This window comes from Pseudomonas sp. Lb2C2, from assembly GCF_052112205.1.
Taxonomy (GTDB): domain Bacteria; phylum Pseudomonadota; class Gammaproteobacteria; order Pseudomonadales; family Pseudomonadaceae; genus Aquipseudomonas; species Aquipseudomonas kilonensis.
In genome coordinates this window covers 574,348-629,840 of sequence record NZ_JAUTYW010000003.1, presented here as the reverse complement: position 1 = coordinate 629,840, position 55,493 = coordinate 574,348, and the positions used below count along the sequence as shown (strand labels likewise).

Annotated in this window: 58 protein-coding genes (1 of these 58 running past the window's edge); 27 read left to right on the top strand and 31 right to left on the bottom strand. The window is 62.9% G+C overall.

Annotated features, from left to right (window positions below; all coding sequences use genetic code 11):
* Positions 1-26, top strand: the end of a protein-coding gene (locus tag Q7F16_RS11170) for a DEAD/DEAH box helicase (RefSeq protein WP_046063257.1). It extends 1,846 nt beyond the left edge of the window; the window shows 26 of its 1,872 coding nt (coding positions 1,847-1,872); its start codon lies off the left edge, out of view; it ends in the stop codon at positions 24-26.
* Positions 27-273: 247 nt separating this feature from the next.
* Here Q7F16_RS11170 and Q7F16_RS11165 read toward each other — a convergent pair whose 3' ends face one another.
* The 4 genes from Q7F16_RS11165 to Q7F16_RS11150 all read right to left on the bottom strand — a co-directional run bounded on the left by Q7F16_RS11165 (position 274) and on the right by Q7F16_RS11150 (position 4,311).
* Positions 274-870, bottom strand: a complete 597-nt coding sequence (locus Q7F16_RS11165) for a YceI family protein (protein ID WP_046063256.1) — start codon at positions 868-870, stop codon at positions 274-276.
* Positions 871-902: 32 nt separating this feature from the next.
* Entirely contained in the window at positions 903-1,454 is a 552-nt protein-coding gene (locus tag Q7F16_RS11160; RefSeq protein WP_014340646.1) for a cytochrome b, read from the bottom strand.
* 533 nt (positions 1,455-1,987) lie between these two features.
* Positions 1,988-2,137 (bottom strand): hypothetical protein, encoded by a 150-nt coding sequence (locus tag Q7F16_RS11155; protein ID WP_253470139.1) that lies wholly within the window; start codon positions 2,135-2,137, stop codon positions 1,988-1,990.
* A 410-nt stretch (positions 2,138-2,547) separates the two neighbouring features.
* A complete protein-coding gene (locus Q7F16_RS11150; RefSeq protein WP_409555792.1) occupies positions 2,548-4,311 on the bottom strand; it encodes a flavin monoamine oxidase family protein in 1,764 nt (587 codons plus the stop codon).
* 247 nt (positions 4,312-4,558) lie between these two features.
* Between Q7F16_RS11150 and Q7F16_RS11145 the strand changes: the two genes are divergently transcribed.
* Positions 4,559-5,965 (top strand): adenosylmethionine--8-amino-7-oxononanoate transaminase, encoded by a 1,407-nt coding sequence (locus Q7F16_RS11145; RefSeq protein ID WP_003206433.1) that lies wholly within the window; start codon positions 4,559-4,561, stop codon positions 5,963-5,965.
* A gap of 128 nt (positions 5,966-6,093) precedes the next feature.
* Positions 6,094-6,813 carry a 16S rRNA (uracil(1498)-N(3))-methyltransferase gene (locus Q7F16_RS11140; RefSeq protein ID WP_409555791.1) on the top strand — a complete coding sequence of 240 codons (720 nt, stop codon included), beginning with the start codon at positions 6,094-6,096 and terminating at the stop codon, positions 6,811-6,813.
* 122 nt (positions 6,814-6,935) lie between these two features.
* On the opposite strand, the gene trhA is transcribed toward Q7F16_RS11140, so the two are convergent.
* Complete coding sequence (gene trhA, locus Q7F16_RS11135) at positions 6,936-7,553, bottom strand: PAQR family membrane homeostasis protein TrhA (RefSeq protein WP_014340650.1); 618 nt, start codon at positions 7,551-7,553, stop codon at positions 6,936-6,938.
* A gap of 276 nt (positions 7,554-7,829) precedes the next feature.
* Between trhA and Q7F16_RS11130 the strand changes: the two genes are divergently transcribed.
* Positions 7,830-8,744: a LysR family transcriptional regulator gene (locus tag Q7F16_RS11130; RefSeq protein ID WP_046063253.1), complete on the top strand. Its 915-nt coding sequence runs from the start codon at positions 7,830-7,832 to the stop codon at positions 8,742-8,744.
* A gap of 111 nt (positions 8,745-8,855) precedes the next feature.
* On the opposite strand, the gene madM is transcribed toward Q7F16_RS11130, so the two are convergent.
* The 16 genes from madM to Q7F16_RS11050 all read right to left on the bottom strand — a co-directional run bounded on the left by madM (position 8,856) and on the right by Q7F16_RS11050 (position 27,173).
* Positions 8,856-9,620: a malonate transporter subunit MadM gene (gene madM, locus Q7F16_RS11125; RefSeq protein ID WP_046063311.1), complete on the bottom strand. Its 765-nt coding sequence runs from the start codon at positions 9,618-9,620 to the stop codon at positions 8,856-8,858.
* Between the two features lie 5 nt (positions 9,621-9,625).
* Entirely contained in the window at positions 9,626-10,018 is a 393-nt protein-coding gene (gene madL, locus Q7F16_RS11120) for a malonate transporter subunit MadL (protein ID WP_014340653.1), read from the bottom strand.
* A gap of 67 nt (positions 10,019-10,085) precedes the next feature.
* On the bottom strand, positions 10,086-11,006 hold the full coding sequence (mdcH, locus tag Q7F16_RS11115) for a malonate decarboxylase subunit epsilon (protein ID WP_046063252.1): 921 nt from the start codon (positions 11,004-11,006) through the stop codon (positions 10,086-10,088).
* Complete coding sequence (locus Q7F16_RS11110; RefSeq protein WP_409555790.1) at positions 11,003-11,623, bottom strand: malonate decarboxylase holo-ACP synthase; 621 nt, start codon at positions 11,621-11,623, stop codon at positions 11,003-11,005. The genes mdcH and Q7F16_RS11110 overlap by 4 nt, the downstream gene beginning before the upstream one ends.
* Positions 11,620-12,423, bottom strand: coding sequence for a biotin-independent malonate decarboxylase subunit gamma (gene mdcE / locus Q7F16_RS11105; RefSeq protein ID WP_046063251.1), 804 nt, complete (start codon positions 12,421-12,423; stop codon positions 11,620-11,622). The genes Q7F16_RS11110 and mdcE overlap by 4 nt, the downstream gene beginning before the upstream one ends.
* Entirely contained in the window at positions 12,420-13,271 is an 852-nt protein-coding gene (locus Q7F16_RS11100) for a biotin-independent malonate decarboxylase subunit beta (protein ID WP_057449552.1), read from the bottom strand. The genes mdcE and Q7F16_RS11100 overlap by 4 nt, the downstream gene beginning before the upstream one ends.
* The gene (locus Q7F16_RS11095; protein ID WP_003206454.1) at positions 13,264-13,563 is read right to left on the bottom strand and encodes a malonate decarboxylase subunit delta; all 300 of its coding nucleotides are present in this window, start codon (positions 13,561-13,563) and stop codon (positions 13,264-13,266) included. Before Q7F16_RS11095 ends, Q7F16_RS11100 begins: the two co-directional genes overlap by 8 nt.
* Positions 13,563-14,438, bottom strand: coding sequence for a triphosphoribosyl-dephospho-CoA synthase (locus tag Q7F16_RS11090; protein ID WP_046063249.1), 876 nt, complete (start codon positions 14,436-14,438; stop codon positions 13,563-13,565). Before Q7F16_RS11090 ends, Q7F16_RS11095 begins: the two co-directional genes overlap by 1 nt.
* A complete protein-coding gene (gene mdcA / locus Q7F16_RS11085) occupies positions 14,439-16,109 on the bottom strand; it encodes a malonate decarboxylase subunit alpha (RefSeq protein WP_003206457.1) in 1,671 nt (556 codons plus the stop codon).
* A gap of 371 nt (positions 16,110-16,480) precedes the next feature.
* Positions 16,481-16,603 (bottom strand): hypothetical protein, encoded by a 123-nt coding sequence (locus tag Q7F16_RS11080; protein ID WP_046063248.1) that lies wholly within the window; start codon positions 16,601-16,603, stop codon positions 16,481-16,483.
* A gap of 314 nt (positions 16,604-16,917) precedes the next feature.
* On the bottom strand, positions 16,918-17,400 hold the full coding sequence (locus Q7F16_RS11075) for a chemotaxis protein CheW (protein WP_046063247.1): 483 nt from the start codon (positions 17,398-17,400) through the stop codon (positions 16,918-16,920).
* Positions 17,393-23,320 (bottom strand): Hpt domain-containing protein, encoded by a 5,928-nt coding sequence (locus tag Q7F16_RS11070; protein ID WP_409555789.1) that lies wholly within the window; start codon positions 23,318-23,320, stop codon positions 17,393-17,395. The genes Q7F16_RS11075 and Q7F16_RS11070 overlap by 8 nt, the downstream gene beginning before the upstream one ends.
* Before the next feature lie 185 nt (positions 23,321-23,505).
* Positions 23,506-25,569, bottom strand: a complete 2,064-nt coding sequence (locus Q7F16_RS11065) for a methyl-accepting chemotaxis protein (protein WP_409555788.1) — start codon at positions 25,567-25,569, stop codon at positions 23,506-23,508.
* Between the two features lie 211 nt (positions 25,570-25,780).
* The gene (locus Q7F16_RS11060) at positions 25,781-26,320 is read right to left on the bottom strand and encodes a chemotaxis protein CheW (protein WP_014340665.1); all 540 of its coding nucleotides are present in this window, start codon (positions 26,318-26,320) and stop codon (positions 25,781-25,783) included.
* A gap of 10 nt (positions 26,321-26,330) precedes the next feature.
* The gene (pilH, locus tag Q7F16_RS11055) at positions 26,331-26,696 is read right to left on the bottom strand and encodes a twitching motility response regulator PilH (RefSeq protein ID WP_003206465.1); all 366 of its coding nucleotides are present in this window, start codon (positions 26,694-26,696) and stop codon (positions 26,331-26,333) included.
* Positions 26,697-26,744: 48 nt separating this feature from the next.
* A complete protein-coding gene (locus Q7F16_RS11050) occupies positions 26,745-27,173 on the bottom strand; it encodes a response regulator (RefSeq protein ID WP_409555787.1) in 429 nt (142 codons plus the stop codon).
* 224 nt (positions 27,174-27,397) lie between these two features.
* Between Q7F16_RS11050 and gshB the strand changes: the two genes are divergently transcribed.
* The 7 genes from gshB to Q7F16_RS11015 all read left to right on the top strand — a co-directional run bounded on the left by gshB (position 27,398) and on the right by Q7F16_RS11015 (position 33,429).
* Positions 27,398-28,351 (top strand): glutathione synthase, encoded by a 954-nt coding sequence (gene gshB / locus Q7F16_RS11045; protein WP_409555786.1) that lies wholly within the window; start codon positions 27,398-27,400, stop codon positions 28,349-28,351.
* Positions 28,352-28,427: 76 nt separating this feature from the next.
* Complete coding sequence (locus tag Q7F16_RS11040) at positions 28,428-29,324, top strand: energy transducer TonB (RefSeq protein WP_046063244.1); 897 nt, start codon at positions 28,428-28,430, stop codon at positions 29,322-29,324.
* A gap of 210 nt (positions 29,325-29,534) precedes the next feature.
* Positions 29,535-30,104, top strand: a complete 570-nt coding sequence (locus Q7F16_RS11035) for a YqgE/AlgH family protein (protein WP_079302963.1) — start codon at positions 29,535-29,537, stop codon at positions 30,102-30,104.
* On the top strand, positions 30,104-30,541 hold the full coding sequence (gene ruvX / locus Q7F16_RS11030) for a Holliday junction resolvase RuvX (RefSeq protein ID WP_409555785.1): 438 nt from the start codon (positions 30,104-30,106) through the stop codon (positions 30,539-30,541). Before Q7F16_RS11035 ends, ruvX begins: the two co-directional genes overlap by 1 nt.
* Before the next feature lie 84 nt (positions 30,542-30,625).
* On the top strand, positions 30,626-31,132 hold the full coding sequence (gene pyrR / locus Q7F16_RS11025; RefSeq protein ID WP_409555784.1) for a bifunctional pyr operon transcriptional regulator/uracil phosphoribosyltransferase PyrR: 507 nt from the start codon (positions 30,626-30,628) through the stop codon (positions 31,130-31,132).
* Between the two features lie 24 nt (positions 31,133-31,156).
* Positions 31,157-32,161 (top strand): aspartate carbamoyltransferase catalytic subunit, encoded by a 1,005-nt coding sequence (locus Q7F16_RS11020; RefSeq protein ID WP_003177495.1) that lies wholly within the window; start codon positions 31,157-31,159, stop codon positions 32,159-32,161.
* Positions 32,158-33,429, top strand: coding sequence for a dihydroorotase (locus Q7F16_RS11015; protein ID WP_409555783.1), 1,272 nt, complete (start codon positions 32,158-32,160; stop codon positions 33,427-33,429). Before Q7F16_RS11020 ends, Q7F16_RS11015 begins: the two co-directional genes overlap by 4 nt.
* A gap of 123 nt (positions 33,430-33,552) precedes the next feature.
* Here Q7F16_RS11015 and Q7F16_RS11010 read toward each other — a convergent pair whose 3' ends face one another.
* Positions 33,553-33,981: an NINE protein gene (locus tag Q7F16_RS11010; RefSeq protein ID WP_046063241.1), complete on the bottom strand. Its 429-nt coding sequence runs from the start codon at positions 33,979-33,981 to the stop codon at positions 33,553-33,555.
* Positions 33,982-34,230: 249 nt separating this feature from the next.
* Here Q7F16_RS11010 and Q7F16_RS11005 point away from each other — a divergent pair, with 249 nt between their 5' ends.
* Positions 34,231-34,842 carry a C40 family peptidase gene (locus tag Q7F16_RS11005; RefSeq protein ID WP_079302965.1) on the top strand — a complete coding sequence of 204 codons (612 nt, stop codon included), beginning with the start codon at positions 34,231-34,233 and terminating at the stop codon, positions 34,840-34,842.
* 174 nt (positions 34,843-35,016) lie between these two features.
* Here the strand turns inward: Q7F16_RS11005 and Q7F16_RS11000 are convergent, their stop codons facing one another.
* Positions 35,017-36,051, bottom strand: coding sequence for a type IV pilus twitching motility protein PilT (locus Q7F16_RS11000; protein ID WP_014340671.1), 1,035 nt, complete (start codon positions 36,049-36,051; stop codon positions 35,017-35,019).
* A 53-nt stretch (positions 36,052-36,104) separates the two neighbouring features.
* On the opposite strand from Q7F16_RS11000, the gene Q7F16_RS10995 reads away from it, so the two are divergent.
* The 10 genes from Q7F16_RS10995 to Q7F16_RS10950 all read left to right on the top strand — a co-directional run bounded on the left by Q7F16_RS10995 (position 36,105) and on the right by Q7F16_RS10950 (position 43,149).
* Positions 36,105-36,791, top strand: coding sequence for a YggS family pyridoxal phosphate-dependent enzyme (locus tag Q7F16_RS10995; protein WP_046063240.1), 687 nt, complete (start codon positions 36,105-36,107; stop codon positions 36,789-36,791).
* A gap of 35 nt (positions 36,792-36,826) precedes the next feature.
* Positions 36,827-37,645 carry a pyrroline-5-carboxylate reductase gene (gene proC, locus Q7F16_RS10990; protein ID WP_046063239.1) on the top strand — a complete coding sequence of 273 codons (819 nt, stop codon included), beginning with the start codon at positions 36,827-36,829 and terminating at the stop codon, positions 37,643-37,645.
* Between the two features lie 10 nt (positions 37,646-37,655).
* Positions 37,656-38,246, top strand: coding sequence for a YggT family protein (locus tag Q7F16_RS10985; protein ID WP_014340674.1), 591 nt, complete (start codon positions 37,656-37,658; stop codon positions 38,244-38,246).
* Between the two features lie 4 nt (positions 38,247-38,250).
* A complete protein-coding gene (locus Q7F16_RS10980; protein ID WP_003206488.1) occupies positions 38,251-38,544 on the top strand; it encodes a DUF167 domain-containing protein in 294 nt (97 codons plus the stop codon).
* Between the two features lie 246 nt (positions 38,545-38,790).
* Positions 38,791-39,930 carry a homoserine O-succinyltransferase MetX gene (gene metX / locus Q7F16_RS10975; RefSeq protein WP_409555782.1) on the top strand — a complete coding sequence of 380 codons (1,140 nt, stop codon included), beginning with the start codon at positions 38,791-38,793 and terminating at the stop codon, positions 39,928-39,930.
* Between the two features lie 7 nt (positions 39,931-39,937).
* Positions 39,938-40,558: a methionine biosynthesis protein MetW gene (gene metW / locus Q7F16_RS10970; RefSeq protein WP_014340677.1), complete on the top strand. Its 621-nt coding sequence runs from the start codon at positions 39,938-39,940 to the stop codon at positions 40,556-40,558.
* 25 nt (positions 40,559-40,583) lie between these two features.
* Positions 40,584-41,018: a DUF4426 domain-containing protein gene (locus tag Q7F16_RS10965; RefSeq protein WP_014340678.1), complete on the top strand. Its 435-nt coding sequence runs from the start codon at positions 40,584-40,586 to the stop codon at positions 41,016-41,018.
* Complete coding sequence (gene rdgB, locus Q7F16_RS10960; protein ID WP_013694468.1) at positions 41,015-41,611, top strand: RdgB/HAM1 family non-canonical purine NTP pyrophosphatase; 597 nt, start codon at positions 41,015-41,017, stop codon at positions 41,609-41,611. The genes Q7F16_RS10965 and rdgB overlap by 4 nt, the downstream gene beginning before the upstream one ends.
* On the top strand, positions 41,608-42,807 hold the full coding sequence (gene hemW, locus Q7F16_RS10955) for a radical SAM family heme chaperone HemW (RefSeq protein ID WP_409555781.1): 1,200 nt from the start codon (positions 41,608-41,610) through the stop codon (positions 42,805-42,807). Before rdgB ends, hemW begins: the two co-directional genes overlap by 4 nt.
* 18 nt (positions 42,808-42,825) lie before the next feature.
* Positions 42,826-43,149 carry a DUF3392 domain-containing protein gene (locus tag Q7F16_RS10950; protein ID WP_014340681.1) on the top strand — a complete coding sequence of 108 codons (324 nt, stop codon included), beginning with the start codon at positions 42,826-42,828 and terminating at the stop codon, positions 43,147-43,149.
* Positions 43,150-43,289: 140 nt separating this feature from the next.
* Here Q7F16_RS10950 and trmB read toward each other — a convergent pair whose 3' ends face one another.
* The 4 genes from trmB to Q7F16_RS10930 all read right to left on the bottom strand — a co-directional run bounded on the left by trmB (position 43,290) and on the right by Q7F16_RS10930 (position 45,536).
* Positions 43,290-44,015 carry a tRNA (guanosine(46)-N7)-methyltransferase TrmB gene (gene trmB, locus Q7F16_RS10945; RefSeq protein WP_046063235.1) on the bottom strand — a complete coding sequence of 242 codons (726 nt, stop codon included), beginning with the start codon at positions 44,013-44,015 and terminating at the stop codon, positions 43,290-43,292.
* A 9-nt stretch (positions 44,016-44,024) separates the two neighbouring features.
* Positions 44,025-44,819 carry a thiazole synthase gene (locus Q7F16_RS10940; RefSeq protein WP_003177480.1) on the bottom strand — a complete coding sequence of 265 codons (795 nt, stop codon included), beginning with the start codon at positions 44,817-44,819 and terminating at the stop codon, positions 44,025-44,027.
* Between the two features lie 54 nt (positions 44,820-44,873).
* A complete protein-coding gene (thiS, locus tag Q7F16_RS10935) occupies positions 44,874-45,074 on the bottom strand; it encodes a sulfur carrier protein ThiS (protein WP_018609493.1) in 201 nt (66 codons plus the stop codon).
* A gap of 90 nt (positions 45,075-45,164) precedes the next feature.
* Complete coding sequence (locus Q7F16_RS10930; protein ID WP_077508451.1) at positions 45,165-45,536, bottom strand: DUF423 domain-containing protein; 372 nt, start codon at positions 45,534-45,536, stop codon at positions 45,165-45,167.
* Positions 45,537-45,609: 73 nt separating this feature from the next.
* Between Q7F16_RS10930 and mtgA the strand changes: the two genes are divergently transcribed.
* Positions 45,610-46,332, top strand: coding sequence for a monofunctional biosynthetic peptidoglycan transglycosylase (gene mtgA, locus Q7F16_RS10925; RefSeq protein WP_409555780.1), 723 nt, complete (start codon positions 45,610-45,612; stop codon positions 46,330-46,332).
* Between the two features lie 196 nt (positions 46,333-46,528).
* On the opposite strand, the gene rpoH is transcribed toward mtgA, so the two are convergent.
* From rpoH to ftsY, 4 genes are all read right to left on the bottom strand, one after another.
* Entirely contained in the window at positions 46,529-47,383 is an 855-nt protein-coding gene (gene rpoH, locus Q7F16_RS10920) for an RNA polymerase sigma factor RpoH (protein WP_003177476.1), read from the bottom strand.
* 114 nt (positions 47,384-47,497) lie between these two features.
* A complete protein-coding gene (ftsX, locus tag Q7F16_RS10915; RefSeq protein ID WP_046063234.1) occupies positions 47,498-48,520 on the bottom strand; it encodes a permease-like cell division protein FtsX in 1,023 nt (340 codons plus the stop codon).
* On the bottom strand, positions 48,517-49,188 hold the full coding sequence (ftsE, locus tag Q7F16_RS10910) for a cell division ATP-binding protein FtsE (RefSeq protein WP_003177474.1): 672 nt from the start codon (positions 49,186-49,188) through the stop codon (positions 48,517-48,519). Before ftsE ends, ftsX begins: the two co-directional genes overlap by 4 nt.
* Positions 49,185-50,618 carry a signal recognition particle-docking protein FtsY gene (ftsY, locus tag Q7F16_RS10905; RefSeq protein ID WP_409555779.1) on the bottom strand — a complete coding sequence of 478 codons (1,434 nt, stop codon included), beginning with the start codon at positions 50,616-50,618 and terminating at the stop codon, positions 49,185-49,187. The genes ftsE and ftsY overlap by 4 nt, the downstream gene beginning before the upstream one ends.
* A 344-nt stretch (positions 50,619-50,962) precedes the next feature.
* On the opposite strand from ftsY, the gene Q7F16_RS10900 reads away from it, so the two are divergent.
* Genes Q7F16_RS10900 through Q7F16_RS10885 form a run of 4 tightly spaced genes read left to right on the top strand, consistent with a single transcriptional unit; the run spans position 50,963 to position 55,442 of the window.
* Positions 50,963-52,318: a M16 family metallopeptidase gene (locus Q7F16_RS10900; RefSeq protein WP_409555778.1), complete on the top strand. Its 1,356-nt coding sequence runs from the start codon at positions 50,963-50,965 to the stop codon at positions 52,316-52,318.
* A complete protein-coding gene (locus tag Q7F16_RS10895; RefSeq protein WP_409555777.1) occupies positions 52,311-53,801 on the top strand; it encodes a M16 family metallopeptidase in 1,491 nt (496 codons plus the stop codon). The genes Q7F16_RS10900 and Q7F16_RS10895 overlap by 8 nt, the downstream gene beginning before the upstream one ends.
* Complete coding sequence (rsmD, locus tag Q7F16_RS10890) at positions 53,801-54,412, top strand: 16S rRNA (guanine(966)-N(2))-methyltransferase RsmD (RefSeq protein WP_046063229.1); 612 nt, start codon at positions 53,801-53,803, stop codon at positions 54,410-54,412. Before Q7F16_RS10895 ends, rsmD begins: the two co-directional genes overlap by 1 nt.
* Positions 54,413-54,443: 31 nt before the next feature.
* Positions 54,444-55,442, top strand: coding sequence for a hydrolase (locus Q7F16_RS10885; protein ID WP_079303452.1), 999 nt, complete (start codon positions 54,444-54,446; stop codon positions 55,440-55,442).
* The last annotated feature ends 51 nt before the right edge of the window (positions 55,443-55,493 follow it).

Below are 55,493 nucleotides of genomic sequence, written 5' to 3'. Positions count from 1 at the left end.
CGGCATTGCTGACGCGCAATCGCTGAGTTTTTCCAAGCTGTAAAAAATGCCCCGGGTCTCGCGACCCGGGGCATTTTTTTTGGCCCAACACAATTCCAAATGTGGGAGCGAGCTTGCTCGCGATTGCGGTATATCAGTCAACATCAAGTCGACCGGTAAGACGCCATCGCGAGCAAGCTCGCTCCCACACGGTTCTCTGTGTTGCTCGAAACCGCGCAATAAAAAACGCCCCTGATCGCAAGACCAGGGGCGTTTTTTTGTCAGGTGCGAAGATTACTTCGCTTTGACACCTTCAAACGAGACGTACAGTTCGACTGCGTCGGAGGTTGGGCCCAGGTCTTTCTGCTTGCCGAAGTCCGAACGCTTGATGGTGGTGGTGCCTTCGAAGCCCGCACGGTAGCCGCCCCATGGGTCCTTGCCTTCGCCCAGGAAGGTGGCCTTGACCACGACCGGCTTGGTCACGCCCAGCAGGGTCAGGTCACCGGCCACATCGGCGGTTTCCTTGCCATCGGCGTTTTTGCCGGTGGATTTGACGCTGGTGGACACGAAGGTGGCCTTGCCAAATTTGCTGGCATTCAGGAAGTCAGCGCTGGCGATGTGCTTGTCGCGCTCGGCGTGGTTGGTGAACACGCTGGCGGTGTTGACGTTGAACTCGATCTTGCTGGCTTCAGGCTTGGCGGCGTCGAAGCTGAACTTGCCGTCGATGTCCTTGAAGGTACCGGTGATGTAGCTATAGCCCAGGTGACTGATCTTGAAGTCGACGAAGGCGTGCTGGCCTTCCTTGTCGACCACGTAGTCTGCGGCCATTGCCTGGCCAGCGGACAGCAGGGCAGAACCGATTGCCAGGGCGGCGAGCGTCTTTTTCAACATGCTTTCTATTCCTTTGGAGTCGAGGTTGAACATCAGGCTTGGCGCCCCAGCATTCGCTTGAGGGTCGCGTCACGGTCGATAAAGTGGTGTTTCAATGCTGCCAACGCATGAAGGCCGGAGAAAATTACCAACGCCCATGCCAGGTAGAAGTGAATCTGGCCGGCGACGTCTGCCTGATCGGGCAGTCCGGACACCAGCGCGGGTACTTCAAACAGGCCAAACACCGGGATCCCGACACCGTCTGCGGTGGAAATCAGGTAACCGGCAATCATCACGGCGAACAACCCGAGATACAGTGCGCTATGGCCGAGCTTGGCGCCGACGCGAGTCAGACGTCCGTAGGTCTCCAGGGTCGGTGGCGGCGGGCTGACAACGCGCCAGATCACCCGCAGCAACATGACCGCCAGCAGCACCAGGCCAATGCTCTTGTGCAGGTCCGGCGCGTCTTTGCGCCAGGTGCTGTAGTAATCCAGGCCGACCATCCACAGGCCCAGGGCAAACAGCCCGTACACCGCCAGCGCAACGCCCCAGTGCACAGCGATACTGACCCAGCCATAGCGAGAAGAAGAGTTGCGTAGCTGCATTGCTCATTTCCTGTAAAAACTGCGATCAAGACTAGCGAGTTATCTATCGATTTAAAGCGGAAAATTTCGCTTTGAAATATCGAGAAATACGATCATCAGTCTGGAGGGGGTGGGTTAAGGAAAGATTAACGGGGAAAAGGTGGGTGATGGCGAGGGGGTCAGGCAGCCTTTAGGGGCCTGCATGGACCTCATCGCGAGCAGGCTCGCTCCCACAGGAGACCGCGCAGGGGCTGTCACCGCCGCCCAACTATTTTTGCCATGCAATATATATGTATCGCCATTTCCACTTTTACCCTTGATCAAATGAGCACTCAACAACTCATTGAACAAGGTGAACAAAATGGCTGTTCCTACACCTATATGGTCATGCAGGACGATGGAAACCTGGTCATTTTTGACATGCGAACAGGCAATCTTTGCTGGGCACGCTATGGCTTCGTCCCGGGACGTGTTTCCAAGCCAAAGCGGGTCAAAATTTTATCTGAGGACTTTGAAATTAAAACTTGGTCGTTTTCGCTGCCGCCTCTCTAGAGTCACTTATTGACGCACTCAGGCCGGTAAGGATCCATGTCGCATCTATAAACTAATTGAGGATCGTGCTTTTTCAGCACCATACGGCCATCAGCAGTGCAACCACTGACACCGAATACTGCCAATAGCATTAAAGCCGCTATCAATTTCATGTTAACTCCAGCTTTCACGAGGTGAAAATTTTGAATTATTAGTTTGCCGAGCACTCAGGCCTATATGGATCGATGGAGCATTTGTGTGCTAGCTGCGGATCTTTTTTTGGAATCATCGGAATCGTCAAAGGATCTCGGCATTCGCCATACACACATCCATATATCGAAGCCAATACGACCACTGCCATTAGTATTTTCATACGCGCTCCTGTTTTTGGAGGAGCCTAGATTTGTGGCTTGGTGCGCGCTATCGCCTGCTTCCGGTTAAAGGGTGGGAAGTTTCCGATATCGCCAAGGCGTGTAGGACGTAGCGCTTATTAAGCGATGCCGGGCTTTGAGTGGCGCCGCCGGTACGCTTGATGCTGGATAAAAAAACGCGGCCCTTGAGCCGCGTTCTTTCCACCTGATCGTTACTGAGCCTTGGTCTCAGTCGCCGCCGGTGTTGTCGTTGTCGCTGCCGGCTTGGCCGCCGGTTTCTTCGCCGGAGTGGCTTTCTTCACTGGCGCTTTTTTAGCCGGAGCCTTGGCGGCTGGTTTTTTCGCCGCTGGTTTGGCCGCAGCTTTCTTGGCTGGCTCAACCTTCGCCGGGGCCGGCGCGGGAGGTTCCACCGGTGCAGGCGCAGGAGCGGGTGCAGGTGCTGGAGCAGGCGCTACCGGTTCCGGTGCCTTCACCGGCTCCGGCTTCTTGTCGTCATCCGAACCGCCAAACAGGTTGCTGAAGAAGTTGCCCTTCTTCGCCGCCACTGCACCAGCAGCCGCCGCCGTTGCAGCAGGCGCGACTTTAGGAGGTTCAAACGACTTGCCCGCCGCCAGGTCTTCAACCTGGCTGGCCGCTCGCTGACCACTGCGCAACGCGCCTTCCAGGGTGCCCGGATACAGGGTGTCGGTGTGTTCGCCGGCAAAGGCTACGCGCTGCAATGGCTTTTCCCACAGGCGCCAGTACTTGCTGATCTGGCCCGGACCAAAGGCCAGGTAGGCGCCGCCCATGGACGGGTCGGTGCTATAGCGGCGGATTTCATAGCCAGTGAACGCGCCACGGGCCTGTGGATAAAACGCGTGCAGGCGGATCAGCACCTGATCGACCATCTGCTTGTCGCCAAAAGCCTGCATCACCCGGGCGTTGTCGCCGGACAGGTTGATGACCACGTTGGCCCCGCCCTTCATGGCCGGCTCGATCCACATCATGCCCAGGCCGGTGTTGCTGTAGATCTCGCCCGACATGCGCGCCTTGCTGTCCCAGACCGGGGTCTTGAACTTGAGCATGATCTGGTCGCGCCAGCCGTAGTTGGTGCCCTTGATCGCGCCTTGATGCTGGGCATCCAGGGCCGGGGTCAACTGGATCTTGTTCAATGCCCGCAACGGCACCGCCAGCACCACGTAATCCGCCTGGTAGCCAACGGCGCCAACTTTGACGGTTACACCGTCCTTGTCTTGGGAGATGGCCGACACGGGCGAACTGGTCTTGATGGTTTTCAGTTGCTTGACGAATGCCTGGGCCAGTACCGGACTGCCGCCGAGCAGGCGCGAGGCCCGCCGGTCGCGGTCGGAGACGCCGCGATAGACGCGGCTCTGCTGGGCGAAATACAGCAGCGACAGGCGCGAAGGTTCGTCATACCGGGTGCGAATCTCCTGGTTCACCAACTGCCGCGCCGTGGCCGGCAGTTGCAGGCGGTCGAGCCAGTTGGACACGGTGATCTGGTCCAGCGCGTGCAGCGTGTTGGTCGCCGCCGGGTTCAGCGGGTCTTCGATGGAGCGCGCCAGGTCGTCCAGGGTGGTTTCGTAGCGCTTGAGGGCTTCGGCGGTGGCCGGCTGTTTGCTCGCCAGGTCCGCGGCGGTGAAGTAGATGCCGTCGATCAGGTAGCTGGGGGTGCGCACGAACTCCGGGGCCGGCGTGGTGCTCAGCTTGAATGTGGAGACGTACTTGTTCAGCACTGGCTGCGTCTTCTCGTTACCGATCCACTCGCTGGTGGCCATGCCCGAACGACCGCCCAGGCTCGGTTTGGCTTCCAGCAGCGTCACGGCCCAGCCTTTGTTCTGCAATTCATAGGCCGCCGTGAGCCCCGCCAGGCCGCCGCCGATGACGATGGCCGTCGGTTGTTTGTCCTTGGCCAGCGCCGAAACGCTGAACAGCCCTATCATCACCAGCGCACAGGCGCGCAGCCAACCAGCAGACATTCAACGAACTCCGGATCAAAACGTAGGAAATTTCAGCTTTCGAGCCAGGCGACTCGCGGCTTTTCGAGCCAGTCGGCTCAGGGAACGGCGAAGAATACGTCAGCCATCAAAACGCCGCCAGCGACGTCTATCGCCTCGTTCAAAGTAGTGGGAATGACACAATGGGTTGTCCGCCGGGCCGCCATTGCATAGGCTTGCGCGATTGTTTTGCCCGCGCCCGCCGCGAGCCGCCTCGAGGAGACTGTACATGGGCCTGAATAACCAGTGGATGCAACGCGACCTTGCGGTGCTATGGCATCCCTGCACCCAGATGAAAGACCACGAACAGCTGCCGCTGATCCCCATCAAGCGCGGTGAAGGCGTGTGGCTGGAAGATTTCGAAGGCAAGCGCTACCTCGATGCCGTCAGCTCCTGGTGGGTCAACGTATTCGGCCACGCCAACCCGCGCATCAACCAGCGCATCAAGGACCAGGTCGATCAGTTGGAGCATGTGATTCTCGCCGGCTTCAGCCATCAGCCAGTGATCGAACTGTCCGAGCGCCTGGTGAAGATGACGCCCGAAGGGCTGACCCGGTGCTTCTACGCCGATAACGGTTCGTCCTGCATCGAAGTGGCGATGAAGATGAGCTTCCACTACTGGATCAATCGCGGCCGGCCGGACAAAAAACGCTTCGTCACCCTGAGCAACAGTTACCACGGCGAAACCATTGCGGCGATGTCGGTGGGCGATGTGCCGTTGTTCACTGAAACCTACAAGGCGTTGCTGCTGGACACCATCAAGGTGCCGAGCCCCGACTGCTACCACCGCCCTGAAGGCATGGGTTGGGAGGAACATTCGCGCAACATGTTCGCGGCCATGGAACAGACCTTGGCCGAGCACCACGACACAGTGGCGGCAGTGATCGTCGAACCGTTGATCCAGGGCGCTGGCGGCATGCGCATGTACCATCCGGTGTACCTGAAGTTGCTGCGCGAGGCCTGCGACCGCTACGGCGTACACCTGATACACGACGAAATCGCCGTTGGCTTCGGCCGTACCGGGACGATGTTCGCCTGTGAGCAGGCCGGTATCACGCCGGATTTCCTCTGTCTGTCCAAGGCCCTGACCGGCGGTTACCTGCCCCTGGCCGCGTGCGTGACCACCGATGAGGTCTACAGCGCGTTCTACGACGACTACCCGACCCTGCGCGCCTTCCTGCATTCCCACAGCTACACCGGCAACCCGCTGGCCTGCGCGGCGGCCCTGGCAACGCTGGATATCTTCGAAGAAGACAACGTCATCGAGAACAACAAGGCCCTGGCCCAACGCATGGCGAGCGCCACCGCGCACCTGGCCGACCACCCGAACGTGGCCGAAGTGCGCCAGACCGGCATGGTGCTGGCCATCGAGATGGTCAAGGACAAGGCCAGCAAAACCGCTTATCCGTGGCAGGAACGGCGTGGCCTGAGTGTGTTCCAGCATGCCTTGGAGCGAGGTGCCTTGCTGCGTCCGCTGGGCAGCGTGGTGTATTTCCTGCCGCCGTATGTCATCACCCCGGAGCAGATCGATTTCCTCGCCGAAGTGGCCAGCGAAGGCATCGACATTGCCACCCGGGACAAGGTCAGCGTGGCGGTGCCGAAGGACTTCCACCCGGGTTATCGCGATCCGGGCTGAGCCTGGGCCACCGCCATCGCGGGCAAGCCTTGCTCCCACAGAGAAGCGAACCCACTGTGGGAGCAAGGCTTGCCCGCGATGAGGCCGCGAGCTTCAACCACGATCATTTTTTCTTGCAGAGACTCCACATGAGACTGTCCCGCTTCTTCATCGACGCGCCCCTGAGCCTCGGCGACCACGAACTGCCTGAAGCCCAGGCCCACTACATCAGCCGTGTGCTGCGCATGGCCGAGGGCGATGCCGTGCAGGTGTTCGACGGCTCGGGCCAGGAGTTTCGCGGCACCCTGGCCGAGGTCGGCAAGAAACGCGTGCGGGTGCAATTGGACGAGCAGTTCGCCGGGCAAGCTGAATCGCCGCTGCGCATCCACCTCGGCCAGGGCCTGTCCCGGGGCGAGCGCATGGATTGGGCGATCCAGAAAGCCACGGAGCTGGGCGTCAGCGAGATCACGCCGATTTTCAGCGAACGCTGCGAAGTGCGCCTCAAGGACGAGCGGGCCGACAAGCGCCTGCTGCACTGGCGCCAGGTGGCAATCAGCGCCTGCGAGCAGTGCGGGCGCTCAAGCGTGCCGGTGATCCACCCGCCGCTGCTGCTGGCTGACTGGCTGAAACAGACCGAGGCCGAGCTGAAGCTGGTGCTGCATCCGGTGGCCGAGCCGCTGGTCAGCCATGACAAACCGTCGACGTTGGCGTTCCTGATTGGTCCCGAAGGCGGGTTATCGGATGCCGAGGTCGAACAGGCCAAGTCCGCCGGCTACCACGCCGCCCGCCTCGGCCCCCGCGTGCTGCGCACCGAAACCGCGCCGGTTGTGGCACTGGCGGTGGCGCAGCAATTGTGGGGGGATTTCTGAAGTCGAATGTAGGCCCCATGTGGGAGCGAGCTTGCTCGCGATAGCAGTGGGTCAGTCAACATCGATGCTGACTGATCCGGTGCTATCGCGAGCAAGCTCGCTCCCACAGGGGGTCAATGGCGCTAGAGCACGTAGAACAGAATCGCCACGAAGTGCAGCAAACTGCCGGCGATGACAAACAGGTGCCAGATGCCATGGGCGTGGCGCAGCCGGTGGTCGAGGGCGAAAAAGATAATGCCCACGGTGTACAACACGCCGCCCGAGGCCAGCCAGGCAAACCCGGCGCTGCCCAGGGCCGCCAGCAGCGGCTTGACCGCCACCAGCACGATCCAGCCCATCACCGCGTAGATCACAATCGACAGGATCCGCGCTTCGGAGCGCGGCTTGATCTCCTGCAAGATACCAATCACGGCCAGCCCCCAGACAATCCCGAATAGCGTCCACCCCCACGGCCCGCGCAGGGTCACCAGGCAGAACGGGGTGTAGCTGCCGGCGATCAACAGGTAGATCGAAAAGTGATCGACCTTCTGCATGATTTCTTTTTTGCGCCCGCGCACGCTGTGGTAAACCGTCGAAGCGCTGTACAGCACCAGCAAGGTGAACCCGTAGATCGCCACGCTGACAATCTTCCACGGATCGCCCGTCATCCCGGCAATCACCAGCAACCACACCGCCCCGACAAAAGCCGCCACCGCCCCGACCAGGTGCGTCCAGGCGTTGAGTCGTTCCCCGTGATACATCCAACCACCTCACATTTCGAAACAGGTGCCCAGGCTCAGGCCTGGCGCTTGAAAGTGCAATGCTTTGCTTCCAGCCTACTTAACACTTAACTGTGAAGATCTCTGTGGCGAGGGAGCTTGCTCCCGCTTGAGTGCGCAGCGCTCACAAATTTTTTGGGGCGGCGGCGCCACCCAGCGGGAGCAAGCTCCCTCGCCACAACAGCTCTCCAACCACATAAATCGCGTCGCCAGGAAGACATGGGGCACAATCGGGCAATACGAATAAGAGTCCGCCCCATGCTGATCGACGAAGAATTGACCCTGAAGAAACTCGAGGTGTTCCTGGCCTTCATGCGCACCGGCAACCTGGCGCGGGCGGCCGCCGAGTTGCAGACCAGCAATGTCAGTGTGCACCGGGCCATTCACTCGCTGGAGAGCGCCCTGCGTTGCCCGTTGTTCAAGCACGAAGGTCGCAACCTCACGCCGCTGGAAAGCGCCTACGTGCTGGAAGAGCGAGCGCAGAAGCTGATCCAGGACGTCGTCGAAAGCGTACGCCTGACTCGCGAAGCCGCCGGCTTCTCCGCCGAACGCTTCAAGCTAGGCTCGTTGTATTCGTTGACGGTCAAGACCGTCCCGCAACTGATCATGGGCCTGAAAATCCGTCGCAGCGAGCTCAATATCGACCTGATCCTGGGCTCGAACATCGACCTGCTGTACAAGCTCAAGAACATGGAGGTGGACGCGATCCTGATCTCCCTGGACGACAGCGTAAACGACCCTGACTGCGAGCATATCGAGCTGTTTTCCGATGACATCTTCCTCGCCACGCCGGCCGACTCGCCCTTTGCCCAGCGCAGCGAGGTCGACCTGGCCGAGGTGCGCGACGAGACGTTCATCACCCTGACCCAGGGTTTTGCCACGCACCAGGACGGCATCCGGGTGTTCAAGCAGGCGGGGTTCGAACCGAAGGTGGCGATGCAGGTCAACGACATCTTCACCCTGCTGAGCATGGTCAGCTCCGGGGTGGGCTATGCGTTGCTGCCGGGCAGGATTGCGGCGGTGTATGAGAACCGGGTGAAACTGATCCCGTTGCAGGAGAGGTATCGGCTACAACAGCGCATTGGCGTGGTGTTCCTGAAAGCCAAGGAGCGTGATCCGAATCTGCTGGCGCTGTTGGCTGAGTGCCGGATGTATGCCAATCGCCAGGTGTGAGACCGTGTTGCCTTCATCGCGAGCAGGCTCGCTCCCACAGGGACACGCGGTCAACTGTGGGAGCGAGCTTGCTCGCGATGGGGACAGTCCTGTCAACGAAGAGACTAAGCCCTAGCCCATCAACCCCCGCATGATCAGAAACAACAATGAAGGCCCCAACAAGCATCCAAGCGCCGTATAGAACGCCGCCGTCAGGCAGCCATACGGCACCAGCTTCGGATCGGTGGCCGCCAACCCACCGGCCACACCGCTGGAGGTGCCCATCAAGCCACCGAAAATCACCGCGCTGCGTGGATTATTCAGGCCAATCAACGGCGCCACGAACGGCGTCGCCACCATCACCAGGATCGCCTTGATCAACCCGGCAGCAATGGACAGCGCCATCACTTCGGAACTGGCACCAATCGCCGCCCCGGTCACCGGCCCGACGATGTAGGTCACCGCCCCGGCGCCAATGGTGGTCAGGCTCACCACATCGGTGTAACCAAACGCCATCGCCACACCCACGCCAGCAATGAACGACGTACCGACCCCGACGAACAGCGCCAGCACCCCAACGAAACCGGCTCGCTTGAGTTCTTCGATACTCACGCCAAACGCCGTGGCGACGATGGCAAAGTCCCGCAGCATCGCACCGCCCAGCAAGCCGATCCCGGACAGCAGTGGAATATCCACCACGCCCTTCTGCCCACCGGTCATTGCCCCGCCGATGTAGGAGAGCACCAGCCCCAGGAGAATGGCGATGGCCGAGCCATGCAGGCGGCCTTTAGTGAAGGTGTTGCTGATCCAGTAGGACACCCACATGGTGATGCCGACAATGGCGAAACCGCTGATCAGGCCGTAGCCGGTGATGACTTTCATCATGGATTCGTACATGGCAATCACCCGACCGTCTTAACGGAAACGTCGCCCTGGGGCCCTTTGTTGCCAATGCGCACCAGCACCGGTACCAACGCAAAGGCAATCACCACCGCCAGGGTCCCGGCCAGGATCGCCATTGGCCCACCCTTGAGCGCGCCGTAGACGTTTTGCTGCGCCGCCATCGCGACCACGATGGGGATGTAGACCGCGCTCCAGAATTCCACGCCGGCCTCGGATTTGCCCTTGAACAGGCCACGCTTGCTCAGGTAACTGCCCAGGCCGATCAACAACAGCATCGCAATGCCGACGCCGCCGACGTTGGCCGGCACGCCGATCAATTTGCCCAGCAGTTCACCGATAAAAATACCCGCCAGGGTACAAAAGGCCAAAAATGCCACACCGTAGATAATCATTGTTGTAGTCCTCAAAGTGCATCGTCGAAGTTGTTGTTTTTGTGCTTCGCCAGCTTGAGTCGGTGGTTTAGGGTTGGCGGTTTCCCTCCTCATGCAACAGCGCCTGCAGGGTGTCGAGCCGCGCGCCGTCGAAAGCCATGACGGTGCCCTGCTCGAACACCCGGCGCGCCAGGGCGGTCAGCACCGCACCGGGCGGCAGTTCGATCTGTAGTCGCACGCCGCGCTCGTAGGCGCTTTGCACGGTACCGCGCCAATCCACCACCCGGCACATGTTGAACGCCAGGTCGTCGCGCAAGGCCTCGGTGTTGATCAGCGGTCGCGCGCGGCTACCGCTGAGATAACCCAAGGCCGGTGCTTTCAACGACACGTCGGCAAATGCCTGGGCCAGTGTCCGGGCCGGTGTTTCCAGCAACGGGCAATGGGACGGCACGCTCACCGCCAGCTGACAGGCCTTCCCGGCGCCCAGGCTTCGCGCCTGCCTGGCAACGTTGCTCATGGCCTCGTCACTGCCGGCGATGACCACCTGGTTATCCGCGTTGATGTTGGCCAGGTAGACCGGGGTGCGGTCGCTGTGCACCTGCGCCAGCAACGCTTCCACTGCCGCGAGGTCCAGGCCGATGATCGCGGTCATGCCGTAGCCTTGCGGATACGCCTGCTGCATCAATTCGCCCCGCAGGCTGACCAGCCGCAACGCATCCTCGAACCCCAGCGCCCCGGCCACCACTGCCGCTGGGTAGGCACCGATGGACAGCCCCGCCACGTAGTCCGGGGCAGGTGCCTGCTCCAACAGTTGCCGGGCCGCCGCCACGCCGGCGATCAACAAACACAGCTGAACCGCGCGGGTCGACTGCAACGCCTCGGCGCTGTCCAGTTGCAACACGTCCTCACCGAGCACGTCACCTGCCTCGTCGAGGACTTGCGGCGCCAGGCCATGGAGCATCCCCACGCGCTGCGCACCCTGGCCGGGAAAGACGAAGAGGCTGCTCACGCGACTTGCTCCAATGAAGGCTGCCAAGGATCACTCACCAGCCGTGCCTGCACGTCATCCTTGAGCAGGACCCGCCGCGACGAACCCGCCCACTCGCGCAAGGCGACGGCACCGCATGGCGTTTGCAATTGCATATCCACGGCGCAGACCGAGGCATCCAGTTGCGCCAGCAATTCTCTGGCGCGGAAACGATCGAGAAAGTGCGGCACCCGCAAAATCAAATCCAGGTCGCTGCGTTCATGCAATGCCTCCACACCGGTGGCGAGCTCGAACCCGGCGCTGCCGCTGACGCCCCAGGCCCAGCCACTGGCATCGAGCAGCGGACGCAGGCGGGACAGCGCTTGCAGGGCTGGCAAGTCGCGAGTCGACGGGACGTGACAAAGGTCTTCCGGCCTGACGCGACGGGCAATCGCCGCGACCGCCATCGATGTTGCATAACGCTGCTCGCGCAAGCGCCCGCGCACGCCAACCGCGATTTGACCCGGCGCCATCAGCGAGCGCCGAACCACCACCGGTTGACCCGCGGCAATCGATTCGACCACCCATGCCGGCGCACCCGCAGGCACCTGCTCCGGGGTCATCCCCCAGAGCAGGTCATGGGCCAGATACGTATTCACCACTGTGCTCTCAGCAGTTGGCGCACGGTGCTGGAAGCCGCGCGATGAGTCGCACCGAGGCGACTGCTCAAATCGCGAGGCGCAGCGGCCACATCGTTGATCGCCTGTTGCAGACAATCCGTCACCCGGGCCAGATCCGCCGCCGTCGGTTGCTCGATTTGCTCCACCGACAAGGTTTCCCACAGCAGACCCAGGCTGGCAAAACTGTCGATGTCATAAGCCATCGGCGGCACGCTGGCAGCCAACGCCTCAAGCTCCTCGACGCTGCGCAGGGTGACCCGCGCCGCCGAGGCCTTGCCCATGGCGTGGATCATCACGCCCGGGTCGCGCAGGGCGATCAGGCGGTTGGCCTGGTAGCCGTGGGCCAGGAACGCCCCCGACATGGCCTTGCCCACCAGCAAACCGATCACCGGATGCCCGGCCAGTCGCGCACGGGCGTAGCTGTCCGCCGCGCCGGCCAAGGCCTGATGAATGCCCAGGGCTTCTTCGCGCCGGCCATAGGCCTGGCTCGGTACATCGACAATGGCGATCAGCGCACGCTTGTTGACGGCATCGCGGTCGGCGTCGATGGCGTCATCCACCGCCTTGGCCAACCCCCAGCCCTCCAGCAAACCGACTTCGCCATTGCGAGCACGGGGAAAGCGACTGTCGGGATCCGCCACCACCGCCAGCAGGCGCACGGTTTGCTCGCCCAGCCTGGTGTCAGCGACTTTCAACGAAGCCGGCAGGCCTTCCAGCGGTTTGGCGTCGCCACCCAAGGCTTCGAACCAGCGCAAGCCTCTCAATGAATAGGCACTCATGAGCGTTCTCCCTGATACAGCTGGCGAACCGTGGCCGGTTCGATTTGCACGTCAGTGTCCAAGCGGGCCAGGCGTTGCAGGAACAGCTCGGCCTGGCCGCTGCGGTGTTGCGCGGCAACGCCCAGGTGCAGCAACTGACCGACCTGTTGGCGGATCTGCGTCACATCGTCGGCCACATAACGATCCACCAATCCCGTGGCGAACCGCTGTTCACCGCCGGTCAGGCTCCAGATGAACGGCCGGTCGCGGGAGTCGTATTCGTCGATCCCGGCCTCCTGTTCGATCACTTGCGGGCCGTTCAGGCCCAGCCGCGCTTCCTGGGTCACCAGCAGATAACTGCACAGCCCGGCGGCGATGGACATGCCACCAAAACAGCCGACGCTGCCGGCCACCACACCGACCACCGGTTGGTATTGGCGCAAGTCGACAATCGCCGAATGAATCTCGGCAATCGCCGCCAACCCGAGATTGGCCTCCTGCAAACGCACGCCGCCGGTTTCCAGCAGCAACACGGCACGGGTCGGGATGCCCTTGCGGTTGTCCTCGGCGGCCAGCTCCAGCGCACCGGCAATCTTCGCCCCGCCGACTTCGCCGAGGCTGCCGCCCTGGAACGCACCTTCAATGGCCGCGATCACCACGGGCAGGCCGTCGAGCGTGCCCTTGGCGATCACCACGCCGTCATCGCTTTGCGGCACCACACCCTGGCGCAACAGCCACGGCGACATGACTCGCTGGAACGGGTCGAGCAGTTCACGGAAAGTGCCCTCATCGAGCAAGGCCTTGGCCCGTTGCCGGGCACCGAGTTCGACGAAGCTGTGCTTGTTGAGCAACGCTGCACTGTCAGTCATGGCCGATCTCCTCGAAGCCTTGCTCCAGGCGCAAACGCACCACGCCGGGGGTGGCGCCGAAATCGTGGATGTCGATAGACAAGGCCGGCGGTGTCTGGCCGTCGAACATGCGGGCGAACAGGTGCTGCCAGCGTTGTTCACTGCCGTTGACCGAGGTCTGCACCTGGATGGTCAACTTGCCCGCCAGACCGGGTTCGATCAGCACTTCCAGGTCGCCCGAGCCGACACAGCCCACCAGCGCCCGGCCCCGTGGCGGCTGCCCGGCGGGGAATTCAAAGGATAAGGTTTCCATCAGCACACTCCAGGGAAGAGGCCATCGCCGCGCTCGATACGATCGAGGAACAGACAGGCGGCGAGCAGGTCGGCAGCGCCACCGGGCGAGGCGTTCAAGGCAATCAGTTGTTGGTCCAGCGCGTGCAATTGGCGACGACCGCCCAGGCTCGCGCTGCCACCGGCATCGAGCACCGCCTTGGCGCCCTGTTGCATGGCTTGCAAACCCGGCTCGCCGGCGCGATAAAGCACGCAGGTATCGGCCAAGGTGGTCATGATCGCCAGCAAGGCATCGAGCCGGGCGTTCTGCTCTCCCGCGCCCGCCGCGCGACTGCGCTTGAGTTGCGGCAGGCCCAGGCCGGTGACCGCCGGGAACGCCAGTTGCGCTTCCTCCCGGGCACCGCGCACGCCGTAGCGCTGGGCTACCTGGGCGCCGTGGCTCATGGGTTGGGGCGCATAACGGTCGTTGAGCAAGGCCAGGCGGGCAGCGCGTAAAGCGACTGCACTGGCGGCACTGGATTCAGGTTCCAGCGCCGTTGCAGCGACCAACAGGCCCAAGGCCCAGATCGCCCCGCGATGGGTATTCACCCCGCCGGTGGTGGTGAGCATCGCGGTTTCACCCTCACGGCCGATGCGCCCGAGGGCTTCGCGCAGCGGCAAACCGATCTCGCCACAGTCGAGGGCGGCTTCGGCCATTTCCTTGAATGCCGGCCACAGCGACAGCGCCGAAGCATGCATCAGGCCCAGGTGCAGGTCGGTATGGGCGCCATTGCCACGACGGTCCACCAAGGCCGGTTTAGGTGACAGGTCGGCTTCGTCGATCAGCGCATCCACCGCCATATCCGCCAGGCGCTCGGCCAAGGACAGTTTTTTCGGTTGCAGGTTGAAGGCGTGCATTTACCAGCTCCTGAACTTGGCGGGCGGGTTGTAGAGGCCACCGGACCACTCCACCAGATCGGCCACGCTCTTGGCCGCAAGCAGTTCGCGGGTGGCGTCGGTGCGGCGGATACCGAGGTCTTCGGGCAAGGCGATCAGCCCTTCGCGGCGCATGCGCGCGGTGTCTTTCGGGTCATGGCGCAGGCCAATGGCGGTGACGCCGGCCACGGCGGCGATCATCGCCTGGCGTTCTTCCAGGGAACGGGCCTTGTACAGGTAAGCGATGCCTTCTTCGGTCAGCAGGTGAGTGACGTCGTCGCCGTAGATCATGATCGGCGCCAGGGGCATGCCGGCTTTCTTCGCCACGTCCACCGCGTCGAGGGTCTCGACGAAGGTCGGTTTGCCGCCCTCCTGGAACGTCTCGACCATCTGCACCACCAGCTTCTTGCCGCGTTCGAGCAACGGCGCCTCGCCATCGCCGTGGCGCATGTCGAGCCAGGCTGGCGTGCCGTGACGACGACCGCGCGGGTCGTGGCCCATGTTCGGCGCACCGCCGAAGCCGGCCAAGCGGCCACGGGTCACGGTGGAGGAATGGCCGTCGCCGTCCACTTGCAGGGTGGCGCCGATGAACAGGTCCACTGCGTACTGCCCGGCCAGTTGGCAGACCATGCGGTTGGAGCGCAGCGAGCCGTCGTGGCCGGTGAAGAACACGTCCGGCCGGGCGGCAATATAGTTTTCCATGCCCAGCTCGGTGCCAAAGCAATGCACGCTTTCCACCCAACCGCTTTCGATGGCCGGGATCAGGGTCGGGTGCGGATTAAGAGTCCAGTTGCGGCAGATCTTGCCCTTCAGGCCGAGGGATTCGCCGTAGGTCGGCAAGATCAATTCAATCGCGGCGGTGTTGAAACCGATGCCGTGATTGAGGGATTGGACGTTGTGTTTTTCGTAGATCCCACGGATCGCCATCATCGCCATCAGCACATGCACAGGCTTGATATGGCGCGGGTCGCGGGTGAACAGCGGCTCGATGTAGAACGGCTTGTCGGCCACCACCACGAAATCGACCCAGGACGCCGGGATGTCGACGCGCGGCAGGTCGCTGACGTCATCCACCAACTGGTTGACCTGGACAATGACAATGCCGTCACTGAAGGCCGCCGGTTCGATCAACGCAGGTGTGTCTTCGGTGCTGGGGCCGGTGTAGATATTGCCGGCGCGGTCGGCCATGAAACCGGCCGAGAGCACCACATTGGGAATCAGGTCCACCACCAGCCGGGCATAGAGTTCGATGTAGGTGTGGATCGCGCCGATTTCCAGCAAGCCGTCTTCCAGCAACTGGCTGATGCGCAGGCTCTGGGTACCGGCGAAGGAGAAATCGAGCTTGCGGGCGATGCCGCGTTCGAACAGGTCCAGGTGCTCGGACCGCCCGACGCTGGGCATGATCATGTGCAAATCGTGCAGCTTCGAAGGGTCGACTTTCGCCAGGGAGCGGGAAAGGAAGTCCGCCTGCTTCTGGTTATTGCCCTCCAGCACCACACGGTCGCCGGGCAGGATCAACGCCTCCAGCGCCGCGACGATCTTGTCGGTGGGCAGCACCACACCGTCGGCAAGCCCCTTCACCAGCCCGAGACGCCGCTGCTTTTCGCTGCGCCGCCGCGTCCAGCGCGAGTCGGGGGATATTGTTGTTGTCATGACCACTCCACGGGTTCGCTGTCGTGGGGCTCACATTAGGAGTGTTATGGCGCGGGCATCAATCAAGCTCGACGATGGATCGTTACGGTTGGAGTAATGGTTGAACGCCATCCTTGCTCGCGATAGCGGTGGGTCAGCCAAAGGAGATGTCGAATGTGCTGCCGCCATCGCGAGCAAGCTCGCTCCCACACAGGTCGTTTATAAGATCAGTGCCCACCGCTAATCCTGTGGGAGCCAAGCTTGCTCGCGATAGCGATGGGTCAGATTGCATCGATGCAGAATGTGCCGCCGCCTCGCGAGCAAGCTTTGCTCCCACAGGTCCTGCTCACACAAGTCTGGTTGGTGTACACCCGCAAGAGCCAGGCCGGCTGTCAGGCCGCCTCGCCTTTGATCTTGATCTTGATCTGGAGCGCCCCGTTAACCACGATGGCCGAACGCAGGCATTGCGCAGTGGGCATCCCGGCATGGATGCCGGGATAGCCGCGCTGGGCCATGGATGGCCCTTCGCGGCGGGCCCACGGAGCAATGCCGGAGAGAGGGCATGCCGAGCCTGGGCGAGGCACCGAGTGGTGGGGCAAGAGCGTTTTGCTTACTTTTGACTGGGCCGGCTCCCGGGCTTCTCAAAAGTGAGCCGCCGTCAGGGCGGAACCCTAAGCCGCCGTTACCGCAGCAATGGATATGTACCCGATCAACAAGAGCAAGGCCAGCTGTCAGGCCGCCATCGCGAGCAAGCTCGCTCCCACAGTTTGATCGAAGTACAACCGGGAGAAAAAGGTCGGCTCGCTCCCACATTGAAGCTTCGTATGCCTCAGGTTTTGTAGGGTTGAATCAGACCCGCAGCCATCACCAACTCCTCCAGCGCCAACAAATCCGGCACTTTCGCCACGTGTTCCCCCACTTGCACCGCCGCCTGTTCCAACCCACACAGCGGCACGTCGACGTAGCTCAATTGGCTGTCGAGCTTGTAGGAGCGCGGGATGCCTTGCACCAGCAGGGCAATGAAACGCAACTCCGGCCGCCCGCCCAAGGCGTTGAGCACGACAATGCGCACGCGCTCGCCAATCACGGTCTTCTGGCCGCAGGCCGACTCGAAGCTCAACAACGGGATTTGCCGCTCGCGCCAGCTCACCCAGCCCAGGAACCACGGCGGGGTGTCCATATCGAATACGCTGCTCTGGTAGTCGATCAGTTCCGCCACCGCCACGTTGGGCAACACCAGGTGCCGGTCGGCCAATGGCAACAGCAGACCGGTGAGCGGGCTGGTGCGCGAGTGAAGATGCAGGTCATGCATGGGTTTTGCTCCAGTAGGCGATGCTGTCGAGCAGCACCGATTCCTGGTACGGCTTGCCCAGGTAGTCATTGACACCGATGGCCATGGCGCGGTCGCGGTGTTTCTGGCCGGTGCGGGAGGTGATCATGATGATCGGCAGATGCGCCAGGCGCGGGTCGTTGCGCACTTGCGTGGCCACTTCGAAGCCGTCCATGCGCGGCATCTCGATGTCCAGCAGCATCAGGTCCGGGGCGTGCTCGGCCAGCAGCGCCATGGCGTCCACGCCATCCTTGGCGGTCAGGACGTGCATGCCATGGCGCTCCAACAAGCGGCTGGTGACCTTGCGCACCGTCACCGAGTCGTCCACCACCAGCACCAGCAACGGCCGTTGCGGTTCGCCCTCGCCTTCAGCCGGCACCTGGCGCCGCGGGACCTGGTGGGGCAAGGCGCGGATCGGCGCCAGCAGGTCGAGAATCAACACCACCCGGCCGTCCCCCAGAATCGTCGCCCCGGACAAGCCCTGTACCGCCGAGAACTGCGGGCCGAGGCTCTTGACCACGATCTCCCGGGTCCCGACGGTAGCGTCCACCTGCACCGCGACATGCCGCTCGTTGCACTGTACCAGCAGCACCGGCAAGGGTTGGCTCTGGCCCAGCAGTTTCGGCCGGGCGCCGGTTTTCAGCAGTTCACCGAGGTAGCACAACTCGTACCGCTGCCCGGCGTAGGTGTAGGTCGGCGGATCGAGCTGGTAATAGCCGTCCAGTTCGGCGGGCAACACCCGGACAATGCTCTCGATGGTGTTCAGCGGGATCGCATACTGGTCTTCGTGACAGTGCACCATCAACGCCCGGTTCACCGCCACGGTAAACGGCAGGCGAATGCGGAAATGCACGCCCTGCCCCGGCGTGGAGTCGATGATCATGCTGCCGCCCAGTTGCCGCACCTCTTCATGGACCACGTCCATGCCGACGCCGCGTCCGGAGATCTGGGTGATTTTCTCGGCCGTGGAAAACCCTGGCTGCAAGATGAACTGCAGCACGTCGCGGTCGCTGATGTCGCTGTCCGGCGCCAGCAAGCCACGCTTGATCGCCTTGTTCCGCACCGCCTCCAGCGGCACGCCGGCGCCGTCGTCACGGATGTCGAAAATGATGTCGCCGCCCTCCCGGGACAGGTCGAGGCTGATACGCCCTCGTGCCGGCTTGCCGGCGGCAATGCGTACGTCGGCCGGCTCCAGGCCGTGATCGACGGCGTTGCGCAGCATATGCTCAAGAGGTGCAGACATGCGTTCCAGCACGTTACGGTCCATCTCGCCGTCGGCATTGCCAACCACGAATTCCACGTCCTTGCCCAGTTCCTGCGCCACTTGCCGGACGATGCGCTTGAGCCGGGGCAGCATGCGCTCGAACGGCACCATGCGCGTACGCATCAGGCCTTCCTGGAGCTCGGTGTTGATCCGCCCCTGCTGTTGCAGCAGGACCTCGGCATCGTGATTGCTTCGATCAAGGGTTTCCTTGAGCTCGAGCAAGTCCGAGGCGGACTCGAACAGTGCCCGGGACAACTGCTGCAACTGGGAGTGGCGGTCCATCTCCAGCGGGTCGAACTCTTCATAGCCCAGGCGCTCGGCCTCGACCTGTTGCCGGCTGAGAATCCGCCCCTGGGTTTCGGTATCCAGGCGCCGCAACTGGTCACGCATGCGCTCGATGGTGGTTTCCATTTCGCCCAGGGCCACGTGCGCGTCGTTGACCTGCTGTTCGATGCGCCCACGGAAGATCGACGTTTCGCCCGCCAGGTTCACCAAGTCGTCGAGCAATTCGGCGGAGACCTTGACCATGTCCGCACCGTCGCCCGGTGCACTGGGATCAGGTCTTGCGGGCGCCGTTGGCGGTGCCACGACAGGCACCGGTTCCGGCGCCGATTCAGCCTGCGGCGCAGCGTTCTCCTGGGGATGATTCACCGCCTGGATCTGTGCGATCAGCCGGTCCGCCAGCGGGCACGGGTGGCCGGCGCGCACGGCGTCGAGCATCTGCGCCAGTCGATCATGGCTGCTTTGCAACAAGGTGAACAGCGCCGGGGTCGGCTGAAGCAGACCCGCTGACAGGCCTTCGTAGAGGTTTTCCAGCTCGTGGGCCAGGTCGCCGATGGGCACGATTTCCACCATGCGCGCACCGCCCTTGAGGGTGTGCAAGTCCCGCAGCAAGGTTTCCACGGCCTGGCGATTCGACGGTTCTTCCTGCCAGCGCAGCAGCGCCGCGCCCGAGCTGTCGAGGATGTCGAAGCCTTCCTCAAGGAAGATTTCCAGCAATTCGGGATCATGGCCGGCGCCGTCGGCCTGGGCCGCTGCGCTCGTCTCGATGGCGTTCGGCTTGTCCTGGCGGAACCGTCGAATGGCGTCGATCAGCGCAACGGGATCGCCCAACGGCTGGCCCTGTTGCAACTGCCCGAGCAACAGGTCGAGGCGTTCATGACTGCTGCCAAGCAGTTGCGCCAGTTCCTCGCTGTAGCTGTAGCGCCGGTCCACCAACCCTTCGTAAAGGTTTTCCAACTCCTGGGCCAGGTCGCTCACCGGCCGGATGTCGGCCATTCGCGCACCGCCCTTGAGGGTGTGCAAGTCACGTTGCAGCGAGGACAGCGGCGCACCGTTGTCCGGATCGGCCAACCAGCGTTGCAAGGCCTGGGCGGCGCTTTCAAGGATGTCCTGGGCTTCTTCGAGGAAAATCGCCGCGAGGTCATCTTCCATCGAGGTATCGACGGGCGCATCACGCTCCATTTCCGCCGTCGCGTGGCCCAGTTCGCGGATGCTCAGGGTGCGGCTGCCGTCGCTGCGGATCAGGCCGGTGGCCGACGGATCGAGGCTCTCCTGGAGCAGGCGGCGCAAGGCCTGTACTCGCTCGGGCTGCGGATGCACATGCTGCCCGGCCGCCAGCTCATCGAGCATGTCGATCAGCGCTTCATGGGCGCGCTGGGCCTCCTGGAAAAATTCATCGCTGACCGCCAGGCTGCTTTCTTCTACCGCACCGTAGAGGTCGAGCAGGGCTTCGCAGAGTTCGTCTACCGGGTGCAAGTCGGCCAGATGCGCGCCTTCGCCGAGGGTGGTCAGCTCATCGAGCAGCGCACTCAGTTCCTGGCCTTCGCCGGGGTGCTGCTGCCAGCGCTGCAAGAGGCTTTCGGCGTCCAGCAGGATGTCCATGCCCTGGGCCAGAAAGTTGTTGATCAACTGTGGGTCGCGCTTGGTTCGCAGCGCTTTGTCCGGTGCACTGTTGGCAGCGTGCAGACGCTCGGCCAACTGGGCCTGGGCGCGCTGGATCAGATCTTCGGCGCCGGGGATCGGCGCCAGCGGCTCGCTGTGCAACTGGCGCAGGCCGCGGCGCAGCAGGCCTTCGGCTTCCAGCAGCAATTCGACCTCATCCAGGTCGAGGGCAATCAGGTGCGCCCGGTATTCCCGGGCCAGTTCATCCATCGCCCCCGCCAGTTCGGCGATCGGCAGCACGCCGGCCATCGACGCGCTGCCCTTGAGGGTGTGCAAGGCCCGCTGTAATTCATCGCTGGCCTGCAACGGCAGGTGGTCGGCCGACTGATCGAGAAAACGATTGAGGCTGGCGAGGTGGCCTTGGGCTTCGTTGTCGAAGATTTTCAACAGCAGCGGATCGAGAGCGGCCACGTCCTGCTCGTCTTCATCCTCCTCGTCGCCGCCCTTGGCCAGGACATGGGCGCGGGCGGCCAAGCGGTCGACGTCGTCGCGCTGGCGCTGGTGATTGGCCGCGAATTCGGCCACCAGGGCCGGCAACAACTGCACCGTGTCTTCGATCAACTGGCGGACCGAAGCCTGCGGCTCGACGCTGCGCTCCAGGACCCGGTTGAGCAGGTTTTCCACGGCCCAGGCCAGTTCACCCAGCACCAGCGCCCGAACCATCCGGCCACTGCCCTTGAGGGTGTGGAAAGCCCGGCGCAGTTCACTCAGGGCGCCGTGGTCATCAGGCTGCGCACTCCAGCGCGGCAGGTACTCACGCAGGACGTCCAGCACCTCGTCGGTTTCCTCGAGGAAGACCTCGCGCAACTCGTCGTCCACCGGACTTTCATCCAACGGTGGCGGCAACAGGCTGCCCGGGGTGCTCCTGGCCGGCGGATTGACCGCCAATACCGGGCTGGCCAGCACCTCGGCCAGGGACTGCACCGTCTGCGGGTCGTCCAGTTCCTGCAAATCCTGCATGACCTGGGCCTCGTTGGGGCTCAACACATCGTCGAGCACCGGCACCCGCGCCTCGTCAGGGAAATAACCGAGCGCAGCCAGGCTCCGCTCGACCGCATCCAGCAGGGGCTCACCGGGGGTTTCCGGGTCCTCGCTCAAGCGCTCCAGGTAGTATTCGAGGCCAGTGATCACGTCGGCCAGGTGGTCGAGTTCTTCCCAGCCCGGCTGGGCCTGCTCCAGCAGCAGATGGTCACGGATGAACGCATTGCAGGCTTCCACCAGGCTGGCGGCACGGCTCAGGGGAATCATCGCCAGCGCGCCGCGCACCTGGGTCAGCAGCGCCGGCAAGGGCTGCAGTTGTTCGCTGTTCCAGTCCGCGTCGATGTAGTCGACGATCATGTCCTTGGCCTGTTGCAGGCAGGTGTGGGCTTCCTTGATGACGATCTGGTGGATCTGGGTCAGGTCGGTGGTGGGCAGGTGGGTGTCTTCGCGGCTCTCGGGCTCGACGGTGCCGACCATGCCGGCCAGGGTCGCCTCGACGTAGAGCAAGGCCCCGGCGACGTCCATGAGGGTCGCGTCATCCGGCTCGCGCTGGCCCTGGGCGAGGCTCAGGACCACCGCCAGTTGATCGATGATGACCTTGCGCGGCTGGCCGAAGCCCAGCACCGCCAGGGTGTCGGCGATCTGCCGCAGCGGCGCCAGCAGGCTGTCCAGCTCCGAGGCGTGCTGGCGATCGCTGCGCACGAACAGATCCAGGCGTTCCTTGACCCGTACCAGTTCCTCGCACAGCGCGGCGAGCACCGAGCGCATGGCATCGCGGTCGGGCCCGGCCAGGCGCGCGCGTTCTTCGTCGACCATGGCGCTGTCAGGCAGCGCGTCGTCCAGTGAGTAGCGTTCTTTCATGATCTGCATCTGCCCGCTGGGATGTTCGGCCTTGGCAATATAGAACAACAAACTCTTGAGCAGGTGGGGCGGTGCCGGCTGATTGATGCCAGGCATGCCTTGGTCCAGCAGGCGCTTGAGTTCCTTGTCGGCTTCCTTGAACAGGCTGCGCAGCGCCGGGCTGTTGGTAATGCGCCCGTCACGCATGCCTTCGACCAGCGCCGAGGCCACCTGCCATAAGGCATTGAGCGGCGCCCCAGTACACAAGGTCTCCAGGCGATGGAAGACCTTGGCCAGGTAACCGAGGTGGGTTGCGTCATCCTGTTCGCGCAACAGGCCCACCAGGGCCATTTGCAGGGTCTGGCGCAATTTGCGCAAGGTGTTTGGCAGGTCAGCGGGTTCGAGGCGCTGCAAGGCCTCGTCGCTGAGCGGCGCAATATCGGGCAACTCGGGGCTGAACAGGCTGGTTTCCGACAACAGGCTCTCGCCCCGGGCACTGCGCAGGTCGTTGATCAGGGGCAGCACCACCAGCGGCAGGTCGCGACGGGCACTTTGTATGCGGTCCAGGTAGATCGGCAACTGCCCCAGGGCCTGGCTCAACAGGCTGATGGCTTCGTCGCGATGGGTGACGCGGTTGTCCTGCAGGGCGGCGCACAGCTGCTCCATCTCCTCGGCCAGCAACGCCGCACCGTAGAACTCGACCATCTGCAGGCCGCCGTGGACCTGGTGAATACAGGCCAGGCATAGCCCGAGGGCATCCGACGCCTGCGGATCGTCCACCAGGCGGTTGAGGGCCAGATGAGCCTGTTTCAGCGTTTCGGCAATCTCGCCCTTGACCCATTCCAGGGCCACGTAGTCGTGCCGATCACCCATAACCACTCCAAATCAACAGTCGTATGCCAGTGGTACGGCCGAGGACTCCGTGGCGAGGGAGCTTGCTCCCGCTTGAGTGCGCAGCGCTCACAAAATATTTGGGGCGGCTGCGCCACCCAGCGGGAGCAAGCTCCCTCGCCACAAAAGCGCCCTTGCCACAGGTACATCCCCTCCCAGCAGGTCAGTCACCCTTTTTCCTCATCGCCAGCCGCTGCCGTCGTCGGCAACGTAAACCCCGACACCGAACGACGCAGCTGGCTGGCCATTTTCGCCAGGTTGCCAATGCTCTCGGCGGTGGCGGTGGAACCGGACGAGGTCTGCGAGGTGATCTGCTGGATCACGTTCATGGTCAAGGAAATCTGCCCCGCCGAGGTGGTCTGTTGCTGCGCTGCGTTGGAAATGCTCTGGATCAGCGCCGCCAGGGTCTTGGACACGCCTTCGATTTCTTCCAGGGCGACACCGGCGTCCTGGGCCAGTCGCGCACCGCGCACCACTTCGGTGGTGGTCTGCTCCATGGAAATCACCGCCTCGTTGGTGTCGGCCTGGATCGCCCGCACCAGGGTCTCGATTTGCCGGGTCGCCGCCGAAGAGCGCTCGGCCAGGCGCTGCACTTCATCGGCCACCACCGCGAACCCGCGTCCGGCATCACCGGCCATGGACGCCTGGATGGCGGCATTGAGGGCCAGGATGTTGGTCTGGTCGGCGATGTCGTCGATCAGGCTGACAATGTCGCCGATTTCCTGGGATGACTCACCCAGGCGCTTGATGCGCTTGGCGGTGTCCTGGATCTGCTCGCGAATGTTGTCCATGCCATGAATGGTGTTGTGCACCACCTCATTACCCTTGTTGGCAATCTCCACCGACCGCTCGGCCACCGCCGACGACTCGGCGGCATTGGCCGAGACCTGATCGATGGACTGGGCCATTTCATTAATTGAAGTCGAAGCTTCGGAGATTTGCTGGGCCTGGTGCTCGGAAGCCTGGGCCAGGTGCATCGCCGTGGCCTGGGTTTCCTGCACAGCGGCGGCGACCTGGCCGGCGGTGAGGTTGATGGTCGCCACCAGGTCGCGCAGCTGGTCCACCGAGTAGTTGATGGAGTCGGCGATGGTGCCGGTGAAGTCTTCGGTGACCGAAGCGGTGACGGTCAGGTCGCCATCGGCCAGGTCTTCGATTTCATCCAGCAACCGCATGATCGCGTTCTGGTTGCGTTCGTTCTTTTGTGCGGTTTCGTGCAACTGGCGATTGGTTTCGCGGACCATCACCAGGCCAATCAGGATGATCGACATCAGAGCCAGCAAACCCAGCACATAGCCGCCAATGGTGTTGATGGAACGCCCGCCGGCGAGGTTTTCGAAGGCCGTGGCCAGGTGCGAAGCCTCGTCGAGCAGGGTCTGCGACAGGTTGAAGATGTTGCCGGCCGATTCGCGGACCTTGAACAGCTCCGGGGAGGTCTCGAGGATTTCGTCCACCGAACCGGAGACGAACTCGAAGAGCTCGCTGATTTCGCTCAGGCGTGCCCGGGCATCGCGGTCCTGGACCTGGGATATCTTCAGGGCCGGGTCACCTTGCAACATGCCATTGAGCACCTGGCCAAAACGCGCGGCGTCGCGACCGAAGGTGTCGGCGGCCTGGCTGGCGTTTTCGTCCCCCGCAAGCACGGTATTCACCGCGCCGAGAATCCGCTCGGCCAGCAACGACTGGCGCTGGGCCATGGCCACCTGGGCGGCCGGCGCGCCGCGTTGCAGCAGGATCTCGACGACTTTTTCGTACTCGACCTGCAACTGCGGCACGGTTTCGGCCAGGGTCGCCGCCACCTGGTGCAGCGACAGCACGGTCTGTTCGCTGGAGAGGATGGCATCGGTGTTCTTGAGCAGGCGCTCCCAATCCAGCTGCACGGCGCGCATCTGCGGGCGCAGGGTGGCCGGCGCAGGGGGCAGGCCGGTCACCGGGTCGCCCTGTTTCAGGGAGCCCCAGCGCTGGGCGAAGTCATTGCGCGCATCGCTCAGCAGCTTGAACGCCGCGGGCTTGCCGGCGGCGGCCTCGGTGGCGTTCTTGGCGATGCGCTGGGACAGCACCCGCAGCTCACCGGCGTGGCCGATGTACTGTTTGTCGTAGGTGGATTGGGTGTTGAGGTAAGCGAAGTTGGCGAACAGCAGCATGATGAAGATGATCAGCGCGACGAACAGCACGATGATCTGCGAACGACTGCGCGACGCTTCCAGTGGCTTGCCTGTTTTTGCTTTGATCATCGGTTCTCGCCTGTACTGCCCAATCCAACTTACAGCTATTAACTGTAAGCAAGCCTTTGTCGTGCAGCCTGCTCAACCAGTGCGGCTCTGTGGGAGCAAGGCTTGCCCGCGATGAGAACGACACAGTTTTCTCGCCAACCGAGGCACCGCCATCGCGAGCAAGCTTTGCTCCCACCGGCTCGCTCCCACAAGGGGCCTGCGCTGCATCTCGTTAAATCGCCACATCCATGAACCCCGGCGACCGCGCCAGGGCAAACGGGCTGAACACTTGCCACTCGCGCTCGCCGCCAAACCGGCCCTTGACGAAGGCCGCTTCCGGGCCGTCGAGGTCGTCCACCAGCGTCGGTTCCAGGCTGTCCTGGGCAAAATGCTGCAGCCCGAGGACCTCGTCCACCAACAACCCGGCGAACACCTCGTCGTGATCCACCACCAACACGCGCCGCTGCTTGCGAACGCTCGACAGCTCGTGGCCAAAGAACCCGCACAAGTCCATCAACGGCAACAAGCGCCCGCGCAGGTTAGCCACTCCACGCACCCACGGCTTGACCCCGGGCAAATGCGTGTGACGTGGTTCGTGCAGCACTTCGCTGACTTCGCCCATCGGCGCCACGTACCAGTGCTCGCCCAAGCGAAAGCCGATGCCGCTCCAACCGGCGCGATGGGTCGGCTGGGAGGGCAGGTCCGCCCCCAGCAACCGGCAGCGCCGGTCGATCTGCAGCAGCAGTTCGAATGCGGTCAGGGATTGGCTCATGGCCGCGCCGTCAGCCAGCCAGCACTTTGTTCAGGGTCGCGATCAGGGTTTCTTCGTCCACCGGTTTGGTCAGGTAGTCCTTCGCCCCTTGGCGCGTCCCCCAGACCTTGTCGGTGTCCTGGTCCTTGGTGGTGATGATGATCACGGGGATGTGGCCGGTGTCCGGGTCCTTGGTCAACTGGCGCGTGGCCTGGAAACCGTTGAGGCCGGGCATGACGATGTCCATCAGCACCGCATCGGGTTTTTCCTGGCGGGCCAGGGCCACGCCATCGGCGCCATTCTCGGCCTTCAGGACCTGATGGCCGTGCTTTTCCAGCATGCCGGTCAGTTTGTACATTTCAGTCGGCGAATCATCGACGATCAGAACTCGTGCCATGGTGTTCCCCATTTTCTTGTTGACCCCAGGCCCGTTGGCCAAGTGTCATTAATGTGCCTGGTGCGGCTGGACAGCGGCAAAGCCCGGGACATGGGCCTGTATCGCCCCCAGCAGTTCTTCCTTGCTGAACGGCTTGGTCAAAAACTGATCGGAACCGACGATGCGTCCCTTGGCCTTGTCGAACAACCCGTCGCGGGACGACAGCATGATCACCGGCGTGGCCTTGAACGCGCTGTTGTTCTTGATCAGGGCACAGGTCTGGTAGCCATCCAGGCGCGGCATCATGATGTCGACAAAAATGATGCCCGGATGATGGTCGGCGATCTTGGCCAGGGCATCGAAGCCATCGACGGCCGTGATCACCTCGCAGCCCACGTTGCGCAGCAAGGTTTCGGCGGTGCGGCGGATGGTCTTCGAGTCGTCGATGACCATGACCTTCAAGACGCTGGGTTGCTGCTGCGTGAGATGCTCTGCCATTGCCACTGCGAACCGGTTTTTAACGCGTAAGTGTGATCGACAGCGCAAACCCTTGATGTTCAAGGCCCGCACGTCACATGGCAGCCTTTTTAGCACAGTCTCCATCGCCGATCTATCGGCCGCTCGGCGCGGTGGTTTTTCCTTGACCGCCAATCTTCCGGGCGCCACTCTGACGCCACTTTTTCGCACCAATATGTGCCCATCACATTTCGAGGAACCAAGCCATGAGCGTACGCGTCGGCATTGTCATGGACCCTATCGCCAGCATTTCCTATAAAAAGGATAGCTCGCTGGCCATGCTGCTGGCCGCTCAGAAGCGCGGCTGGGAGCTGTTCTACATGGAGCAGCGCGACCTCTACCAGGCCGAAGGCCAGGCTCGGGCGCGGATGAAACCGCTGAAAGTCTTCGCCCACCCCGAGAAGTGGTTTGAGCTGGGCACCGAGAACGACGCGCTGCTCAGCGACCTGGACGTGATCCTGATGCGCAAGGATCCGCCATTCGACATGGAGTTCGTGTACTCCACCTACCTGCTGGAACAGGCTGAAAACGCCGGTGTGCTGGTGGTCAACAAGCCCCAGAGCCTGCGCGACTGCAACGAAAAGCTGTTCGCCACGCTGTTCCCGCAGTGCACGCCGCCGACCATCGTCAGCCGTCGCCCGGACGTGTTGCGCGAATTTGCCGACCATCACGGCGACGTGATCCTCAAGCCCCTGGACGGCATGGGCGGCTCCTCGATCTTCCGGCACACCGCCGGCCACCCGAACCTCTCGGTGATCCTGGAAACCCTGACCTTGCACGGCAAGCAGCAGATCATGATCCAGGGTTACCTGCCGGCCATCGTCGATGGCGACAAACGCATCCTGATGATCGACGGCGAACCGGTGGACTATTGCCTGGCGCGCATCCCGGCAGCCGGCGAAACCCGCGGCAACCTGGCGGCTGGCGGGCGTGGCGAGGCGCGTCCGTTGACCGACAAGGATCGCTGGATCGCCGCCCAGGTCGGCCCGACCCTGCGCGAAAAAGGCCTGCTGTTCGTAGGCCTGGACGTAATCGGCGAGCACCTGACGGAAATCAACGTCACCAGCCCGACCTGCATCCGCGAGATCGACAATGCCTTTGGCACCGACATCGGCGGCATGCTGATGGATGCCATCGATCAGAAGCTCAAGGCTCGTTGATCCAGATCTGCTGAAGGAAACCCACATTGCGTTATCATGCCCGGCCTGAAAAAAACGCGATGTTGGTTTCCTTGTCATGACACTCCCGTCCGATCTGCCCCAAGAGCTCGCCCATCGTGGCGTGCGCCCGGCCGATCGCCTCGGTTTTACCCTGTTCCTGGCGGCGTTGATCCACCTGGCCCTGCTGCTGGGCGTCGGCTTTGCCACGGTCGAGCCCAAGCAGATCAGCCAGACCCTGGAAATCACCCTGGCCACCTTCAAGAGCGAGACCAAGCCCAAGAAGGCCGACTTCCTCGCCCAGGAAAACCAGCAAGGCAGCGGCACCCTGGAAAAAAAGGCGATCCCCAAGACCACCGAGATCGCGCCGTTCCAGGATACCCAGGTGCAGAAAGTCACCCCGCCGCCAGCCGCCAAGCCCGAAGTGCAGGAGACGGCGCCCAAGGCAGCCGTGACCACCGTGGCGCCGAAGCCAAAAAAGGCCCCGGTCAAGGAGGAGGTCAAGCCTGATCCCAAACCCAAGGCCCCCGAACCCACCTTCGATAGCTCGCAGTTGTCCAGCGACATCGCCAGCCTGGAAGCCGAACTGGCCCAGGAGCAACAGCTCTATGCCAAGCGCCCGCGTATCCACCGCCTGAGCGCCGCCTCGACCATGCGCGACAAGGGTGCCTGGTACAAGGATGAATGGCGCAAGAAGGTCGAGCGCATCGGCAATCTCAACTATCCCGACGAAGCGCGGCGCAAACAGATCTACGGCAACCTGCGACTAATGGTCTCGATCAACCGTGACGGCTCGCTGTATGAAGTGCTGGTGCTCGAATCCTCCGGCCAGCCGCTTTTGGACCAGGCCGCCCAACGGATCGTGCGCCTGGCCGCACCGTTCGCGCCGTTTACCGGGGATCTGTCGGACATCGACCGGCTGGAAATCATCCGCACCTGGAAGTTCGCCCGGGGTGATCGGCTTTCCAGTAACTGAGCCGCATCGATGATGGCAGGGACTTGTGGGAGCGGGCTGTGTGGGAGCAAGGCTTGCCCGCGATGAAAACGCCGCGGTCTCTTGAGGACCGCAGCGCCTGGATCGCGAGCAAGCTTTGCTCCCACAAAGCTCGCTCCCACAGGGGATTGGTGACAGTCTCAGGTATTTCCTGGCTTGTCAGTTCGCCCCTGCCCCGCCACACTAGCGCCTATGAAAAACGTCAGCCCCACCTACCTCAAGCATCACTTCCTGATTGCCATGCCGCACATGGCCGATCCGAATTTTGCCCATACCTTGACCTACATCGTCGAGCACACGGCCAATGGGGCCATGGGGCTGGTGATCAATCGTCCGCAGGAGCTGAACCTGGCGGACATCCTGGAGCAGTTGCGCCCCGACGTAGAACCGTCACTCCTGTGCCAGCACGTGCCGATTTTCATCGGCGGCCCGGTGCAGACCGACCGCGGTTTCGTGCTCCACCCGTCGGGCCCTAAATACCAGGCCACCGTGGATCTGGAGGGTGTGTCGCTGTCCACCTCCCAAGACGTGCTGTTCGCCATCGCCGACGGCGTCGGCCCGCAAAAGAGCCTGATCGCCCTCGGCTATGCTGGTTGGGAACCCGGGCAACTGGAAGCCGAACTGGCCGACAACGCCTGGCTGACCTGCCCGTTCGACGCCGACATCCTGTTCAACACCAGCAGCGAACTGCGCCTGGAAGCGGCGGCCAGCCGGCTGGGGATCAACCTCAGCCTGCTCACCAGCCAGGCAGGACACGCCTGATGGCCCTGCGCTTGCTGCTGGGCTTCGATTACGGCACCAAACAGATCGGCGTAGCGGTCGGCCAGGTCATTACCGGCCAGGCCCGCGAGTTGTGCACCCTGAAGGCGCAGAATGGCGTTCCGGACTGGAACCAGGTCGAAGCGCTGATCAAGGAGTGGAAGCCCGATGCCGTGGTGGTCGGCCTGCCGCTGAACATGGACGGCACGCCCAGTGACATGTGCCTGCGCGCCGAAAAATTCGCCCGCCGGCTCAATGGCCGCTACAACCTGCCCTTCTATACCCATGACGAGCGCCTGACCACCTTCGAGGCCAAGGGCGAGCGCCTGGCGCGCGGCGGGCAGAAAGGCAGTTACCGCGACAACCCGGTGGACGCCATCGCTGCCGCCCTGCTGTTGCAAGGCTGGCTCGACGCCAACACCGCCCTGTTCGAAACCTGATTTTTTGAAAGCGCCGCCAAGGCGCTTTCTCTTAGCGATAGACCGCGCCATTCACCACCGGCCCGGGAACCTGAAGGAGCCAGCATGAGCCTGCCCAATCCTGCCGAACTGATCAGCCAGATGGCGATTCGTCTCAAGGCACACCTGGAACACCGCGGCATCAGCGAGCCGCGCTACATCGGTATTCGCACCGGTGGCGTCTGGGTCGCCCAGGCCTTGCTCGAAGCACTGGGCAGCCAATCGCCACTGGGCACCCTGGACGTGTCCTTCTACCGCGACGACTTCAGCCAGAACGGCCTGCACCCGCAAGTGCGCCCCTCGGCCCTGCCATTCGAGATCGAAGGCCAGCACCTGGTGCTGATCGACGACGTGCTGATGAGTGGCCGGACCATCCGCGCCGCCATGAACGAACTGTTCGACTACGGCCGCCCGGCCAGCGTGACGCTGGTGTGCCTGCTGGACCTGGACGCCGCCGAGCTGCCGATCCGGCCGAACGTGGTCGGTGCGACGCTGAGGCTGGCTGCCCACGAGCGGGTCAAGCTCTCCGGCCCGTCGCCGCTGCAACTCGAACTGCAAGACCTTGCCCTTTAACTGCCCTTGTAAGAGTCCATCGCGATGACGCCTCTCGAAACCAAGCGCCCGCTGCAGCTCAACGATCAGGGCCAGCTGCGGCACTTCCTGTCCCTCGACGGCCTGCGCCGCGAGCTGCTGACGGAAATCCTCGACACTGCCGACTCGTTCCTCGAAGTCGGTGCCCGGGCGGTGAAGAAAGTCCCGTTGCTGCGCGGCAAGACCGTGTGCAACGTGTTCTTCGAAAACTCCACCCGCACCCGCACCACCTTCGAACTCGCGGCCCAGCGGCTGTCGGCGGACGTGATCACCCTCAACGTGTCCACGTCCTCGGCGAGCAAGGGTGAAACCCTGCTCGACACCCTGCGCAACCTAGAAGCCATGGCCGCCGACATGTTCGTCGTGCGCCACGGCGACTCCGGCGCGGCGCACTTCATTGCCGAACACGTCTGCCCGCAAGTGGCGATCATCAACGGCGGCGACGGCCGTCACGCCCACCCGACCCAGGGCATGCTGGACATGCTGACCATCCGTCGGCACAAGGGCAGCTTCGAAAACCTGTCGGTGGCCATCGTCGGCGACATCCTGCACTCGCGGGTGGCGCGCTCCAACATGCTGGCCCTCAAGACCCTCGGCTGCCCGGACATTCGCGTGATCGCACCGAAAACCCTGCTGCCCATCGGCGTCGAGCAATACGGCGTGAAGGTCTACACCGACATGACCGAAGGCCTCAAGGATGTGGACGTGGTGATCATGCTGCGCCTGCAACGCGAGCGTATGACCGGCGGCCTGCTGCCCAGCGAGGGCGAGTTCTACCGACTGTTCGGCCTGACCACCGCACGCCTGGCCGGGGCCAAGCCGGACGCCATCGTCATGCACCCGGGGCCGATCAACCGCGGCGTGGAGATCGAGTCGGCGGTGGCCGACGGGCCGCACTCGGTGATTCTCAACCAGGTGACCTACGGCATCGCCATCCGCATGGCCGTGCTGTCCATGGCCATGAGCGGGCAAACGGCCCAGCGCCAATTCGACCAGGAGAACGCCCAGTGAAGCTCAGCATTCTCGGCGCACGCGTGATCGATCCAGCCAGTGGCCTGGATCAAGTGACTGATATCCATATCGATGCCTGCAAGATCGTCGCCCTTGGCGCGGCGCCGGCCGGTTTCGTCGCGGTCGAGACCCTCGAAGCCCAAGGCTTGGTGGCCGCTCCCGGCCTGGTGGACCTGAACGTCGCCCTGCGCGAACCGGGCTACAGCCGCAAAGGCAGCATCGTCAGCGAAACCCGGGCCGCCGCTGCCGGTGGCGTGACCAGCCTGTGCTGCCCGCCGCAGACCAAACCGGTGCTGGACACCTCGGCCGTGGCCGAACTGATCCTCGACCGCGCCCGCGAGGCCGGCAATACCAAGGTCTTCCCGATTGGCGCACTGAGCAAGGGCCTGGACGGCGAGCAACTGGCCGAACTCATCGCCCTGCGTGACGCCGGTTGCGTGGCGTTCGGCAACGGCCTGAACAGTTTCCGCAACACCCGCACCCTGTGCCGTGCCCTGGAATACGCGGCGACCTTCGGCCTGACGGTGATCTTCAACTCCCAGGACCACGACCTGGCCGAAGGCGGCTTGGCCCACGAAGGCCCGACCGCCAGCTTCCTCGGTCTGCCGGGCATCCCGGAAACCGCCGAGACCGTGGCCCTGGCCCGGGACCTGCTGTTGGTGGAACAAAGCGGCGTACGTGCCCACTTCAGCCAGTTGACCAGTGCTCGCGGTGCGGCACTGATCGCCCAGGCCCAGGCCCGCGGCTTGCCGGTGACCGCAGATGTGGCGCTGTACCAGTTGATCCTCACCGACGAAGCCCTGATCGATTTCAACAGCGTCTATCACGTCCAGCCGCCGCTGCGCACCCGCGCCGACCGCGATGGCCTGCGTGAGGCGGTGAGGTCCGGGGTGATCTCGGCCATCTCCAGCCATCACCAACCCCATGAGCGCGATGCCAAGCTGGCACCGTTCGGCGCCACCGAGCCGGGCATCAGCAGCGTCGAACTGCTGCTGCCGCTGGCCTTGACGCTGGTGGAAGACGGTTTGCTGGACCTGCCGACCTTGCTCGCACGCCTGAGCGCCGGCCCGGCCCAGGCGCTGCAACTGCCGGCGGGAAAACTCGCGGTTGGCGCCGCGGCGGACCTGGTGCTGTTCGACCCTGCCGCCTCCACCGTGGCCGGTGAAGCCTGGCGCTCCAAGGGTGACAACTGCCCGTTCCTCGGCCATAGCCTGCCGGGGGTGGTGCGCTACACACTGATGGATGGGCGGATTACCCACCAGGCCTGATACCGCAACGCGCCTATCGCGAGCAAGCTCGCTCCCACAGGTGGATCTTTGGTGAACACATGATTTGTGAACACCTCGATCCAGTGTGGGAGCGAGCTTGCTCGCGATACAGGCGACCCGGTCTTACTGAAAAGCCCCACGCTTCTGCGCATTACGAATCGAGACCTGATCATTCAGCGTCCAGAAGTCATACAGCACCCCCAGGAAAAACAACCCGCCGGTCAGCAGGTAGAGAATCCCGCTGAGCCATTTGCCCTGGTACATGCGGTGTACGCCCAGCACCCCGAGAAACGTCAGCAGAATCCACGCCACGCTGTATTCGATAGGCCCCGGAGTGAAACGCAGGTCCGCTTCACGATCCATGGCCGGAATCAGGAACAAGTCGATCAGCCAACCAATGCCCAGCAGGCCGAAGGTGAAGAACCAGATCGTGCCCGTGACCGGCTTGCCGTAATAGAAACGATGGGCACCGGTGAAACCGAAAATCCACAGCAGATACCCAATGACCTTGCTGTGGGTATCGCGGATTGCATCCTGCTGATAGCTGTTCATGAATGGCCTCTTTTGCCTCGATAGATAAATTTTTTCTGACTTTTTGTGACTTTTTCGTGTCTGCCCGACAAGCGGTCCTGGGCGCCACGAACCGGCGAAAGCCCCGTAGCATAGGGGTTCTGTCGGACAATCAGGTCAATTTGTCGCATTTTGCAGGGTTTTGCGCTGCGTTTCGAATCGACAAACGGCCTCGGAAACGCAAAAAAAGCTGTTATAAAGTTGCGCGCTAACCTTTAAGAGCCTTGCCTAATGCGTCCATTTTTCAAGACATGGCTAACCATCTGCCTATTATTGCCACTGGCCGCCCACGCCACCAATCGTGAGCAACGCCTTCCCAACGTCAACGGCTATACCCCGAAATCCCATGTTTCTGCTCCCTTGAGCAAGAACAAGCCAAGTGCCCAGCGCGTGAGCACAGCCAACAGCAAGCTGGTCCCGCCGATGGCGACCAAAGCGAGCAGCAATGTGTTGAGTCGCGCCGTGAATGTACTTGGCACACCTTATCGTTGGGGCGGCAGTAGCCCAAGTAAAGGTTTCGATTGCAGCGGCTTGGTGAAATACGCCTTCAACGACGCCACCTTCGACCTGCCGCGCACCTCCAACGCCATGGCCGCCGGTCATGGCGAGAAAGTCGAGCGCAAGGACCTCAAGCCCGGCGACCTGATCTTCTTCAAGCTCAAGAGCCGCCGGGTCAACCACGTGGCCATCTACCTGGGCAACGACCGCTTCATCCACGCCCCGCGCCGTGGCAAGTCGGTGAGCATCGACACCTTGAACAAACCGTACTGGAACAGTCACTACGTGGTCGCCAAGCGTGTGCTGCCGAAAGAGCCAGGTGCGATGCGCGTGGTTCAGCGCTGATCTGAAGAACTCAGCAGCCCTGTGGCGAGGGAGCTTGCTCCCGCTGGGCTGCGAAGCGGCCCAAAACCAGGCGCCACCGTCACCCAGACAGTTCCAGACAGCCGCTTTCAGGGCCGCTCCGCGCCCCAGCGGGAGCAAGCTCCCTCGCCACAAAAGCTGTGCTTTCTGCTGCCTCTAGAAGTTATCCGGCGTACGCGCCCGCTCCCGCGCATGCTCGCGGCTGATCAGCCCCTTGCTCACCAAGTCCTTCAGGCACATGTCCAGCGTCTGCATCCCCAGCGAACCGCCGGTCTGGATCGCCGAGTACATCTGCGCCACCTTGTCTTCACGGATCAGGTTCCGAATAGCCGAGGTGCCCAGCATGATTTCATGCGCCGCGATCCGGCCGCCGCCGATTTTCTTGACCAGCGTCTGGGAAATCACCGCCTGCAACGACTCCGACAACATCGAGCGAACCATGGACTTCTCATCCCCGGGGAACACGTCCACCACCCGGTCAATGGTCTTGGCCGCCGACGTGGTGTGCAGGGTGCCGAACACCAGGTGCCCGGTTTCCGCAGCGGTCAGCGCCAGGCGAATGGTTTCCAGGTCGCGCATCTCCCCCACCAGGATCACGTCCGGGTCTTCCCGCAGGGCCGAACGCAGGGCCGTGGAAAAACCCTGGGTGTCACGGTGTACCTCACGCTGGTTGATCAGGCATTTGCGCGGTTCGTGCACGAATTCGATAGGGTCTTCGATGGTGAGGATGTGATGGTGCTTGTGGCTGTTCAAGTAGTCGATCATGGCCGCCAGGGTGGTGGACTTGCCTGAACCGGTCGGCCCGGTCACCAACACCAGCCCGCGCGGCGATTCGGTCACCTTGCGAAACACCTCGCCCATCCCCAGGTCTTCCATGGTCAGGACTTTCGACGGAATGGTGCGGAACACTGCCCCTGCGCCGCGATTCTGGTTGAAGGCGTTGACCCGGAACCGCGCCACGCCCGGCACGTCGAAGGAAAAATCGGTCTCCAGAAACTTTTCGTAATCTACTCGTTGCCGGTCGTTCATGATGTCGTAGATCAGTTCATGAACCTGCTTGTGGTCCAGTGCTGGCAGGTTGATGCGCCTGACATCGCCATCGACGCGGATCATCGGTGGCAGCCCGGCGGACAGGTGCAGGTCCGACGCGCCCTGCTTGGCGCTGAACGCCAGTAACTCAGTGATATCCATAGCGCTCCTCAATTCCAGTAGAATGCCGCGAACCTCACCGCTGGCGCTTCTTTATGTCCACGATAGCAGACAACATCGCTCAGGTTAGTTCGCGCATCCGCGCTGCGGAGCAGGCCGCCCAGCGTGCCGAACACAGTGTCAAACTGCTGGCCGTGAGCAAGACCAAACCCGTCCAGGCCCTGCGCGAAGCCTATGCCGCCGGCCTGCGGGACTTCGGCGAGAACTACCTGCAAGAAGCCTTGGGCAAACAGCTCGAACTGACCGACCTGCCCTTGATCTGGCACTTCATCGGCCCCATTCAATCGAACAAGACGCGCGCTATCGCCGAACATTTCGACTGGGTGCATTCCGTGGACCGCTTGAAAATTGCACAGCGCCTGTCCGAGCAGCGTCCGGCCGAGTTACCGCCGCTGAACATCTGCATCCAGGTCAACGTCAGCGGTGAAGCCAGCAAATCCGGCTGCACCCCGGCGGACCTGCCCGCCCTGGCCAACGCCATCAGCGCGCTACCCCGCCTGAAACTGCGCGGGTTGATGGCGATTCCCGAACCCACCGAAGACCGCGCCGCCCAGGACGCTGCCTTCGCCGCGGTCCAACGCTTGCAAGCCAGCCTCGCACTACCGTTGGACACCCTTTCCATGGGCATGAGCCACGACCTTGAGTCAGCCATCGCCCAAGGCGCCACTTGGGTGCGCATCGGTACGGCCCTGTTTGGTGCCCGCGACTACGGTCAATCCTGAAACATGGCCGACTCATCTCTTTATAAGGACCTGTCATGAGCAACACGCGTATTGCCTTCATCGGCGCCGGCAACATGGCCGCCAGCCTGATCGGCGGCCTGCGGGCCAAGGGCCTGGACGCTTCTTTGATCCGCGCCAGCGATCCGGGTGAAGAGACCCGCACCCGGGTGAGCAGCGAACACGGCATCGAAACCTTCGCCGATAACGCCCAGGCCATCGACGGCGCGGACGTCATCGTGCTGGCAGTCAAGCCGCAGGCGATGAAAACCGTCTGCGAAGCCCTGCGCCCAAGTCTCAAGCCTCATCAACTGGTGGTGTCGATTGCCGCCGGCATCACGTGCGCCAGCATGAACAACTGGCTCGGCGAGCAGCCGATCGTACGCTGCATGCCCAATACCCCGGCACTGCTGCGCCAGGGCGTCAGCGGCCTGTTCGCCACTTCCCAAGTGTCCGCCGCACAACGCCAGCAGGCCGAGGAGCTGCTGTCGGCTGTCGGCCTGGCACTGTGGCTGGACACCGAACAGCAACTGGACGCCGTCACCGCCGTCTCCGGCTCGGGCCCGGCGTACTTCTTCCTGCTGATCGAAGCCATGACCGCCGCCGGCGAGAAACTCGGCCTGCCCCGGGAAACCGCCGCCAGGCTGACCTTGCAGACCGCCCTCGGTGCCGCGCACATGGCGGTGTCCAGCGATGTCGATGCGGCCGAGCTGCGTCGCCGCGTCACCTCGCCGGCCGGCACCACCGAAGCGGCCATCAAATCGTTCCAGGCCGGGGGCTTCGAAGCCCTGGTGGAAAAAGCACTCGGCGCCGCCGCGCACCGCTCGGCCGAAATGGCCGAACAACTGGGCCAATAAGGAGCCATTCATGATTGGATTGAACACTGCAGCGGTCTACGTGCTGCAAACCCTCGGCAGCCTGTACCTGCTGATCGTGCTGCTGCGCTTCGTGCTGCAACTGGTGCGTGCCAACTTCTACAACCCACTGTGCCAGTTCATCGTCAAGGCCACCCAGCCGCTGCTCAAGCCGCTGCGCCGGATCATCCCGAGCCTGTTCGGCCTGGACATGTCGTCGCTGGTCCTGGCGATCCTCGTGCAACTGGCGCTGATGGCCCTGACCCTGCTGCTGACCTACGGCACCACCGGCAACCCGCTGCAACTGCTGATCTGGTCGCTCATTGGCGTGACCGCGCTGTTCCTGAAGATTTTCTTCTTCGCCATGATCATCAGCGTGATCCTGTCGTGGGTCGCGCCGGGCAGCCATAACCCGGGCGCCGAGCTGGTGAACCAGATCTGCGAGCCGGCCCTGGCGCCGTTCCGCCGCATCCTGCCGAACCTTGGCGGCCTGGATATTTCGCCGATCCTGGCGTTCATGGTGCTCAAGCTGATCGACATGCTGGTGATCAACAACCTGGCGGCGATGACCATGATGCCGGAAATCCTGCGTCTGCTGATCTGACCCAGTGAGCTACTTTCGCTGGGATGGCGACGACCTGATCCTGGAGTGTCACCTGCAACCGGCAGCCCGCAGCGATGATTTCGCCGGGCTGCACGGTGACCGCCTGAAGATCCGCCTCACCGCCCCGCCGGTCGAGGGCAAGGCCAACGCTTACCTGATGGCGTTCCTGGCCAAGGCGTTTGGCGTGTCCAAGAGCCAGGTCAGCCTGGTCAGCGGCGAATTGAACCGGCAGAAACGGGTGCGCATCCATTCGCCGAAGAAACTGCCGGAGTTGCCGGGCCTCGTCAGGCCAACCTGATCCGGCTTGGATCGGGGCATGGTTAACCCTGTGGCGAGGGAGCTTGCTCCCGCTGGGCTGCAGCCCCAAAACAGGCAACGCACAATGGCTGGCAGGCCCGCCCCCCGCTTTCAGGGCCGCTTCGCGCCCCAGCGGGAGCAAGCTCCCTCGCCACAAAAACAACGGCGGACAATCAACGGCGCCTTTGCTTGCCGCCTGCCACAGCGGTCTTTAGACTTACGCCTCATTTCAACGCGAGCAGGGTCGATGCCAGCTGCCTTTCCCCCCGATTCCGTTGGTCTGGTGACGCCGCAAACGGCGCATTTCAGCGAGCCCCTGGCCCTGGCCTGCGGCCGTTCGTTGCCAGCCTATGACCTGATCTACGAAACCTACGGCACCCTCAATGCCACGGCGAGCAACGCCGTGCTGATTTGCCACGCCTTGTCGGGGCATCACCACGCCGCCGGCTACCACAGCATCGACGACCGCAAGCCCGGCTGGTGGGATAGCTGCATCGGCCCGGGCAAGCCCATCGATACCAGCAAGTTCTTCGTGGTCAGCCTGAACAACCTGGGCGGCTGCAACGGCTCCACCGGCCCCAGCAGCCTCAACCCGGACACCGGCAAACCTTTCGGCGCCGATTTCCCGGTGCTGACCGTAGAAGACTGGGTTCACAGCCAGGCACGCCTGGCCGACCGCCTCGGTATCGGCCAGTGGGCAGCCGTGATCGGCGGCAGCCTGGGCGGCATGCAGGCCCTGCAGTGGACCATCACCTACCCGGACCGCGTGCGCCACTGCCTGGCAATCGCCTCGGCCCCCAAGCTGTCGGCGCAGAACATCGCCTTCAACGAAGTGGCGCGCCAGGCGATCCTCACCGACCCGGAGTTCCACGGCGGCTCGTTCCAGGAACACGGCGTGATCCCCAAGCGCGGGCTGATGCTGGCGCGGATGGTCGGGCACATCACCTACCTGTCCGACGACTCCATGGGCGAGAAATTCGGCCGTGGCCTCAAGAGCGAAAAGCTCAACTACGACTTCCACAGCGTCGAGTTCCAGGTCGAGAGCTACCTGCGTTATCAGGGTGAAGAATTCTCCGGGCGCTTTGACGCCAACACGTACCTGTTGATGACCAAAGCGCTGGACTACTTCGATCCGGCGGCGAACTTCGACGATGACCTGGCGAAAACCTTCGCCAACGCCACCGCCAAGTTCTGCGTGATGTCGTTCACTACCGACTGGCGCTTCTCCCCGGCGCGTTCACGGGAGCTGGTGGACGCGCTGATGGCCGCGCGCAAGGACGTCTGCTACCTGGAAATCGACGCGCCCCAGGGTCACGACGCCTTTTTGATCCCGATCCCGCGCTACCTGCAGGCGTTCGGCAACTACATGAACCGTATAACGCTGTGAGGACGCCATGAGAGCCGATCTGGACATCATCCAGGAATGGATCCCCGCCGGCAGCCGCGTGCTCGACCTGGGCTGCGGCAACGGCGAACTGCTGACCTGGCTGCGGGACAACAAGCAAGTCAGCGGCTACGGCCTGGAAAACGATCCTGACAATATCGCCGAGTGCGTCGCCAAGGGCATCAACGTCATCGAGCAAGACCTGGACAAGGGCCTGGGCAACTTCGCCAGCAACAGCTTCGACGTCGTGGTCATGACCCAGGCCCTGCAAGCGGTGCACTACCCGGACAAGATCCTCGACGAAATGCTGCGGGTCGGTCGCCAGTGCATCATCACCTTCCCCAACTTCGGCCACTGGCGTTGCCGCTGGTACCTGGCGAGCAAGGGCCGCATGCCGGTCTCGGATTTCCTGCCCTACACCTGGTACAACACGCCGAACATCCACTTCTGCACCTTCGAGGATTTCGAAGCGCTGTGCCGCGAACGCGAAGCCAAGGTCATCGATCGCCTGGCCGTCGACCAGCAGCACCGCCACGGGTGGGCCAGCAAGCTATGGCCTAATCTGTTAGGTGAGATAGGCATCTATCGGGTCAGCAGCCCAGGCCTTACCGATCATCAGGTCGCGGTGTGAGCCCCGACCTCACCAGGAGCACGACATGAACCGTCTAGCGTTGTTTCTCATCACCGCTTGCCTGAGCGTTGGCGCCATGGCCGCCGACGCTATCAAGGGCGAGCGCAAGGAAGTGTTCGGTGATATCACCGTGCACTACAACACCTTCAACTCCACCTTCCTGACACCGGACATCGCCAAAGGCGCCGAGCTGATTCGCAGCAAGCAACAAGGGGTGATCAACGTCTCGGTGCTCAAGGATGGCAAACCCTTGATGGCCCAGGTCAGCGGCACAGTGAAAGACCTCACCAGCCAGAGCGTCCCGCTGCAATTCAAGCAGGTGACCGAGCAAGGCGCGATCTACTACATCGCCCAGTACCCGGTACCCCAGCAGGAAACCCGCACCTTCGAGATCAAGGTGCAGACCGGCGACAAGATCAACACCATCAACTTCAACCAGGAACTGTTCCCGGGCCAATGATCAATTTCACCCAACTCGTACTGGCCAGCCACAACGCCGGCAAACTCAAGGAACTGCAAGCCATGCTCGGCGGGTCGGTGCAGTTGCGCTCGATTGGCGAGTTCAGCCAGGTGGAACCGGAAGAGACCGGCCTGTCGTTCGTCGAGAACGCCATCCTCAAGGCCCGCAATGCCGCACGTATCTCGGGCCTGCCGGCACTGGCCGACGATTCCGGGCTGGCCGTGGACTTCCTGGGCGGCGCGCCGGGTATTTACTCGGCTCGCTACGCTGATGGCAAAGGTGACGCGGCGAACAACGCCAAGCTGCTCGACGCCCTCAAGGACGTGCCCGAAGCCGAGCGCGGCGCGCAGTTCGTGTGTGTGCTGGCCCTGGTCCGCCATGCCGATGACCCATTGCCGATCCTCTGCGAAGGCCTGTGGCACGGGCGCATTCTCACCGAAGCCAGCGGCGAGCACGGTTTCGGCTATGACCCGTTGTTCTGGGTGCCGGAGCGCAATTGCTCCAGCGCCGAGCTGGGGCCGGTGGAAAAGAACCAACTGAGCCACCGCGCCCGCGCCATGGCCCTGCTGCGTCAACGCCTGGGCCTGCAATGATCGATGACACTCCCACACCGCTGATTCATGGCGGTGTACAAACGCCTCGGGCACCGCTGCCGGTGCTGCCGCCCCTGGCGTTGTACGTCCACATCCCGTGGTGCGTGCGCAAATGCCCGTATTGCGACTTCAACTCCCACACCGCCAGCCCGCAGTTGCCGGAAGAGGAATATGTCGACGCCTTGCTGGCCGACCTCGACCAGGACTTGCACGCGGTTTATGGTCGCCCGTTGAGCTCGATCTTTTTCGGCGGCGGCACCCCGAGCCTGTTCAGCGCCCAAGCCCTGGGGCGATTGCTCGAGGGTGTGGAAGCGCGGATACCGTTCGCCCAGGACATTGAAATAACCCTGGAAGCCAACCCCGGCACCTTCGAGCAAGAAAAGTTCGTCGCTTACCGGGCCTTGGGCATCAATCGCCTGTCCATCGGTATCCAGAGTTTCCAGCAGGCCAAGCTCGAAGCCCTGGGCCGGATCCACAACGGCGACGAGGCGGTGCGCGCCGCTGGCATGGCCCGTCAGGCCGGTTTCGACAATTTCAACCTGGACCTGATGCATGGGCTGCCCGACCAGTCCCTGGAAGACGCCTTGAGCGACCTGCGCCAGGCCATCGCCTTGAAGCCGACCCATTTGTCCTGGTACCAGCTGACGCTGGAGCCGAACACGGTGTTCTGGAACCAGCCGCCGACATTGCCCGAAGACGACACGCTGTGGGACATCCAGGAAGCCGGGCAAGCCTTGCTGGCCGAACACGGCTACGCCCAATACGAGGTTTCGGCCTACGCACAACCCGGTCGGGCGGCGCGGCATAACCTCAATTACTGGAGCTTCGGCGACTTCATCGGCATCGGCGCCGGCGCCCACGGCAAGCTCAGCCATCCGGACGGGCGCATCGTGCGCACCTGGAAGACCCGCCTGCCCAAGGACTACCTCAACCCGGCCAAAAGCTTCCAGGCTGGCGAGAAAACCCTGGCCAATGAAGAGCTGCCGTTCGAGTTCCTGATGAACGCCCTGCGCCTGACCGCGGGCGTGGAAGCGCGGCTGTACCCGGAGCGCACCGGGCTGTCCTTGCAAAGCCTGGCCGAAGGCAGGCGCGAGGCCGAACAAAGCGGGTTGTTGCAGGTCGAACCGACACGTCTGGCGGCCACCGAGCGCGGACAGCTGTTTCTCAACGACTTGCTGCAGACATTTCTGAGCTGATCAAAACAAGGAAATCGAATGGATCTGGTACTCGACCTGCTGGCCACCGTGTCCCGCTGGAGCCGCAGCAACCTGTCGGAAATCTCCCTGGCATTGGTAGGCTGCCTGCTGGTGCTGTTTGGTGCCGATATCAAGGGCTGGGTCGAACAACGCCTGGGCAGCATCGCCGGCGCCTTGCGCGTCCCGCTGATCGCCCTGCTGTGCATGATCGGCAGTGGTGCGGCACTGATTTACGCCACGCCGTGGATCGTCAGGGGCTTGAGCCAGTTCAACAACTACAGCCTGGCGCCGGTGTTGTTGGTGGTGCTGGTGTTGATCGGTGTGGTCGCGGATCGGCGCTGACCCGGTACCTAAAACAACTGTGGGAGCGAGCTTGCTCGCGATGAGGCCATAACATCCAACATCAAGGTTGACTGTTATGCCGCTATCGCGAGCAAGCTCGCTCCCACAGGGGATGCCCTTTCAGCAGGGACTTCTGGTGTTTAAGCCAGCTTCTCGAACTTCAAATCCCAAACCCCGTGCCCAAGGCGTTCACCTCGGCGCTCGAACTTGGTGATCGGCCGCTCGGCCGGGCGTGGCACGCACTTGCCGTCTTCGGCCAGGTTGCGATAGCCCGGGGCGACGTTCATCACTTCCAGCATGTATTCGGCATAGGGTTCCCAGTCGGTGGCCATGTGCAGCACACCGCCGATCTTCAACTTGCTGCGCACCAGTTCAGCGAACGACGCCTGGACGATACGGCGCTTGTGGTGCCGGCTTTTGTGCCAAGGGTCCGGGAAGAACAGCATCAGGCGGTCGAGGCTGTTGTCGGCCACGCAGCGGTTGAGCACTTCGATGGCGTCGCAATCGTAGACCCGCAGGTTGGTCAGCCCTTGGGTCAGCACGCCGTTGAGCAGCGCACCGACGCCGGGACGATGGACTTCCACACCGATGAAGTCCTGCTCCGGCGAAGCGGCGGCCATTTCCAGCAACGAATGGCCCATGCCGAAGCCGATTTCCAGCGAGCGCGGGGCCGAGCGGCCGAAGACCTGGTCAAAATCCACCGGGGCATCGGCCAGCGGCAGGACAAACAGCGGCGCGCCCTGCTCCAGGCCGCGCTGCTGGCCTTCAGTCATGCGCCCGGCGCGCATCACGAAACTCTTGATGCGGCGGTGCTGGCGCTCTTCGCCTTCTTCCGGCAGGACCGGCGTGTCGTTCGATTCAGTCATCAATGGCTCTTACTTGATCAGACCATCCAGCGGCGAGGAGGCGCTGGCGTAAAGTTTTTTCGGCATGCGGCCAGCCAGGTACGCCAGGCGACCAGCGACGATGGCGTGCTTCATGGCTTCGGCCATCAGGATCGGTTGCTGGGCGTGGGCGATGGCCGAGTTCATCAGCACCGCTTCGCAACCCAGTTCCATGGCGATGGTGGCGTCGGAAGCGGTACCGACACCGGCATCCACCAACACCGGGATCTTGGCTTCTTCCAGGATGATCTGCAGGTTGTACGGGTTGCAGATCCCCAGGCCTGTGCCGATCAGGCCGGCCAGCGGCATGACCGCGATGCAGCCGATTTCCGCCAATTGACGGGCGATGATCGGGTCATCGCTGGTGTAGACCATCACGTCGAAGCCTTCCTTGACCAGGGTTTCAGCGGCCTTGAGGGTTTCGATCACGTTGGGGAACAGGGTTTTCTGGTCCGCCAGCACTTCCAGCTTCACCAGGTTGTGGCCGTCGAGCAGCTCACGGGCCAGGCGGCAGGTGCGCACGGCCTCGATGGCGTCGAAGCAACCGGCGGTGTTCGGCAGGATGGTGTAGCGGTCCGGCGGCAGGATATCCAGCAGGTTCGGTTCGCCCGGGTTCTGGCCGATGTTGGTCCGGCGCACGGCGACGGTCACGATTTCGGCGCCCGAGGCTTCGATGGCCAGGCGGGTTTCTTCCATGTCGCGATATTTGCCGGTGCCTACCAGCAAACGCGACTGGTAGGTACGACCGGCCAGGACGAAGGGCTTGTCGCTACGAACGATGCTCATGGGAAATCCTCTGTTGGGGTGAGGTTCTTGCGAAATGCTGCGAAACCGAGGCGACTAGCCGCCGCCGATGGCGTGGACCACTTCAACGCTGTCGCCATCGTTCAACGTGGTTTCGGCGTGCTGGCTGCGCGGGACGATATCCAGATTGAGCTCCACCGCGACGCGGCGTCCGGTGAGTTCCAGACGGGTCAACAGGGCCGCAACGGTTTCACCGTCGGGCAGATCAAGGGGTTCGCCGTTCAACTGAATGCGCATGCCGGATGCCGCCATCATTTTTAGGGGCTGGCATTCTAGCCCGATCAGTCTGGGTGACCCAAGCCATTCGTCATGAAATGGACCGCCCGGTCAGCCCAGCCGCCAGGCGGCAAGCCCCAGGCACACCCAACCGATCAGGAACGCCACGCCGCCCACCGGTGTGATGATGCCCAGCTTGCTGATGCCCGTGAGGGTCAGCAGGTACAGGCTGCCGGAGAACAACAGGATGCCAACCACAAATGAAACCCCGGCCCAGGTGACGATGCGACCGGGAATGTGCGTGGCCAGCAGCGCAACGCCCAGCAACGCCAGGGTGTGCACCAGTTGGTAGGTGACGCCGGTGTGGAAAATCGCCAGGTAGTCGGCGCTCAGGCGGCCTTTCAGGCCGTGGGCGGCAAACGCCCCCAGTGCCACGCCCGTGAAGCCGAAAAAAGCAGCCAGCATCAGAAAGCTACGCAGCATGAGAACTCCAGTCAGACTCGGTGGACAGGGTCTGTATAATGGCCCGCTCGACGGGTTCGGCCAAGCCATCTCTATGCTGCGTTTATTATTTCGACGATTCCTTAAAGCCCTGCTCTGGTTCGCCGTTGGCAGCGTTGTGCTCGTGCTGTTGTTTCGGGTGGTACCGCCGCCGTTCACGGCGCTGATGATCGAGCGCAAGGTTGAATCCTGGTTCGGCGGCGACCCCATCGACCTGCAACGCACCTGGCAGCCTTGGGACCAGATCTCCGACAGCCTGAAAGTCGCGGTGATTGCTGGCGAAGACCAGAAATTCCCCGAACACTGGGGCTTCGACATCGGCGCGATCCAGGCCGCGTTCGCCCACAATGGGCGTGGCGGTTCGATTCGCGGCGCCAGCACCCTCAGCCAGCAAGTGTCCAAGAACCTGTTCCTGTGGTCGGGCCGCAGCTGGCTGCGCAAGGGGCTGGAGGCCTGGTTCACGGCACTGATCGAGGTGTTCTGGCCCAAACAGCGGATCCTCGAGGTGTACCTCAACAGTGTCGAGTGGGATGACGGTGTATTCGGGGCCGAAGCCGCCGCGCGACATCATTTCCGCGTCAGCGCCGACGCCTTGTCCCGGCAACAGGCAAGCCTGCTGGCGGCGGTATTGCCCAACCCGCGCAAATGGAGCGCCAGCCGGCCGAGCCCCTATGTGCTAAGGCGGGCGGGCTGGATTCGCCAGCAGATGAGCCAGTTGGGGGGCGACAGCTATTTGCTGGAACTCAATAATTCGCGACGAGCGCCTTGGGCCCAATAACCAAGACACTGGAGACCCCTTGTGGGAGCGGGCTTGCTCGCGAATGCGGTGCACCAAGATACATTGATGTGGACTGGCACACCGCATTCGCGAGCAAGCCCGCTCCCACAGGTGGAGTGTCAGGTCCGAGAGTGAGCACAAACAAAAACGCCCCGATCATCACTGATCGGGGCGTTTTTTATGGCCGCTATCGCAGTCAGGCGGCGATCGACACCTTGAGCTTGTTCATCGCGCTCTTCTCAAGCTGGCGAATCCGCTCGGCCGACACGTTGTACTTCTGCGCCAGGTCGTGCAGCGTGGCTTTTTCCTCGGCCAGCCAGCGCTGGTAGAGGATGTCGCGGCTGCGCTCGTCCAGCACTTCCAGGGCTTCGTGCAGGTTGGTGTTGGAGTTGTCGCTCCAGTCGGCGTCTTCCAGTTGACGCGCCGGGTCGTACCGGTGGTCTTCAAGGTAGTTGGCCGGCGATTGGAAAGCGCTGTCGTCGTCCGCTTCGGCGGCCGGGTCGAAGGCCATGTCATGGCCGGTCAGGCGGCTTTCCATCTCGCGCACTTCCCGAGGCTCTACGCCCAGGCTTTCGGCGACACGATGGACTTCTTCGTTGTTCAGCCAGGCCAGGCGTTTCTTCTGGCTGCGCAGGTTGAAGAACAGCTTGCGCTGGGCCTTGGTGGTCGCGACTTTCACGATGCGCCAGTTGCGCAGGATGAACTCGTGGATTTCCGCCTTGATCCAGTGCACCGCAAACGACACCAGGCGCACGCCCATTTCCGGGTTGAAACGCTTGACCGCCTTCATCAGGCCGACGTTGCCTTCCTGGATCAGGTCGGCCTGGGCCAGCCCGTAGCCGGAATAGCTGCGGGCGATATGTACGACAAAACGCAGGTGGGCGAGCACCATCTGCCGAGCCGCCTCAAGATCCTGCTCATAATAGAGACTCTCGGCCAGTTCACGCTCCTGCTCGGGGGTCAGCAATGGAATGCTGTTCACCGTGTGCACATAAGCCTCCAGGTTCGCACCCGGGACCAGAGCATAAGCAGGTTGCAAAGAAGTGGTCATACGAAAAAACCTCCGACTCACATAACTCGTGCAGTTCAGCACTGCGAAAATTGACCGGGAACCCTAGGACAAGTTCCCACAAAAATTGAAAGGTCAATACACGCAAAAAAACACTTATTTTGGCGCAAGCTCACGCAAGTGGCGTGCGACCGCAATCCATGCACCGATATAACCCAACAGCACCGCGCCAAGCAAGAGCGACAGACCGTCGGCGGCTGGCACACCGGCCAGCGAGAAATCACTGCCGTACAAACCGGCCAGCCCTGTTACCGCATCGTTCAGCCAATCCAGGCCGAACGCCAATACACCCCAGGACAGAATCCCGGCACCGAAGCCATACAGCGCGCCCATATAAAGGAAGGGCCTGCGTACATAACTGTCCGTACCGCCGACGAGTTTAATCACTTCTATCTCGGTGCGGCGGTTTTCAATATGAAGACGAATGGTATTGCCTATCACCAAAAGTAATGCAGAAACCAGCAGCACCGTCAGACCGAAGACAAAACGGTCGCCGAGCTTGAGGATGGCCGCAAGACGCTCGACCCAGACTAGATCAAGTTGCGCCTGTTGTACCTTCGGCAACTCGGAAAGTCTTTGTCTTAATGCTTCAAGGGTCGGCTTGTCGACCTCGTTCGGCGTCACCAGCACCACCCCGGGCAGCGGGTTCTCCGGCAGCTCCTTGAGGGCTTCGCCCAGGCCGGACTGCTGCTGGAATTCTTCAAGCGCCTGCTCGCGCCCGATGTATTCGGCATCGGCCACGCCCGGCATGGCTTTGATCTGCTCGCGCAACGCCTGGCCTTCGCCAGGGCTCGCGTCCATCTGCAAGTACAGGGAAATCTGCGCCGCGCGCTGCCAGGAACCGCCCAGGCGCTCCACATTACTTAACAATAATGACAGGCCCATGGGCAGACTCAGGGCAACCGCCATCACCATGCAGGTAAAGAAGCTGCCGATGGGTTGCTTGCCCAGGCGCCGCAGGCTGTCCAGCAGGCTGGCGCGATGGCTTTCGATCCAGGCGCGCAGCAGCGTGGAGAAGTCCGGGCCGTCGTCATCGTCGCGTTTTTTCTTTTGCGGCTGCGGATCGGAGGCCTTCGGGGCCACGCGTTCGGCCACTTTCGGGCTGCGAGTAGCACTCATACGCCAGCCTCCCCGTCACCAATCAGGCGTCCGCGCTGCAACGTGAGCATGCGGTGACGCATGCGCGCGATCAACGCCAGGTCGTGACTGGCAATCAGCACGCTGGTGCCCAGGCGGTTGATGTCTTCGAATACGCCCATGATCTCCGCCGCCAGGCGCGGGTCGAGGTTACCGGTGGGTTCGTCCGCCAGCAGCAAGGCCGGGCGATGGACGATGGCGCGGGCGATGCCGACGCGCTGCTGTTGGCCGGTGGACAGGTCGCCCGGGTACAGGTCGGTCTTGTCCGACAGGGCCACACGCTCCAGGGCCGAGTCCACGCGCTTGATGATCTCGGCCTTGGACAGGCCCAGGATCTGCAACGGCAACGCCACGTTGTTGAACACCGTGCGATCGAACAGCAACTGGTGATTCTGGAACACCACGCCGATCTGCCGCCGCAGGTAGGGAATCTGGGCATTGCTGATGGTGCTCAGGTCCTGGCCGGCCAGCAGCAGTTTGCCGGTGGAGGGTCGCTCCATCGCCAGCAGCAGGCGCAGCAAGGTACTTTTACCGGCGCCGGAATGGCCGGTGACAAACAGAAACTCGCCCCGACGGACCCGAAAGCTCAGCTCATGCAAGCCGACGTGACCGTTCGGATAGCGTTTACCGACCTGTTCGAAACGAATCATGAATGCTCCCGTTCGGCAAACAGTGCCTGGACAAAGGGCTCAGCTTCAAAGGTGCGCAAGTCGTCGATGCCTTCACCCACGCCGATATAGCGGATAGGGAGGCCGAACTGCTTGGCCAGGGCGAAAATCACCCCGCCCTTGGCGGTGCCGTCGAGCTTGGTCAGGGCCAGCCCGGTCAGTTCGACGGTCTGGTTGAACTGCTTGGCCTGGTTGATGGCGTTCTGGCCGGTACCGGCGTCCAGCACCAGCAGCACTTCGTGGGGTGCGTCGGCGTCGAGCTTGCCGATCACCCGGCGCACCTTCTTCAATTCTTCCATCAGGTTGTCTTTGGTGTGCAGGCGACCGGCCGTGTCGGCGATCAACACATCGATGCCACGGGCCTTGGCGGCCTGCACGGCGTCGAAGATCACCGAAGCGGAATCGGCGCCGGTGTGCTGGGCAATCACTGGGATCTTGTTACGCTCGCCCCACACTTGCAGCTGTTCGACCGCGGCGGCGCGGAAGGTGTCGCCTGCCGCCAGCATGACTTTCTTGCCTTCGAGCTGCAGCTTCTTGGCCAGCTTGCCGATGGTGGTGGTCTTGCCAGCACCGTTGACACCGACGACCAGGATCACGAACGGCTTGTTCTGCGAGGCGATCACCAGCGGTTTTTCCACCGGCTTGAGCAGGCTGGTCAGCTCGCCTTGCAGGGATTTGTACAGTGCATCGGCGTCGGTCAGCTGTTTACGCGCGACCTTCTGGGTCAGGCTCTGGATGATCACCGAGGTGGCCTCGACACCGACGTCGGCGGTCAGCAGGCGGGTCTCGATGTCTTCCAGCAATTCGTCGTCGATGACTTTCTTGCCCAGGAACAAGCTGGCCATGCCTTCGCCGATGCTGGCGCTGGTCTTGGACAGGCCCTGCTTGAGGCGGGCGAAGAAGCCGACCTTGTTTTCCTCGGCGCTACGGACCGGCTCGACGGGGGCAATGGTTTCCAACAGGGCAGGTGCCGGTTCGGGTACGGCTTGCGCAACCACGGGCGCAACGACGGCGACCGGCGGCTCAATGACAGCGTCGACGACTGGCGCCTCGACAACCTGCGTCGGCGCTGGAATCGGCGGGGTGATATGGGGCGCCGTTTCCTCGACCAGCGCGACCGGCTCTTCCGCCACCGGCAAGGTCAGCCAGGGGGTTTGCTCGGCGGGCGGGGTCAGCGGCTGCTCGGCCACCAACTCAACAACGGTCTCAGCCTCGACCGGTTGCAGCACCGGCTCGGCAATCGGCAGGACGATGGGCGCGGTTTCTTCGGCCACTGCCTCGGCGGCGGGCTCAGGCAGCGGTTGTGGCTGTTCGACGACGGTTTCCTGCGGCTTCTTGCGCAGCCATCCGAACAGGCCTTTTTTTTCGCCAGCCTCAGCTGGGGTCTTCTTGTCGTCGTTGGAACCAAACATGGAGGACGGCTATCTCACGGTAGCGACGCGCCACGAGGGCGCCTCGGTGATAAATATTCAATGCTGAACAGACTGCGTTTCATCCAGCTTGTTCACGCGCAACATTTTGTCGAGGCGTCCCGAGGACACCTCAACGTCGATTTTTTCGAAGGACTGGTACGGCATCATCGGCGAAAACGCAGGGATCAACGAACAAACCCGACGTTTCTCCGGGGAACCCAGACAACCCCGGGTCGATAAAAGGCCCGATAGGCGTGGCCGCCAGTAAAACGGATCAGTATCCTAGCACCCTCTCGCCTGCCGACGCTAAGACCTAGCAGGCAACCCAACAGGTTTAAACACGAATGAATGCTCTTGCCCGCCGCGCCGCAGGCCTGCTGCTCAGCACAGTTTGTCTGCCCTTTTCAGCCTTGGCTGCCGACCCACAACCCACCCACGAATTTACCCTCGACAACGGCCTGAAGGTCGTCGTGCGCGAAGACCATCGTGCGCCGGTGGTGGTCTCCCAGGTCTGGTACAAGGTTGGCTCCAGCTACGAAACGCCAGGCCAGACCGGTTTGTCCCACGCCCTTGAGCACATGATGTTCAAGGGCAGTGAAAAAGTCGGTCCCGGCGAAGCGTCGCTGATCCTGCGCGACCTCGGTGCCGAAGAGAACGCCTTCACCAGCGATGACTTCACCGCCTATTACCAAGTACTGGCCCGCGACCGCCTGGGCGTGGCTTTCGAGCTGGAAGCCGACCGCATGGCCAGCCTGCGCCTGCCGCCGGAGGAGTTCAGCCGCGAGATCGAGGTGATCAAGGAAGAGCGCCGCATGCGCACCGACGACAAACCCATGTCCAAGGCCTACGAGCGCTTCAAGGCCATGGCTTACCCGGCCAGCGGCTACCACACGCCGACCATCGGCTGGATGGCCGACCTGGACCGGATGACCGTCGAGGAGCTGCGTCACTGGTACGAATCCTGGTACACCCCGAACAACGCGACCCTGGTGGTGGTCGGCGACGTGACGCCGGACGAGGTCAAGTCCCTGGCCCAGCGCTATTTCGGCCCGATTGCACGGCGCGCGGTGCCGGTGGCGAAAATTCCCCTGGAGCTGGCCGAACCCGGCGAGCGCCAGATCACCCTGCATGTGCAGACCCAACTGCCCAGCGTGATGCTGGCCTTCAATGTGCCGAGCATCGCCACCGCGACGGACAAGGGCCCAGTCAACGCGCTGCGGCTGATCTCGGCCCTGCTGGACGGCGGCTACAGCGGGCGGATCCCGACCCAGCTGGAGCGCGGCGAAGAGCTGGTGTCCGGCGGTTCGTCGAGCTACGACGCCTTCACCCGCGGCGACACACTGTTCACCTTGTCGGCGACGCCCAACACGCAGAAAAACAAAACCATCGCCCAGGCCGAAGCCGGTCTGTGGCGCTTGCTCGAACAGTTGAAAACTACCGCGCCGACCGCCGAAGAGCTGGAGCGTGTGCGCGCCCAGGTCATCGCCGGCCTGGTCTATGAGCGCGACTCGATCACCAGCCAGGCCACCGCCATCGGCCAGTTGGAGACCGTCGGTTTGTCCTGGAAGCTGATGGACACCGAACTCGCCGAACTGCAAAGCGTGACCCCGCAAGATATCCAGAAGGCAGCCCAGCTGTATTTCACCCGCTCGCGCCTGAGCGTTGCGCATGTCCTGCCCGAGGAGAAAGCTCATGAGTGAGCGCAAATCATCGCGCCGGGTGCTGATCGGCCTGGCATCGATCGCCCTGGTCGGCACCCTGGCCTTTTACCTGTCGCCGTCCAGCGACTCCAACGCCAGCCAGGCCTTGGACAAGGCCAAGTCCGGCAACAAGCTGCAATCATTGGCCGAACTGAATGACAAGGCGCCCAGCCGGCGTCAACTCGACGTGCAAACCTGGAAAACCGCCGACGGCGCCAAGGTGCTGTTCGTCGAAGCCCGGGAATTGCCAATGTTCGACCTGCGCCTGACCTTCGCCGCCGGCAGCAGCCAGGACGGCGACGCTCCCGGCCTCGCGCTGCTGACCAACGCCATGCTCAACGAGGGCGTGGCCGGCAAGGACGTCAGTGCCATTGCCCAAGGCTTCGAGAGCCTCGGTGCAGACTTCGGCAACGGCGCCTACCGGGACATGGCCATGGCATCCCTGCGCAGCCTCAGCGCAGCCGACAAGCGTGAGCCGGCATTGAAGCTGTTCGCCGAGGTCGTCGGCAAACCGACCTTCCCTGCCGACTCCTTCGCCCGCATCAAGAACCAGATGCTCGCCGGCTTCGAATACCAGAAACAGAACCCGGGCAAACTGGCCGGCCTGGAACTGATGAAGCGCCTGTACGGCGATCATCCCTATGCCCACTCCAGCGATGGCACCGCCGACAGCATTCCACCGATCACCCTGGCCCAGGCCCGGGCTTTCCACGCCAAGGCCTACGCCGCCGGCAACGCCGTGATCGCGCTGGTGGGGGATTTGTCCCGCGCCGAAGCCGAAGCAGTGGCCAACCAGGTGTCCGCCACACTACCCAAAGGTCCGGCCCTGGCGAAAACCCCGCCACCGGTGGAGCCCAAAGCAAGTATCGGCCACATCGAATTCCCGTCCAAACAGACCAACCTGATGCTCGCGCAACTAGGCATTGACCGCGACGATCCGGACTATGCCGCCGTGTCCCTGGGCAACCAGATCCTCGGCGGTGGCGGCTTCGGCACTCGGCTGATGACCGAGGTGCGGGAAAAGCGCGGCCTGACCTACGGCGTGTATTCCGGCTTCACGGCGATGCAAGCCCGCGGCCCGTTCATGATCAACCTGCAGACCCGTGCGGAGATGAGCGAAGGCACCTTGAAACTGGTGCAGGACGTGTTCGCCGACTACCTCAAGAACGGTCCCACCCAGAAAGAACTCGATGACGCCAAGCGTGAGTTGGCCGGCAGCTTCCCGCTGTCCACCGCCAGCAATGCCGACATCGTCGGCCAGCTCGGCGCCATGGGTTTCTATGACTTGCCGCTGAGCTACCTGGAGGACTTCATGCGTCAGTCCCAGGAACTGACGGTCGAGCAAGTCAAGGCCGCGCTGAACAAACACCTGAGCACCGACAAAATGGTCATCGTCACCGCCGGCCCGAGCGTGCCGCAAAAGCCGTTGCCGCCCCCCACTGACAAACCTGCCGAGCAGCCGCTCGGGGTTCCGGAGCACTAATGGCCCGTCCATCGAATTCCAGCAAGAAACCCGTGCATAACGGTGTGAACCAGTTGCGCATCATCGGCGGCGAATGGCGCAGCCGGCGCCTGAGCTTCCCGGATGCCCCGGGCCTGCGCCCCACTCCCGACCGCGTGCGCGAAACCCTGTTCAACTGGCTCGCACCCTATGTGGCAGGTGCCCGGGTGCTCGACCCGTTCGCCGGCAGCGGCGCGCTGTTTCTCGAGGCCCTGTCCCGTGGCGCCGCCATGGGCCAAGCGCTGGACGCCAGCAACCTGGCGGTCTCCAGCCTGAAAGAACACCTGGGCACGCTGCGCTGCACCGTCGGCCAGGTGCAGACCGCCGACGCCCTGCGCTACCTGGACAGCCAACCGGCGACGCCTTTCGACCTGGTGTTCCTCGACCCGCCTTTCAACCAGAACCTGTTGCCGACGGTTTGCGCTTTACTCGAGGAACGTCAGTGGCTGGCCGACGATGCCTGGGTCTACACTGAAAGCGAGACCGCCCCGTCCACCCTGGGCTTGCCGGGCAATTGGCGCTTGCATCGCGAGCAGAAATCCGGACGGGTGTATTACGCGTTGTGGCAGCGTTCGGCAAAGGACATTGGCTGAACGGCTGACCAGTGCATCGAGAATAATAATGATGTCCGCCGCATCCGAACGTTTCGTCCCTGCCCCGGGCCTTGGCAACCCGCATTTGCAAACGCTATGGGGCCCGTTGTGGCGCCAGACCACCCACATCGATCGCCAACGCGAGCGCCTGTGGCTGCAAGACGGTGATTTCCTCGACCTTGACTGGCACGGCCCCCACAGCGCCGAGGCACCGCTGGTGCTGGTGCTACACGGGCTGACCGGATCTTCCAACTCGCCTTACGTGGCGGGGCTGCAACAAGCCCTTGGTCGCCAGGGTTGGGCCAGTGCGGCCTTGAACTGGCGTGGCTGCTCGGGTGAGCCGAACCTGTTGCCCCGCAGCTACCACTCGGGCGTCAGCGAAGACCTGGCCGCCGCCATCACCCACTTGCGCGCCCGACGGCCCTTGGCGCCGCTGTTTGCGGTGGGTTATTCACTGGGCGGCAATGTGCTGCTCAAGCACCTGGGGGAAACTGGCCGTGACAGCCAGTTGCAAGGGGCGGTAGCGGTCTCGGTACCGTTTCGCCTCGACCAGTGTGCCGATCGCATCGGCCAGGGATTTTCCAGGTTCTACCAGGCGCATTTCATGCGCCAGCTCGTGGCCTATGTGCGCAACAAGCAACGCCAGTTCCAGCACGACGGACGCCACGAAGGCCTGGCGACCCTGGCGGCGCTTGGCCCGTTGGAAAACATGCGCACCTTCTGGGACTTTGACGGCCGGGTGACGGCGCCGCTGCACGGGTTCTCCGATGCCGCGGATTACTACCGCCGCGCCTCCAGCCGTTATTTCATGGAGGGCATCAGCACGCCGACCCTGGTCATCCAAGCCGCCGACGATCCTTTTGTGTTCCCTCACAGCCTGCCCGAACCGCGCGAATTATCCGCTTCGACCCGGATTGAACTGCACGCCCGGGGCGGGCATGTGGGGTTTGTCGACGGAACCCTGCGGCGCCCGGGGTATTACCTGGAGCGGCGGATTCCCGATTGGCTGGCCAGCCTGGGGCGCGGCTGAGCGCGATGGTTCATGACCAACACACATCCCCTGTGGGAGCGGGCTTGCTCG

Coding starts and splice junctions, on each gene's coding strand:
- Q7F16_RS11165 (WP_046063256.1), bottom strand. CDS start 870: ATGTTGAAAAAGACGCTCGCCGCCCTGGCAATCGGTTCTGCCCTGCTG.
- Q7F16_RS11160 (WP_014340646.1), bottom strand. CDS start 1,454: ATGCAGCTACGCAACTCTTCTTCTCGCTATGGCTGGGTCAGTATCGCT.
- Q7F16_RS11155 (WP_253470139.1), bottom strand. CDS start 2,137: ATGAAATTGATAGCGGCTTTAATGCTATTGGCAGTATTCGGTGTCAGT.
- Q7F16_RS11150 (WP_409555792.1), bottom strand. CDS start 4,311: ATGTCTGCTGGTTGGCTGCGCGCCTGTGCGCTGGTGATGATAGGGCTG.
- Q7F16_RS11145 (WP_003206433.1), top strand. CDS start 4,559: ATGGGCCTGAATAACCAGTGGATGCAACGCGACCTTGCGGTGCTATGG.
- Q7F16_RS11140 (WP_409555791.1), top strand. CDS start 6,094: ATGAGACTGTCCCGCTTCTTCATCGACGCGCCCCTGAGCCTCGGCGAC.
- trhA (WP_014340650.1), bottom strand. CDS start 7,553: ATGTATCACGGGGAACGACTCAACGCCTGGACGCACCTGGTCGGGGCG.
- Q7F16_RS11130 (WP_046063253.1), top strand. CDS start 7,830: ATGCTGATCGACGAAGAATTGACCCTGAAGAAACTCGAGGTGTTCCTG.
- madM (WP_046063311.1), bottom strand. CDS start 9,620: ATGTACGAATCCATGATGAAAGTCATCACCGGCTACGGCCTGATCAGC.
- madL (WP_014340653.1), bottom strand. CDS start 10,018: ATGATTATCTACGGTGTGGCATTTTTGGCCTTTTGTACCCTGGCGGGT.
- mdcE (WP_046063251.1), bottom strand. CDS start 12,423: ATGAGTGCCTATTCATTGAGAGGCTTGCGCTGGTTCGAAGCCTTGGGT.
- Q7F16_RS11100 (WP_057449552.1), bottom strand. CDS start 13,271: ATGACTGACAGTGCAGCGTTGCTCAACAAGCACAGCTTCGTCGAACTC.
- Q7F16_RS11095 (WP_003206454.1), bottom strand. CDS start 13,563: ATGGAAACCTTATCCTTTGAATTCCCCGCCGGGCAGCCGCCACGGGGC.
- Q7F16_RS11090 (WP_046063249.1), bottom strand. CDS start 14,438: ATGCACGCCTTCAACCTGCAACCGAAAAAACTGTCCTTGGCCGAGCGC.
- mdcA (WP_003206457.1), bottom strand. CDS start 16,109: ATGACAACAACAATATCCCCCGACTCGCGCTGGACGCGGCGGCGCAGC.
- Q7F16_RS11080 (WP_046063248.1), bottom strand. CDS start 16,603: ATGGCCCAGCGCGGCTATCCCGGCATCCATGCCGGGATGCCCACTGCG.
- Q7F16_RS11075 (WP_046063247.1), bottom strand. CDS start 17,400: ATGCATGACCTGCATCTTCACTCGCGCACCAGCCCGCTCACCGGTCTG.
- Q7F16_RS11070 (WP_409555789.1), bottom strand. CDS start 23,320: ATGGGTGATCGGCACGACTACGTGGCCCTGGAATGGGTCAAGGGCGAG.
- Q7F16_RS11065 (WP_409555788.1), bottom strand. CDS start 25,569: ATGATCAAAGCAAAAACAGGCAAGCCACTGGAAGCGTCGCGCAGTCGT.
- Q7F16_RS11060 (WP_014340665.1), bottom strand. CDS start 26,320: ATGAGCCAATCCCTGACCGCATTCGAACTGCTGCTGCAGATCGACCGG.
- pilH (WP_003206465.1), bottom strand. CDS start 26,696: ATGGCACGAGTTCTGATCGTCGATGATTCGCCGACTGAAATGTACAAA.
- Q7F16_RS11050 (WP_409555787.1), bottom strand. CDS start 27,173: ATGGCAGAGCATCTCACGCAGCAGCAACCCAGCGTCTTGAAGGTCATG.
- gshB (WP_409555786.1), top strand. CDS start 27,398: ATGAGCGTACGCGTCGGCATTGTCATGGACCCTATCGCCAGCATTTCC.
- Q7F16_RS11040 (WP_046063244.1), top strand. CDS start 28,428: ATGACACTCCCGTCCGATCTGCCCCAAGAGCTCGCCCATCGTGGCGTG.
- Q7F16_RS11035 (WP_079302963.1), top strand. CDS start 29,535: ATGAAAAACGTCAGCCCCACCTACCTCAAGCATCACTTCCTGATTGCC.
- ruvX (WP_409555785.1), top strand. CDS start 30,104: ATGGCCCTGCGCTTGCTGCTGGGCTTCGATTACGGCACCAAACAGATC.
- pyrR (WP_409555784.1), top strand. CDS start 30,626: ATGAGCCTGCCCAATCCTGCCGAACTGATCAGCCAGATGGCGATTCGT.
- Q7F16_RS11020 (WP_003177495.1), top strand. CDS start 31,157: ATGACGCCTCTCGAAACCAAGCGCCCGCTGCAGCTCAACGATCAGGGC.
- Q7F16_RS11010 (WP_046063241.1), bottom strand. CDS start 33,981: ATGAACAGCTATCAGCAGGATGCAATCCGCGATACCCACAGCAAGGTC.
- Q7F16_RS11005 (WP_079302965.1), top strand. CDS start 34,231: ATGCGTCCATTTTTCAAGACATGGCTAACCATCTGCCTATTATTGCCA.
- Q7F16_RS11000 (WP_014340671.1), bottom strand. CDS start 36,051: ATGGATATCACTGAGTTACTGGCGTTCAGCGCCAAGCAGGGCGCGTCG.
- Q7F16_RS10995 (WP_046063240.1), top strand. CDS start 36,105: ATGTCCACGATAGCAGACAACATCGCTCAGGTTAGTTCGCGCATCCGC.
- proC (WP_046063239.1), top strand. CDS start 36,827: ATGAGCAACACGCGTATTGCCTTCATCGGCGCCGGCAACATGGCCGCC.
- Q7F16_RS10985 (WP_014340674.1), top strand. CDS start 37,656: ATGATTGGATTGAACACTGCAGCGGTCTACGTGCTGCAAACCCTCGGC.
- metX (WP_409555782.1), top strand. CDS start 38,791: ATGCCAGCTGCCTTTCCCCCCGATTCCGTTGGTCTGGTGACGCCGCAA.
- metW (WP_014340677.1), top strand. CDS start 39,938: ATGAGAGCCGATCTGGACATCATCCAGGAATGGATCCCCGCCGGCAGC.
- Q7F16_RS10965 (WP_014340678.1), top strand. CDS start 40,584: ATGAACCGTCTAGCGTTGTTTCTCATCACCGCTTGCCTGAGCGTTGGC.
- rdgB (WP_013694468.1), top strand. CDS start 41,015: ATGATCAATTTCACCCAACTCGTACTGGCCAGCCACAACGCCGGCAAA.
- hemW (WP_409555781.1), top strand. CDS start 41,608: ATGATCGATGACACTCCCACACCGCTGATTCATGGCGGTGTACAAACG.
- Q7F16_RS10950 (WP_014340681.1), top strand. CDS start 42,826: ATGGATCTGGTACTCGACCTGCTGGCCACCGTGTCCCGCTGGAGCCGC.
- trmB (WP_046063235.1), bottom strand. CDS start 44,015: ATGACTGAATCGAACGACACGCCGGTCCTGCCGGAAGAAGGCGAAGAG.
- Q7F16_RS10940 (WP_003177480.1), bottom strand. CDS start 44,819: ATGAGCATCGTTCGTAGCGACAAGCCCTTCGTCCTGGCCGGTCGTACC.
- thiS (WP_018609493.1), bottom strand. CDS start 45,074: ATGCGCATTCAGTTGAACGGCGAACCCCTTGATCTGCCCGACGGTGAA.
- Q7F16_RS10930 (WP_077508451.1), bottom strand. CDS start 45,536: ATGCTGCGTAGCTTTCTGATGCTGGCTGCTTTTTTCGGCTTCACGGGC.
- mtgA (WP_409555780.1), top strand. CDS start 45,610: ATGCTGCGTTTATTATTTCGACGATTCCTTAAAGCCCTGCTCTGGTTC.
- rpoH (WP_003177476.1), bottom strand. CDS start 47,383: ATGACCACTTCTTTGCAACCTGCTTATGCTCTGGTCCCGGGTGCGAAC.
- ftsX (WP_046063234.1), bottom strand. CDS start 48,520: ATGAGTGCTACTCGCAGCCCGAAAGTGGCCGAACGCGTGGCCCCGAAG.
- ftsE (WP_003177474.1), bottom strand. CDS start 49,188: ATGATTCGTTTCGAACAGGTCGGTAAACGCTATCCGAACGGTCACGTC.
- ftsY (WP_409555779.1), bottom strand. CDS start 50,618: ATGTTTGGTTCCAACGACGACAAGAAGACCCCAGCTGAGGCTGGCGAA.
- Q7F16_RS10900 (WP_409555778.1), top strand. CDS start 50,963: ATGAATGCTCTTGCCCGCCGCGCCGCAGGCCTGCTGCTCAGCACAGTT.
- Q7F16_RS10895 (WP_409555777.1), top strand. CDS start 52,311: ATGAGTGAGCGCAAATCATCGCGCCGGGTGCTGATCGGCCTGGCATCG.
- rsmD (WP_046063229.1), top strand. CDS start 53,801: ATGGCCCGTCCATCGAATTCCAGCAAGAAACCCGTGCATAACGGTGTG.
- Q7F16_RS10885 (WP_079303452.1), top strand. CDS start 54,444: ATGTCCGCCGCATCCGAACGTTTCGTCCCTGCCCCGGGCCTTGGCAAC.